This window comes from Pseudarthrobacter sp. (genome assembly GCF_036675385.1).
Lineage (GTDB): Bacteria > Actinomycetota > Actinomycetes > Actinomycetales > Micrococcaceae > Arthrobacter.
The window spans coordinates 1-57,236 of sequence record NZ_JAKFFD010000078.1 but is presented as its reverse complement, the minus strand read 5'-3'; the positions used below and the strand labels follow the sequence as shown (position 1 = coordinate 57,236).

Below are 57,236 nucleotides of genomic sequence, written 5' to 3'. Positions count from 1 at the left end.
TTCAGCCCAGGCCGCGCCGGCAGGAACCGCGAGCAGCCCGGTCAGGCCGATCACGGCGAGGATACGTTTGAACTTTGACCGCATGTGCAACCCTTCAGCACGCCTGACACCGATTCGGGACGAATAAGCGTCTCAGAAAGCAGCAGCGCCCCCACGCGTGGTGTAAAGCCGCAGGTCGCTGTGGCATTTCCTTTTGATTCTATGGTGCACCTCTTGGTGCGTCCACAGCGGCGAATATGCCACCAGCGAAACCCTTGGAAGTGCCTGTTGGCAGCGGAATTCGGTCTCCCAGCAACCTCCCAGCCAACGTTCGTCCCAGTTCCAGCCAGACGGTACATAGTTAATGCAGACGAGGATGAAAGGAAGTCCAATGACTGAGAACCCAACCCAGGGTGCAGCGCCGGAGAACCGCAATCCGGATGAGAACCGGAATGCGGACCAGAACCCTGCGGAGGTCCGCAGTGACGCTGTCGGTCAGGCTAATCCGACGGAGCAGCTGGACCGATCCGGGGGACCCGACAACCTCACCCAGCCGCTGCCGGGTGCACCCCGTACGGTTTTTCCTCCCCGCGAGCCCTTCTACGGCCAGCAGACACCCCCGGGCCAGCAAACGCCCGGCCAGCAAACGCCCGGCCAGCAGACACCTGGCCAGCAGGCTCCCGGCCACGAGTACGCCCAGCACGGGGCGCATTCGGCAGCTCCCGGCGGCTCTGCGGGTCAGCACAATCCAGGTCAGCACAACCCTGGTCAGTACGGAACTGGTCAGTACGGAACAGGTCAGTACGGAACAGGCCAGTACTCCCCGGGCCAGTACAACGCTGCCCCGAACCCGGCCGACGCGCCCCGCAGGAAAGCCTCCTTCGGCGTCGGCACCCTGGTGGCCAGCATCCTGGCCGCCGGCCTCGTGGGTGGCGGCGTTGCCACTGTCGGTTCGGGCAGCCTCTTCAACAACGGCTCCCCGTCGGCGGCGAGCAGCAGCCAGACTGACACTGTCATCGTGAACAACAAGGACGACGTCAACGCCATTACGGCGGCAGCACTGAAGGCTTCCCCCAGCGTGGTGACCATCAGCGCGACGAGCGGAAGTTCAGGCGGTACCGGCTCAGGCATCATCCTGGACGACGCGGGGCACATCCTTACCAACACCCATGTGGTGACCCTGGATGGCCAAAGCGCCAACGCAGCCCTGGAAGTCCGTACCAGCAAGGGCAAGGTCCTCAAGGCCACGCTCGTGGGCACGGATCCCCTCTCTGACCTGGCAGTCATCAAGGTGGACGACGCATCGGGACTCACTCCTGCGACCCTCGGCGATTCCGGCAAGCTCAACGTCGGCGATACGGCCATAGCCATCGGCTCCCCGCTTGGCCTGACCGGAACAGTCACTGACGGCATCGTCTCAACCCTGAACCGGACCATCAGTGTTGCGTCCTCGGCGGCACCGAAGGAAGGCGACACTTCCCAGGGCGGCGATCAGGGCTTCCAGTTCGCCCCGCCAAACGGTGGCCAGGGCCAAAGCACCGCCAACCAGGGTTCCATCTCAATCAACGTGATCCAGACGGATGCCGCCATCAACCCCGGCAACTCCGGTGGTGCCCTGGTCAACACCAAGGGCGAGATCATCGGCGTCAACGTGGCCATCGCGTCCGCAGGCTCCGATTCCGCGTCGAGCGGCAACATCGGAGTGGGCTTCAGCATCCCCATCAACCACGCAAAACGGGTGGCACAGGAGATCATTGATACTGGCAAGGCGTCCCACGGCCAGTTGGGTGTCAGCGTCAAGGAAAAGTCGTCCAGCAGCTCGTCCTCGGGCTTCTCCGTAGGTGCCGACGTGGCAACGGTAGAGCCGAATTCAGCTGCCGCAAAGGCCGGTATCAAGGTGGGCGATGTGGTGATCAAGTTCAACGACCTGGTCATCAGCGAGCCTAACCAGCTCACAGCGGCCGTCCGTGAGCAGGCCGGCGGCTCCACCGTCAAGCTCACCGTCCTGCGCAACGGCCAGGAGCAGACGCTGGACGTCACGCTCGGCACCGCGGCGGACCAGTAGGCCTGAACAGCAGAGCGCACGGCAAACAATCAACGACGACGGCGGAGGTCACCACAGGTGACCGCCGCCGCCGTCGTCCGCGTTCCCGTGCGCCCGGGCAGCGCCGTGACACAGGCGTTAACGGGACGGCAACGGGGGACGGCTATATGGTTAGCTAGGATCTACCCGTACCCCGGGCGTTCCGAGGCCATGACCCCATCCGGCTGGCTGTCCACAAGCATGGAAGGCTGCTGTAAACACAGTGGAAGAGACATTGAAAATCATCGTCCTGGTCAAGCATGTACCGGACGCACAGTTCGACCGACACCTCACCGGCGAGGGCTACACCACGGACCGTAACGAAAGCATCCTTTCCGAGCTGGACGAATACGCGCTGGAGGCGGCTTTGCAGCTGGCTGAGGCCCGCGGTGGCGCCAAGGCCGGCAACCAGGTCATTGCGCTGAGCATGGGCGCGTCCGGTGCCGTGAACGCGGTGAAGAAGTCACTCCAGATGGGCGCCACCGAAGGTGTGCACCTCACGGACAGTGCCCTGGCCGGCTCAGACGCCGCCGCCACTTCGCTCGCCCTCGCGGCCGCCATCCGCCATCTTGGCACCGGCGCTCCGGTGGACCTTGTCCTCACGGGCATGGCGTCCACCGACGGCGAAACGTCCCTGGTCCCGGCCCAGCTCGCCGAGCGCCTCGGTCTGCCGCAGGTCACCTTCGCGTCCTCGCTGACGGTCGACGGCGGCCGGCTGACCGCGCGCCGCGACGCCGACACCTACTCTGAGACCGTCGAAGCTTCGCTGCCTGCAGTGGTCTCCGTGACGGACCAGATCAACGAGCCGCGCTACCCCAACTTCAAGGGCATCATCGCGGCCAAGCGCAAGAGCATCACCACGCTGTCGCTGGCCGACATCGGAGTCGATCCCGCGCACGTGGGCCACACCGGATCGTGGACCACAGTGACCGCTGCCGAGGAACGCCCGCCGCGCACCGCCGGAACCATCATCACCGACGAAGGCGACGCCGGCATCAAGCTCGTCGACTTCCTGGCCGCCCAGAAGCTGCTCTAAGAGGGATCACAGACATGGCAAACGTACTCGTATTCATTGACAACCCCGGCCACGCCCTGAAGAAGAGCACCCTCGAACTGCTCACCCTGGGACGTTCCCTGGGAGAGACCGCTGTTGCCGTGAACGGCGATCTGCATCAGGATGTTTCGGCCACGCTCGCCGAATACGGCGTCACCGCCGTTTTCCGGCCCTCCGCCCAGGACCTGGATGACTACCTTGTCTCGGCGAAGGCAGCCTATCTCGCGGCCGCCGCGGGTGCCGCCGGCGCCGGCACGGTCCTCCTGGACAACTCGCCCGAAGGCAAAGAGATCGCGGCGCGGCTCGGCATCCGGCTCAACGCCGGCGTCATCACCGACGTTGTGGCGGTCGACGCCGACGGTACAGCCCACAAGTCGGTCCTCGCCGGTTCTTACACCACCTCTGCCAGGGCCACCACGGCGGTATCCGTGCTGACGGTGAAGGCCAACAACGTCACGCCGGAGCCGGCATCCGTGGCTTCCGCCCCGGAGACGTCCACCGTCGAAGTGCCGGCGGACGGCACGGCCACGGCAGCCCGTATCACCGCCCGCGAACAGAAGGCCGCCAGCGGCCGCCCGGATCTGTCGGACGCCCGCATCGTGGTGGCCGGCGGACGCGGAGTGGACGGCGACTTCGGCCCCGTTGAGCAGCTTGCGGACGCCCTCGGTGCTGCCGTCGGAGCCTCCCGTGCAGCCACGGACGCCGGCTGGATCAGCCACGACGCCCAGGTGGGCCAGACCGGCAAGACCGTGTCGCCCCAGCTCTACATCTCTGCCGGCATTTCCGGTGCCATCCAGCAGAAAGCCGGGATGCAGACAGCCAAGGTCATCGTGGCCGTGAACAAAGACGCCGAGTCGCCGATCTTCGAAATCGCCGATTTTGGCATCATCGGGGACCTCTTCGACGTCCTTCCGCAGGCCACCGAAGAAATCAAGAAGCGAAAAGGCTGACCTTGACGCACTCCGCTGCCTCAGCACAGAGCCCGTTCAACCCGGACATACACCGGATTGGGCGGGTACTCTGTTTCGCCGCCCATCCGGACGACATCGACTTCGGTGCGGCCGGCACCATCGCCGCCTGGACGGCCGCGGGAATCCACGTCAGCTACTGCATCATGACCGACGGCGACGCGGGCGGCTTCGACCCGGCGCAGCGGGCCGAGATCATCGCCCTCAGGGCGGCCGAGCAGCGCCGGGCAGCCGAACTCGTGGGCGTGACCGACATCCACTACCTCCATGAGCGCGACGGCTACCTGGAACCGACGCACGAGGTGATGAAAGGTGTGGTGAAGCTGATCCGGGAAGTCCGTCCCGACGTCGTGCTCGCCATGCATCCGGAACGGAACTGGAACCGCCTCCAGAAGAGCCACCCGGACCACCTTGCCGTGGGGGAGGCCGTGACCCGGGCTGTATACCCTGCGGTCGAAAACCCGTTCGCCTATCCGGAGCTGGCCGAGGCAGGCCTCGCGGCGTACAAGCTGCCGTGGCTGTGGCTCTATGCCGGGCCCGAAGAGCGGGAGAACCACTTTGAGGATGTCACCGACCACGTGGACGCCAAGCTCGACGCGATCCACGTGCACGTGAGCCAGCATCCCGACGTCGCGGCCATGGAAGCGGCGGTGCGGAACGGCCTGCACATGAACGCACGACGTGCGGGCTTTGCTGAGGGCCGCAGCGCCGAAGCCTTCCACGTGGTCGCCGTCAACGGCCCGGGGACGATCGCCGGCTTCTAGGACGTCCGGTGATGGGGCGGCTGGCCTCTGGCGCAGCCGCCCCCGGGCTCAGGCGCCCAGCGGTGCGGCAGCCACAGTGGGGAACGTCGGGGTAGCCGAACCGCCCACGGGCTCCACGGTGATGCCGAGCGCTGCGGCGGACGCAATGCCCTTCACCACGGCAGGCTTTGACAGGGCTGCTTCGTCCATCAGGCCCTGGGAAACCGGTGCCGAGCCGTCCTTCGGGATCAGCCACATCTGGTAGACCTTGCCGGCCGGCGGTGCGGGTACACCGTTCATCTTGACCACCACGGCATCCTTCGACGACGAAATCAGCACTGTGGCGGTGCCGCCGGCGGAGACAGGTACGGAGGCTTCGCGGACGTCGGCGGCCCGGACCACCTGGTTCAGGGGATCGTTCTGGTCCGTGATGTAGGCGCCCACGCCCACGCCACCGAGGGCGATCACGGCGGCAGCTGCGACTGCGGTGAGCCAGCGGCGGGCGCCGGCAGGCCGGCGTCGTTCTTCCCGGCGGACCCTGGCCGCGGCGAGTTCATCCAGCGCCTCTGCCGGCGACTGTGCGGCAGGCGCAGCAATGACTTCGGTGGGCCCATCGGCAGGCAGCTGCGCGAGGGACGGCAACTGGGACACGATTCGTGCGAAAAGATCCGCGGGAGGTTCCGCCTCAGCCGTAAAGGACGCCGCGAGGGTCTCCCTGGCCTGGCGGACACGCTCAAGGAAAGCGCTGCGCTCGGCGTCGGGCGCGGCGGAGATGTAGCGGTCAATGGCGGCGCGTTCAGCATCGCTGATCGCGTCCAGGGCATAGAGCTCGGCGAGATCCACGGCCCGCCCGGATTCCAGGTCGGCGGCGATCTCAGTTCCGAACGAGCCGGGACGGCGGGTGCCTCCCTGACTATTCATTTCTGTCATCTCAACTCACCCCCAGACAAGTCTTCAAGCGGATCAGTCCGTCGCGGATGCGGGACTTGATGGTGGGTACTGCTGCGTTTAGCTTTTCCGCGACTTCGCGGTAAGTGAGGCCGCCGTAGTAGGCCAGCCGTACCGATTCCTGTTGTGTTTCGGTCAGTGTTTCCAGGCACCGGACCACCGCCTCGGCCTCGAGCCTGCTGTCCACCTCGGCGGAGACGGAGTCGTGGTCCACGTCCTGGCTGCTGGCGCCGTATTTGGCCTCTCGGTCGGTGGCCGACTGCGAGGAACGGACCTTGTCCACGGCCCGGCGGTGCGAAATGGTCATCAGCCACGAGAGCGGACTGCCTGCTTCCGGGTTGAACTTCGCGGCGTTCTGCCAGACCTGGAGGAAAACCTCCTGCGTGGCGTCTTCGCTGAGTTCGGGATCGATGAGCACCCGCCGCGCCATGCCGAACACCCTGCGCGATGTCAATTGGTAGAACTCGGCAAACGCGGCCTGGTCGCCGCCGGCTATGCGGGCGAGCAGCCCGGCCAAGCGCTTGCTGAGATCCGCCGGTGAGTCAGTGACTGCGGCCCGGGCCTCGGAGTTTGGCGCGTTGGGAGTTTCCATCACTACCCAGCATAAGTCGCCCGGCGGTGAAACCTGGGCATCGCGGCCGGTGCTGTCCCGAGGAAAGGGGAGAGCCGACGGGGCCGCCCGCCTCGTCGCTAGCCGTGTCACCTGCCGCTCCTTCCTCGCCCTGGAATTGCTGTCAGGAGTGATTCGGTGCCGGCAGCCGTCCGGATGGGCCGCGGGCGTCCGGAACGGGCGCTCAAATCTGGGCGCCGGAAAATCCCTGCTGGCGCCAGGCCTCGTAGACAGCAATGGACGCCGCGTTGGCCAGGTTCAGCGAACGGAGGGACGGCAGCATGGGAAGCCGCACGGTGGCCGTGACATGCGGATCGCTCTTGAGGTGTTCAGGCAGGCCCACTGATTCCTGGCCGAACATCAGGACGTCCCCGGGGCGGTAGGCGATGTCCGCATAGCTGGCGGTCCCGTCCGAGGTGAAGGCGTACACACGCTCCGGCTGCAGCTCGCGCCAGGCGTCCTCGATGCTTTTGTGGACGGTGACGACGGCGAGGTCGTGGTAGTCCAGGCCGGCGCGCCGGAGCTTGGCATCGGAGAAATCAAAGCCGAGGGGTTCCACCAGGTGCAGTTGGGCGCCGGTTATGGCTGCCAGCCTGATCGCATTGCCGGTGTTGCCGGGGATTTCGGGGGCATGGAAGAGGATTCGGAACACGGTCCAATCCTAGTCAACCAATCCGGTCAACGGTTCAGTGCACGAACCCGGTGCATGCAGCTAAGCTCATGCCTCAGTTCAGTGCATGCCGCGAAGCAGCCTGGCCAGCACGGACACATTAACGGTGTTGGGTGTGGGGCCGGAGGAGAGGAAGTGCTTGAGGCCGCGGACCAGGCCCGCCGCGTTCACCACCTGGATGGTTTCGGAGGTGCCGGCTGTTCGCCGGTGGCGGTCGATGACGGGTTCGTGGAGGTTGCCGTCGGCGCTGTGGATGACTGTCCAGCCGGTGACGTTCAGTTCCGGGAAGATATCCTGCATGGCCCGGACAACGTGGGCCAGTTGCGGCGGCGCGATGGAACGTCCGCCGTGCCTCAGGGTTTGCCCGTCCCAGGCGTAGGCGCCCTTTGGCAGCAGCATGGAACCGATCAGCGCCAGCCGGTAGCCGGACAGGAGTGCGTGGTCGATGTGGCTGTTATCGGCCGGGGACTGCAGGCCGTTGACCAGCCGGGCCGCAGGAATGGCGGGCAGAACCTGGCGGGTGATGAGCTGCACCGTGCGCAGTTCGCGCTGGATTCGGGCTTCGGCGCCAAAAATACCCCGTTTGCGCGGCATCCCGTGGACCTGCTGGCTGGCCTGGGCGAACGGGATGAGCGGCACCATGCCGGACGCCTCGAAGGCCGCCGCATCGTAGGGCGGGACGTACAGGGGCGGGTCACCCGCGGTGTTCCGGGGCGTGGTGGTCCGGTGCACGGTGGCAGAGGCATGGCTGCCCGCCGCCGGCGCATCAAAGTGCGGCCCCGCGGCGGAATCGTCGGTGTTGCGGGACGTTCCTGCCGCATATGAGCGGTCGTAGGCCTTCCGGCGCGTCGGGTCTATCAGGGTTTCGTATGCTGCCGTCACCTGCCGGAAAGCGGCGGCGTCCCCGCCATGGTCAGGATGGGCCTTTCTCGCGGCCCGGCGGTAGGCCACCTTGATCTCCTTGTCGGTGGCCGTCACGGCGACGCGGAGCACCTCGTAGTAGGAGTTGCTGCTCTCGGTCAAGCACTCATCCTTTTTCTTCGCTGGCCAGTCCACGGCATGCAGCCCGGTGGGCCCCAGTTTACGGCCTGCCCACACAACGTCTGCGCACGCCCCAGTGGTTCCCGCGGCCCGGCGTCTAGACTCTTTAAGGATGACGGCAGGCGGGCCGTCCGGGCGAACATATTGGGGTGGACGTGAAGGCGCAGGCGGCTGTACTCGTGGCGGGGGCGCTGCTCGGCGTGACAGCACTGGGAGGCTGCAGTGTTGACGTTCCCGATCCGGCCGCCCCGAAAGTGGAGCCAACCGTCACCGCCCTGGCCACCCCTACCATCACCCCGGGCCATGACGCAGAAGCGGTTGCCGCAAAGGACATGCCGTTCTCCGCTGGCGGTTCCCTGGCCGCCGGGGTCCCCGTGGGGATCTCGGACGGACTCAAGGATGCACCCGGCTGGCAGCAGGTCAAGGAGAACGTGGCCGGCGAGAGTCAATTCGTGAAGTCCGACGGCTGTCTGGTGGCGGCCAAGGTCCGCACAAACCAGGCCCCGCTGGCGCTTCAGGACGACAAGGAGTCGACTGCTGGCCTCTTCACGTACCTGGATCCGACCATCCTGCCCGGCTATCTGAAGACAGCGACGCTGCGGTGGGGCGGTGAGGTTGGCAAGCCGGGGCCGTCGGCTGAGGTGCTGGCGCTGGAGAAACCCGGCCAAGCGGGCGTCAGGGCCACCGCTGTTATGGCCCGGGTGTTCGGCGCCGCGGCATCGTCGGTCTACATTTCGGTGGCCTGCCCGGACGATGCCACTCTGGCAGCCGCCCGGGCCGACGTCGCAGAACGCCTCAGTGTGGTTCCGCCGTCGAACTAGCTGTGTCGGTTACTTACCGTGCCTGCGCCAGGACCCGGCGGGGGAAAGCCGGTTCAGGGCCAGCGCGCCCACGAGCAGGCCGAAGTCCCGTAAGGCAACGTCGTAGAAGCTGCCCAGGACCAGCAGGTTGATGATGATGCCCAGCAGCCAGACGGCGACCAGCAGGGAACCGAACCGGGGCCGGACGGCCACTGCAATGCCGGCGGCGATCTCCACGACGCCGACGATGTACATAAAGGTCTGCGCCGACACCGGCACCACGGAGGTGGCAACCGGCGCGAGGTAGATGGTCCAGTCGGTCAGGATGTTGGTGAACTTGTCCAGCCCGAAGAGAATCGGTGCGACGGTGAATACGGTGCGCAGCAGGAAGAAGGCCTGCCTGTCCGGTGCCATAGCCTGTAGCCGACTGCCTGCGGTGATTTTCGCGTTGGTTGTCATGGTGGACTCCTTCTAAAAGTAGGTATGATTATTTTAGAAAGATTAGCACCATTAAGCAATGGATGTTGTTTTTAGAGTTAGGGGTACAGGGTGCGCAGACTTCCGTGGGGCCGCCGCATGGCGGCCGTGGCTTCCTTGGGCGACGACAAGCGCCGGCAGCTTTTTGAACTGGTTGCCGCTTCCGAGGCCGCAGTCGGGCGCGATGAGGCTGCGCTGGCCCTCGGCCTGCCAAGAAGCACGGCGTCCTTCCACCTTGACAGGCTGGTCCAGGACGGACTCCTGGCGGTGGAATTCCACAAGGCTGCCGGGAAGTCAGGTCCTGGCTCCGGGCGGCCGGCCAAGATGTACCGGCAATCAACGAGTGAAGTCGGTGTTTCCGTGCCGGACCGCAACTATGACCTCGCGGCTGAGCTGCTGGTCGCAGCGATCGAGCACTCCACAGCGACCGGCGGAGCCGTGGGCAACTCCCTGCTGGCCGCGTCGTACGGCAAGGGCCAGGCGCTGGCCGCCGGCGCCGCAAGCCTGACGGACTTCATGACGGGGGAGGGCTACGAGCCCAGGCCTGACGGCGCGGGCGGCTTTGTGCTGGTGAACTGCCCGTTCCATCGCCTCTCGGACGGGCACCCGGAAGTGGTCTGCGCCATGAACGGAGCATTTCTGCAGGGCGCGGCTGCGGCGTGCGGGGAGCCGGAGGAACGCATAGCGCCGAACAGCGAGCCTGGCCAGTGCTGCGCCAGGATCACCCCGCCCTGACACCTGATGGGCCGGGGCCGCGGGTGTGCCGCCCGGGGCACCGCTAGAATTGAGGCGTGCCCGTCTACCTCGATCATGCAGCCACCACGCCACTTTCCGCCGAGGCGCTGGCAGCCCTGACCCGGGAACTTGCCCGCACTGGCAATCCTTCGTCCCTGCACGGCTCGGGCCGGCGTGCCCGCCGCTCCGTGGAGGACGCCAGGGAAGCCATCGCGACGGCGGCCGGCGCCCATCCCTCCGAGGTCATCTTTACGTCCGGGGGCACCGAGTCGGACAACCTTGCCGTGAAGGGCCTGTACTGGGCCCGTTCCGGCGAAGACCCGGCACGGCGCCGCATCCTCTGCTCCGCCGTCGAGCATCATGCCGTGCTGGACACCGTGGAATGGCTGGAGCGGCACGAGGGTGCCATTGTCACGTGGCTTCCCGTGGACAGCCAGGGTGTGGTGGACCTGGACGTCCTCGCCGCCGAGCTGGCCCGGGACCCCGGGACCATTGCGCTCGTGACGGTCATGTGGGCCAACAATGAAGTGGGCACCATCCAGCCGGTGCACAGGATTGTGCAGCTGGCGCACGCCGCCGGAGTGCCGGTCCATTCGGATGCCGTGCAGGCCTTCGGCTCGCTGCCCGTTGATTTCAAGGCCTCCGGGCTGGACGCGATGTCCGTTTCCGGGCACAAGATCGGCGGACCGGTGGGAGTCGGCGCCCTCCTGCTGGGGCGGGCCGTCAAGCTGACTCCGGTGCAGCACGGCGGCGGCCAGGAGCGCGACGTGCGCTCCGGGACGCTGGACACTGCGTCCATCGCCGCCTTCGCTGCTGCCGCCGAGGCCGCCACCGCACGGCTTGCCGCCGAGTCCGCGAGGATCGCGGCCCTGCGGGACAGGCTCATCGACGGCGTCCTGCAGCGCGTGCCCGAAGCTGCACTCCGCGGCGCCCCGGGGGAGGGTCGCCTGCCCGGCAACGCGCATTTCACGTTCCCTGGCTGCGAAGGTGATTCGCTGCTGTTCCTGCTGGACCTGGTGGGGGTGGAATCCTCCACGGGATCCGCCTGCACGGCCGGTGTCCCGCGCCCGTCCCACGTGCTGCTGGCCATGGGGCTGGACGAGGAGACAGCCCGCGGCGCCCAGCGCTTCACGCTGGGACATACCTCAACCGACGCGGACGTGGATGCCTTGCTGGCAGCCCTCCCCGGCGCGTACCAACGCGCCCGCCAGGCAGGGATGGCCGGGCATGAATCCTCGATCCAGACTGCGGGAACGGTAGCGCGTCAGGCGTCCTCCGGCAGGAGCTGATCGAGCCCAACGGAGTTGTCGGCCAGGCGCTCCGCTGTGACTCGGGTCCTGGCCGAGATAAGGGCCTTGATGGTCTTCTGCGCGCCAGGCTGTGGCTTCCGCGGCCAGTTGACGCTCATCCCGGCCACCACCCTGGAATCCTGCTGCCAGAACGCGATGAACTCCTTGCCCTCCAGTGACCCCCGGATCACCGGCTCAGCGCCCGCCGCCAGGGCAGGGAAGCCCGAGTATTCCATGCTGACGTCGTACTGATCGGTGTAGAAGTAGGGGATGGTGCCCAGTACTGCATCCTGGCCGAGCATGGCCCTGGCGGCCACCTTTCCGCCGTTCAGGGCATTGGACCAGTGCTCGCTGCGGTGGTGCTGGCCGGTGAAGCGGTGCAGGGCGTTGGCGACGTCGCCGGCGGCAAAAATGCCGGGCGCGCTGGTCCGCAGGGACGCGTCCGTGAGGATCCCGTTGTCCAGGGCCAGGCCAGCCGCCTGCGCGATGCCCGTCTCGGGAACCACGCCGACGGCGATGACCACGATGTCCGCAGGGAGCGCCTCTCCGGAATCGGTGACCACCCCGGTGACAGCGCCGCCGAGGCCGGTGATTTCCCGTGCCGAGGCGGGAAGCCGGAAGCTCACGCCGTTGGCTTCGTGGAGTCGGCGGAAGAACCGCCCGAGCTCAGGGCCGATGGCCCCGGCCAAGGGGATCTCTTCCAGTCCGAGGAGCGTGACGTTGTTGCCGTACGTGGCGGCAGCCGCAGCCAGTTCCATGCCGATCCAGCCGGAGCCGACCATCACCACGTTCCTGCCGCCTGCCGCCAGGCTGCTGCGCAACCGACGGCTGTCGTCCAGGGTGCGGAAGGTGGAGACGCCGGCCAGGTCGCTTCCGGGCAGGCGGAGGGTGCGGGGCGCCGCCCCGGTGGCGAGCAGCAGGGAACCGTAAGCCAGCGTGCTGCCGTCGTCCAGCTCCACCGTCCTGGCGTCCGGCCGGATGCCCGTGACGCGGGCACCCAGGCGAAGGCCGACGTCGTTCTCCGCGTACCAGCCTGGCGGCACCACCGGGACGGCGTCCTCGGCGGCCTTGCCCAGCAGATACTCCTTGGACAGCGGCGGCCGCAGGTAGGGAGGATGGTGCTCTGCGCCGATGATCGTGACCCGGCCTTTGAACCCTTCCGCCCGCAGCGTCTTGGCGGCGGTGGCCCCGGCCAGGCCGCCGCCGGCAATCACAATGTCCCCCGCAGTAGCAATGTCCTCAGCCATGTCCGCCCGATTCCCGCCGGTGTGCTCGAAGTCTAAAACCGTTAATTCTGACTTTAGAAGTGAAGGCCCGCTGGGTCAAGGGTCTTTTGGGGAGGATTCGGCGTGGCGATAGACTGGTGCGGCAGGCATTGTGCTATTCCTGCGGCCGCCGGTTGAACGGCAGCCGCCCTCTGCCGGCATCCCCCGAACCCTAAAGAAAGCCAGCATGCGAGTTCTAGCAGCCATGAGCGGTGGAGTCGACTCCGCCGTTGCCGCAGCACGTGCCGTTGAAGCCGGGCACGACGTCGTCGGCGTCCACCTTGCGCTGTCCAGGATGCCCGGCACCCTGCGGACGGGCAGCCGCGGCTGCTGCACCATCGAGGACTCGCGCGATGCGTGGCGTGCCTGCGATGTGCTGGGCATTCCGTATTACGTCTGGGATTTCTCGGAGCGCTTCAAGGAAGACGTGGTCCAGGACTTCATCGATGAGTATGCTGCCGGGCGGACCCCCAATCCCTGCATGCGCTGCAACGAGCGGATTAAGTTTGCCGCCCTGCTGGAGAAGGCCATCGCCCTGGGCTTTGACGCCGTCTGCACCGGGCATTACGCCAAGGTCATCAAGGACGCCGACGGCAACCCCGAACTTCACCGGGCCGCGGACTGGGCCAAGGACCAGAGCTACGTCCTGGGTGTCCTGACGCACGAGCAGCTCAAGCACTCCATGTTCCCGCTGGCTGACACGCCCTCCAAAGCTGAGGTGCGGGCCGAGGCCGAGCGCCGTGGACTGTCAGTGGCCAACAAGCCCGACAGCCACGACATCTGTTTCATTCCCGACGGCGACACCGCCGGCTGGCTCGCCGAAAAGATTGACATGACCACCGGCGACATTGTGGACGAGACCGGTACGAAGGTGGGGGAGCACCCGGGAGCCAACGCGTTCACCGTGGGACAGCGCCGCGGCCTGAAGCTCGGCACACCCGCAGCGGACGGCAAGCCCAGGTTCGTCCTGGAGATCCGGCCCAAGGAAAACAAGGTAGTGGTGGGGCCCCAGGCGCTGCTGGCCATTGACGAGATCCGCGGCATCAAGGTCTCGTGGGCCGGCCTGCCCATCGCGGAAATCGAAACGGGCGCCGAGTTTGACTGCCATGCCCAGGTCCGCGCCCACGGGGACCCCGTGCCGGCAACTGCGAGAATGCTGCCCGGCGATGGTGCACCCCAGCTGCTGGTCACGTTGACCGATCCGCTGCGCGGTGTGGCACCCGGCCAGACAGTGGTCCTCTACCAGGGCAGCCGCGTCCTGGGCCAGGCAACCATCGACGCTGCCCGGTCGTTGCAGCGCGCGGAGCTCTGAGGCGGAGCAAATTTACCCTGGTCAGGTAAATTTTGTGTCTCAACTCACAAAAAAGCCGGTTGATGAGTCCGGCGTCTGGTTGAATCTAGGCATCAGGACAGCGCGCTGCCCGCTCAAGCCAAGACACCCATTTGCGGGCGGCGAGCGCGTACTCATCGAACAGAAAGTTCACAGATGACCAAGAGCACAAAAGCCTTGCGCAGCGCAATTGCGCTCGCAGGCGTTTCCGCCTTCGCATTGACGGCCTGCACGGGCCCCTCGGGTGGCGGCGGCGGTGGAAGCACAGCATCGGAGAATGCCAGCAGCGTCATTGCGTACGGCACCACAGACAAGGTCACCGCACTGGACCCCGCGGGCTCGTACGACAACGGTTCGTTCATGGTGATGAACCAGATCTACTCCTTCTTGTTGAACTCCAAGCCCGGTGGTGCCGACCCCGTGCCGGACCTGGCCGAATCGTCCTCCTTCACCAAGCCCACCGAATTCACCGTCAAACTCAAGAGTGACCTCAAATGGGCCAACGGGCACGTGCTGGATTCCAAAGACGTCAAGTTCTCCTTTGATCGCCAGACTGCCATCAACGATCCCAACGGTCCGGCTTCGTTGTTGTCCAACATCGATTCCATCGCCACACCTGATGCCAGCACCGTGGTTTTCACACTGAAGAATGCCAACGACCAGACGTTCCCGCAGATTCTGACCAGCCCGGCCGCCCCGATCGTTGACGACGAAGTTTTCCCGGCAGACAAGCTCCTCAGCGACGAGGACATTGTCAAAGCCAACGCCTTCCACGGCCAGTACATCATCGACTCCTACAACAAGAACACGTTGGTCAGCCTGAAGGCTTGGCCGGACTACAAGGGAGTGCTTGGCAAGCCCGCCAACGCAGGGGCCACCATCAAGTACTACACCGACCAGACCAACATGAAGTTGGAGGTCAAAGGCGGGCAGATCGATGTTGCCAACCGCAGCCTGAGCGCGACGGACATCGATGACCTCAAGAAGGACTCCAGCGTCACGGTCCATGTCGGACCCGGCGGCGAGATGCGGTACATCGTCTTCAACTTCGACACCATGCCGTACGGGGCCAAAGCTCCCGAAGCTGACCCGAAGAAGGCGCTGGCCGTCCGCCAGGCCGCTGCCAACCTGATCGACCGCCAGGCCATTTCGGACCAGGTCTACAAGGGCACCTACCTGCCGATGTGGTCCAACGTCCCGTCCGGTTTCGTGGGCGCCAACGAATCCTTCAAGCAGGCGTACGGGGATGGCTCCGGCAAACCCAGCCTGGACAAGGCCAAGAAGGTCATGTCCGACGCCGGCATCACCGGCCCGGTGACGATCAAACTGCAGTACAACCCTGACCACTATGGCAAGTCATCCGGTGACGAATACGCCATGGTCAAGGACCAGTTGGAGAAGAGCGGTCTGTTCACCGTGGACCTTCAGTCCACTGAGTGGGTCACGTATAACTCGGCGTCGAAGAAAGACAGCTACCCCGTCTTCCAGCTGGGATGGTTCCCGGACTTCAGCGACGCGGACAACTACCTGACACCCTTCTTTGTGCGCGGTGGCTTCATGAACAACCACTACTCCAACAGCGAGGTCGAAACGCTGATCGCCAAGCAGCTTGTGACAGCTGATAAGGCAGAGCGTGAGAAGACCATACAGGAGGTCCAGAACCTGCTGGCCAAGGACATCTCCACCCTGCCGTTGCTGCAAGGGGCCCAGGTGGCTGTTTCGGGGACCAAGGTGAAGGGCGTGGATTCGACACTTGATGCGTCGTTCAAGTTCCGGCTCGGCACCGTTTCCAAGTAACAGCTAAATACCTGCGTAGGGGGTGGGGCCGGCCGGTCCTGCCTCCTACGCGTTAGCTCCACATTTTCGATTTCCAGACCAAGCAGGTTCAGCATGGCCACTTTGATAGATGCGCCGCCGCCAACGGTGGCGGCCCCCATATCCAAATCCGCGGGAGGTGGCCTCGGGAGGTATATCCTGATTCGCTTCCTGCTGATCTTCCCGACGATCTTCATCCTCGTCACCCTCGTTTTCTTCCTCATGCGGATCACCGGCGATCCCATTACCGCAGCCCAGGGCGGACGCCTCCCGCAGGAACAAATCGACGCCTTGGTTCACCAGGCCGGCTATGACCGGAACCTGTTCATCCAATACATCGAGTACCTTGGCCACATCGCCACCGGAAACTTCGGCCGGACTATTTCAGATGGCCGGCCCGTCATCGAGATGCTCGCGAAATTTGGTGCAGCCACCCTGGAACTGAGCATCAACGCCGTGATAGTGGCGTTGCTCGTGGGAATACCGCTGGGTATGTTCGCCGCCCACAAACGCGACAAGGTTCCGGACGCTGTCCTGCGCATGTTCGCCATCCTTTGCTATGCCACCCCTGTCTTCTTTGCCGGCCTGCTGCTGAAGCTGACATTTTCTGTGGGACTGGGTTGGTTCCCCGTGGCCGGCCGTGCATCCACCACAACGGAACTGGCGATGGGCCGGCTGGCAGCGCCCACCGGCGTCTACTGGCTGGACGCCCTTCGCAGCGGCAACCTGGCAGCCTTCGGCGACATCGTCCACCACGCAGTCCTGCCGGCCGTCGCGCTGGGCCTATTGACCGCGGGCGTCTTCCTCCGACTGGTCCGCACCAACGTGATCGGCACGCTGGGCAGGGACTATGTTGAGGCAGGCCGCTCCCGAGGTGTCAGTGAATACCGCCTGGTGACCAAGCATGCCTACAAGCCTGCGCTGATCCCCATCATCACGGTGATGGGCTTGCAGATTGCCCTGCTGCTCGGCGGTGCGGTGCTGACCGAAACCACCTTCGAGTGGAAGGGCCTCGGCTATCAGCTGGCGCAGTACCTTACCGCGCGTGACTTTGTGGCTGTCCAGGGCATCGTGATGCTGCTGGCCGTCATTGTGGCGATCACCAATTTCGCGGTGGATATTGCCGCCGCCCTGATTGATCCGCGAGTGAGGTACTGATGGGTACCACAGTTTTGGAACCGAAAAAGAAGTCCTTGCTGGACCGGCTTCCGGTCTCGTCCCACATCCGCCAAAGCGTTGGCCTGCAACGCACTATGCTGCTTATCGGCGTCGTTCTTTGCACAGTTTTTGTGGTGGCTGCGATCTTTGCGCCTCTGCTGGCGCCGTACGGGTATTCCCAGATTTCCGATGACGCCGGTTCGTTCCCGGCGCAGGCCGAACCCGGTGGCAAGCATCTGTTGGGAACGACAGTGGGTGGCTACGATGTCCTGTCCCGAATGATCTGGGGATCGCAGACAGCCTTGGCGGTGATTGTTGCTGCCGTGCTGATGTCCATCTTCCTGGGCGTGTTCCTCGGACTGGTGAGCGGCTACTTCGGCGGCTGGTTGGACCGCGTTCTGGTGGTGATTGCTGACGCAATTTACGCCTTCCCGACACTCCTCGTTGCTATTGTGATGTCGATTGCCATCAATAAGGGACAGTCTGGCTTCTGGGGCGGAATCCTCGCCTGCGGTTTTGCCATCACGGCAGTGTTTGTACCGCAGTACTTCCGGGTGATCCGCGCTGAAACCATCCGGCTCAAGGCTGAACCGTTTGTGGAATCCGCCCAGGTTGTTGGCGCCTCAAGCGCCAGGATTATCAGCAGGCACATCTTTTCGAACGCGACCCGGACCCTGCCGCTGATCTTTACGCTCAACGCCTCCGAAGCCATCCTCACCCTGGCAGGCCTGGGCTTCCTCGGTTTCGGTATCGAGCCAAGCTCCGCGGCGGAATGGGGCTTTGATCTGAACAAGGCGATGTCCGACGCCTCCTCAGGCATTTGGTGGACCGGCGTGTTCCCCGGCCTGGCAATCGTCCTGACGGTGGTTGGACTGACCCTCGTAGGAGAAAGCATCAATGACCTGAACGATCCGCGCTTGCGCGGACGCAAGGCTGCCGGCGCCAAGGGCGCCCCGGGACCATCAACCGCCGCCGCCAACGCCGCCATCGCAGCGGATGTGAGAGGACTGTGACCATCAATATTGATCCGGTGTCTGACCAGTCCAGGCCGGCAGAGCAGCCGGTCCTGGAGATCGACCACCTCAAAGTCACGTTCGCCACCGACGGCGGAGACGTCTACGCCGTGAAGGATGTGAGCCTGGACGTCCGCTCCGGCGAGGTCCTGGCCATCGTGGGTGAATCCGGCTCCGGCAAGACCGTGACTGCGAAAACCATCCTCGGGCTGCTGCCTGAGACCGCCACCAGCGGGGGCGCCGTCCTGATCAACGGGAACAACGTGATCAGCGTCAGCGCCGCGAAGCTGAGGCAGATCCGCGGCCGCGATGTGGCCATGGTGTTCCAGGAGCCCTCCACGGCCCTGAACCCCGTGTTCACCGTGGGCTGGCAGATTGCTGAGGGCATCCGTGCCCACGCCGGCGGTCCCGGCGGGAAGCGGGTCTCGGCCAAGGACGCCAAGGCCCGTGCCATTGAGGCGCTGCGGAAAGTGGGGATCCCGGATCCGGAGCATCGGGTCAACTACTACCCGCACCAGTTCTCCGGCGGCCAGAAGCAGCGCGTGGTGATCGCCGCCGCGCTGGCCCTGAACCCGGGACTCATCGTGGCCGATGAACCCACCACAGCCCTGGATGTCACCGTCCAGGCCGAAATCCTGGAGCTGCTCCGGGACCTCCGGGACAAGTACGGCACATCGATCGTGCTGATCACGCACAACATGGGCGTGGTGGCCGACCTCGCGGACCGCGTGGTGGTGATGTACCAGGGTGATGTGGTGGAGGAAGCGCCGGTGCGGGTGCTGTTCGCCGAACCCAAGCAGGACTACACCAAGAAGCTGCTGGCCGCCGTGCCCCACCTGGGCCGGAACTCGGCGTCGGAGGGCCTGTTGGAACGCGCCCACCAGGGCTCGCCGGTGCTGGTGGAGGCAACCAACCTGACCATCGAGTACCCCGGCAGGCTGGGAACGCCGGCCTTCAAGGCCGTGGACGGGGTCAGCTTCACCGTGTCCCAGGGCGAAGTCTTTGGACTGGTGGGCGAATCCGGATCAGGGAAAACCACAATCGGCCGGGCCATCGCGGGCCTGAACCGGACCACGGGCGGCAGCCTGAAGGTGCTCGGCTACGAGATGCTGAACCTCAAGGAGCGGACGTTCAAGCCCCTTCGGAAGGATATTGGCTTTGTGTTCCAGGATCCGGCTGCGTCCTTCAACCCCCAGCTGACCATCGGCGACTGCGTAGCGGAGCCCATGATCATCCACACCAACCCGAGCCCGGCGCAGGCGCGCAAACGCGTTGCTGAGCTGCTTGAATCAGTGCAGCTGCCGGCGTCGTACGCCCAGCGGTACCCGCACGAGCTGTCCGGCGGGCAGCGCCAGCGGGCGTCGCTGGCGCGGGCACTGATCCTGAACCCGCGGCTGCTGATCGCTGACGAGCCGACGTCGGCCTTGGACGTTTCTGTCCAGGCAAAGGTTCTGGAACTCTTCAAGGAAATCCAGGCCGAGTTCGGGTTCGCGGCACTGTTCATCAGCCACGACCTCGCGGTGGTGGACATCCTGTCCCAGTGGGTGGGCGTCCTGTACAAGGGCAAGCTGGTGGAGCAGGGCATCGGCAGCCAGGTGATGGGCGCGCCGCAGCACGACTACACCAAACGGCTGATTGCCTCGCTGCCCGTCCCTGATCCGGACGAACAGGCACGACGCCGGGAAGCGCACCGGGCGCTGCTGGCCCAGTAGGCACTACCGGCGACCCCACAGTCGCGGAACCATCAGACGGACATCCCGCCCCACCAGGCGGGGTGTCCGTCCGCCGCTTAACACCGGAAGGATTTCCGCGGCCGCCCCATAGACTTGGACCATGACGCAGCAAAACCACGATGTTCCCGACACCGACACCGATACCTACGATGCCGCCGCGAGTTCGCTGGCAGGCCACGTGGACAACTCGGTGATGGCGGAACTGCTGTCCATCCGCTCCAGCATCGACAACATCGATGCCACCCTGGTGTACCTCCTGGCCGAACGGTTCAAGGCCACCCAGAAAGTGGGCTTCCTCAAGGCAGCGCACCGGCTCCCGGCGGGGGATCCGGGCCGGGAATCCGCCCAGATTGCCCGTCTCCGGCGGCTGGCGGAGGATGCCCACCTCGATCCCGCGTTTGCGGAGAAGTTCCTGAATTTCATCATCGGCGAGGTCATCCGCCATCATGAAGCCATCGCCGAGGACCACCAGGCCGCTGCAGAGTGGAAGTAACAGCCACCGGGCTTGGGCCCTGGCCGGGGGAGGACCCCGTGGAGGCTGCCCGCATTATCCGCGGCGAGCTTGGAAGCCCGCACCTGCCGTTCCTGGCAGAGCTTCCGGACCGTGGAGTCGGTTCCGACGCCCTGGGGCGGACGGCCGCACTCCTGGTTGAGATGGCCGTCGATGTCCAGCCGTACGGCTGGCGGCTGGTGGACCGTCCGGGCAAGGATTTCCGCCGGGCCGCGTCGGCACTGTCCACCGACATCAACGTCCTGGCTGACGTTGCCGGCGCCGAGGACACCCGCGCCCCCGAACTCAAGGTCCAGCTGCTGGGACCGCTGAGTCTTGCCGCCGGGCTGCACCTGCACAACGGCGAACGGGCACTGATCGATTACGGCGCACGCCGGGACATTGCCGACTCGCTGGCCGCAGGGGTGGGCGGCTACCTGTCCCGGATTTCCAGCGCCGTTCCGGGCGCGCGGCTGGTGGTCCAGGTCGACGAGCCTGATATCGCCGCCGTGCTGGCCGGCACCATTCCGACGTCGAGCGGTTACCGCACGCTGCGGGCGGTGGGAGGCCAGGAGGTCACCGAGTCCTGGCAGGTGGTGATCGAGGCGCTCCGTGAGGCGGGCGCCGCCGAAATCGTTGTCTCCGTGCCTGAAATTGAGGCCCCCATCGGCCGGATCATTGCCGCCGGCGCCGACGGCGTGGCCGTACCGCTGAGGGCCCTGACCACACGGCAGTGGGAGCAGTTGGCCACGGCAGTGGAGGCAGGCAAGCGGATCTGGGCCGGCGCGCTGGACGTCAGCCGTGGCACGCTGCCCAGGGTGGCCGACGTCGTAGAGTCCGTCTGGCGGCCATGGCACGAGCTGGGGCTGCCGGCGTCGTCCCTGGACAGTATCCGGGTCACCCCCTCGGCGGGACTGGCCGGCCACACGCCGGCCACCGCCACAGCAGTGCTGGGCCGACTCACCCAGGTGGCCGACGGCCTGAACCAGCGCGCACACGGCTGATCGGCCCACCGCTGGGCGGACCTAAGGGCAAGACTTCTACGTCCGGTTCTCCCAACGGTCCGGCTGGGCGTAGCGGGGCAGGAAACTCTGCGCCGAACTGCCGCCGATGTAGGGACGCAGTCGGTAGTCAAACCTGCCCGCATAGACCAGGACCAGACCGATCTGCGGCTGGATGACCTTGACCTGGATCCGGTGCTGTCCGTGCTCGCCAGCGGCGCCGTCCCACCACTGCTCGGCGTAAGCCCTGGCATCCACCATGGCCGGCAGCGGCAGGCGGAGGGGGCCCAGGAACAGCCGCGACGCTTCGGAAACGCCGCGCAGCCTACCCTCGGCCGTCACACTGAGCTTGAGGTCGGTCACCATGCGCCGGAAACGGCCCAGGTAGTCCACCAGCCGCGGGCCGCCGTCGGAATCCACGAGGCTGGTGGTGTCCTGGAATATCCGCACGTGCCCGGGAAAACGGATTTCCCGCCGGGCAGTCAGGCTGGAGCGGCCGAACGGATCCTGGTGGGCATGGTTTTCAATCCGGAAGGGGATGACTTCCCCGTAATCCGGGAAAAACGCCTCCTCCCCGGAGGTCAGCTTGAGCAGCGGCCGCAGCCACGCCTGCCGGCAGCCCACAACGTCGAACACACCCTCCCCGACGCCGTAGTGCCCCGAGCCGGGCGCCAGGGAAAAGTACTCCTGCAGCTCAGGCTGCAGCCGGTGGAAGTCCTCGCCCAGGGCCTGCCGGTAAATAGGGACGTTCATGGTGACCTCCTGGACGGTGCCGTCAGCGGCGCTGCAGCGACTCACAATCTACCGGCCGCCTTGAGCCGGATGTACATGTCGGCAAGCTGCGGCGGCAGCTGGTGTGGCTCCGCATCCACCACTTCCACCCCGTGGTGCCGGAGTTCGGCGCTGACCGCCGCCCGTTCCAGCAGTACGCGTTCGGCCGCTGCCGCCCGGAACACGCCGGCGGCGTTCTCACGCTCCCGCAGCATCCGCCCCAGCATGGGATCACGGACGGCGGCCACCACCACAACGTGCTGCTGCGCGAGCTGCGCGGCCACGGGAATGAGCCCTTCCTCCGGTGCCCCGCCGTCCAACGAGGTCAGCAGCACCACCAGGGACCGATGGGCGGAGACCGCCCGGATCTGGCCGGGGAGGCTGGACCAGTCAAGCTCAATCAGTTCCGCCTCGAGGGGCGCCATCGCTTGCACCAGCTGCCCCAGGAGGTTGCCGGTGGTGGCGGAACCGGCCCTTGCCCGCGGACGTCGGTCGTAGGCCAGGAAGTCCACCCGGTCACCGCCACGCTCGGCCAGGACCGCCAGCAGGAGCGCCGCTTCGATGCCGGTATCCAGCCGTGGCTCATCCTCGATCCTCGCCGCAGACGTGCGGGATGTATCCAGCATGATCACCACGCGACGGTCGCGTTCCGGTCGCCAGGTGCGGACGACGACGGCGGACCGGCGGGCGGTTGCGCGCCAGTCGATGGACCGGACGTCGTCCCCGCGGACGTAGTCACGCAGCGAGTCGAATTCGGTGCCGGCACCCCGGATCTGCACGGCGGCCTTGCCGTCGAGTTCGCGGAGTTTCCTGAGCTTCGAGGGGAGGTGCCTGCGGGAATGGAACGGCGGCAGGACCCGCAGGAGGCCCGCACAGTCAAACGTGCGCTGGCGTGCCGCGAGCCGAAGGGGTCCATGGGAGCGCACAGTGACGTGCCTGGCGCCCACGTCGCCGCGCCGGACCGGCTGTAGCCGGACGGTCATCCGGCGGCTTTCCAGGGCGGGGATGTCCAGGTCCTGGACCGGATTCACAGCCCCGGCAGACGGCTGCCACGCGTCCCGAACAGTGGCGCGGAGGCGTCGCCGGCCACTGTTGCGCAGCGTGAGGACCGAAGCGGCCGTGCCGTGCAGCGTCACGTTGCCGGGCTCGGCGCGCGTGACGATGATGGCCCGCGGGGAAGCGGCCAGGCCAAGGTCCAGGCCCAGGAGAGCAGCGAGTGCCACGACCACGCCCAGGACCGTTCCCCCGCCAGGAAACAGCAGCACCGGCACCAGGCCCAGCAGTGCCAGCACGACGAACCGTCCGGAGAGTGCCATGTGCAAGCGAATCAGCGGGGGACCGGGACGGACGCCAGAATGCTGCCCAGGACATCGTCCACGCGGACCCCGTCCATCTGGGCATCGGGCTGCAGGGCCACCCGGTGGCGCAGGCACGGCAGCGCCAGTGCCTTGACATCGTCCGGCGTGACGAAGCTGCGGCCCGACAGCCAGGCCCAGGCGCGGGCCGTATTAAGCAGTGCAGTCGCACCGCGGGGCGAGACCCCCAGCTGGAACGACGGCGCCTGCCGGGTGGCGCGCACCAGGTCCACGATGTAGCCGATGATTTCCCGTTCGACGGCAACGGTGGCCACGGCCTGCCGCGCCCGTTCGAGGTCCTCGGCGCCGGCCACCGCCCGGACACCGGCGGCAGCAAGATCCCGGGGATTGAAGCCGGCCGCGTGCCGCCGGATCACTTCCACCTCGTCAGTCCGGCTGGGCAGCGGCATGGTGAGTTTGAGCAGGAACCGGTCCAGCTGAGCTTCGGGCAGGGGATAGGTTCCCTCATACTCCACGGGGTTCTGGGTTGCCGCCACCAGGAAGTTCGCCGGCAGCGGCCTGGACACCCCGTCCACCGAGACCTGCCGCTCTTCCATGGCCTCCAACAGGGAAGCCTGCGTCTTCGGGGGCGTCCGGTTGATTTCGTCGGCCAGCAGGATGTTGGTGAAGACCGGCCCCTCGCGGAAACTGAATTCCGAGGTGTGCGAGTCATAGACCAGGGAACCGGTGATGTCGCCGGGCATCAGGTCAGGGGTGAACTGTACGCGTTTGGTGTCCAGGCTCAGCGCGGCGGACAGGGCGCGGACCAGGAGTGTCTTGGCCACACCGGGCACGCCCTCGAGGAGAACGTGTCCCTGGGAAAGCAGCGCGATAAGGAGTCCGGTGACGGTGGCATCCTGGCCCACCACGGCTTTGGCAACCTCGTGGCGGACATCCAGGAGCGCCTGCCGGGCGGGATCCAGCGTCCGCGGAGAGGAGTCCATGATCTGCGGGGCGCCGTACGGTTCGTTCATCGGGTCCTGACCTCGTTCTCTAGTTTGTCCAGTTCCTGTGACCATTGCACCAGCCTGGTTGCGGTACCGGGGCGTTCCTGGATCAGGCCGCTGATATCTCTTTCCGGCCGGCCCAGGTGCCGGGCCACTGCCTGCACCACGTCGTCGGCAGTGGCCTGGGATCCCACCCGAAGGGCTTGCGCCAGGCGGACCAGGGTGCCGGCCCGAAGGTTGTCCCGTGCCCGGTCCAGTGCGTGGGAATCCTGATAAAGGCGTGCGCGGCCTTCTGCGGTCTCCACGGCCTTGACCACCACGGGGAGTGGTTCAAACACGAGCGGGCCGAGGCGGCGCCCGCGCCACACAATGGCAAGCATGGCCACAAAGACCAGCCAGGGCCCCAGGAATGCCACCCAGTCAGGGGCGAGTTCATCAAGTGTCTGCGTTGACTCCGCAGCGGCCGCGTCGCCCAGTCCGGGCAGGTACCAGACAACGACCTCTGAGCCGCCCAGCGTCCGCAGGGCCAGTGCGGCATGGCCGTGGCCGGCAAGCCCGCCGTTGTTGAGGAGGGCGGTGCTGCCCAGGACGGTCAGGCCGCCATCATCCGTGCGGGCAAGCAGCCCGGCGGTGCTTCCGGGCGGGCTGAAGCACACCGTGCCGCCGTCGTACAGGAATCCGCCGGTTCCGGAGACAGCACCTGCCGCCGCGGGATCGGTGAGATCGCAGCCCGGTTCCAGGAGCGCCGTTGACTCGGGCACCACACCGGCCTGGCTGATGCCGGTATGGAGTGCCTTCAGCGTGCCGAGCCGCGGCGTCACCAGCACTACGCGTCCCGCACGTGCGGTCAGCTCGTCCAGTCGGGATTGGTCCAGGAATCCGCTCCGGTCGTACAGGAGGAGGGTGGCACCCGGCCGGCCCGCGAGTGCTGCCGTGGCGGAGTCAAAGGATTCAACATCCAGGACCTCGACACCGTGGCGGCCCAGTATCTCGCTGACCGCCCTGGCGCCGCCCGGCCCGGCGTTATGCACGGATAAGGGCAGGGAATCGCCCTTTGGCGCGAGTTGGGTGGAAATAACCACCGCCAGTCCGACGGCGGCCGCCGCGCCGATCGCTGCCCCGCCGCGGTGCCCCCGGAGCCAGGCACGGGCACCCGCGGCGCCGGACCCGGACCCGGAACCGGGCCCGGAACCGGATCGGAGTGCGGGGGCGGAACCCGGCTGCGCCTCCGGTGCACCCGACGTCGGACGTTTGGGCGCCAGAAGATCCGGCGAAGGGGTCTGCATCGTGGGACCCTGCGTCATCGCGGAACCGCCGGTTCGTCACGTTCAGCGGGCAGGGCGGCGCTCTCCGGCGTGAAGGACTGCAGGGCAATGTCCAGTTCGCGCACCGCGGCATAGTCAGCCTGGCCTGCGGACTCATTTCCGTAGCGGATCCCGTCGAAAGTTCGCGCGGCTTCCGTCAGGTGGCCGGCCTCTGACGGAAACGGTGTGGCCAGTTCGTGCGCCACCTCGTCCGCGGTCCGGCCCGGCCGCGCGTCGAAAAGTGTTCTGTCCTCGGCTGTGCGCACCAGCGCGCGGAAACAGTCCACGGCGGCGGCACTCCAGTTGCCGGCTGCGGCAGCGGCAGCCGCGCGCCCGCGGTAGGCCTCGGCACTGACGGCTGTGCCGACGTCGAACACGTCTCCGGCACGCCTGGCCTTCGCGTTGAGGCGCGGGCGGGCCAGGACGACCGCGGCGCCGATCAGCACGGCGATGGCCACACCGATCCACGGCGCCGCCACGGTGGTGTCCGGGCCGGAGCCGCCGTCCAGGGACCGCAGCCAGTCCAGGATGTCCGCCCACACACTGTCCAGCCAGCCGGGGGCCGCGTCGCGGTATTCCGGCTTGGCGAGTTCTTCTTCGGCCCAGCGGCGGGCCTCGTCGCGGCCAGGCAGGACCGGTGGTTCAGCGGCCATCCGGCCATGTCCCGCCGGGCGGTGCCCCATAGGGCGGCAGCGGATTTTGGCCGGGTCCCGCCCGGTAGACCGGAACGCCTCGGCCCGGGACGCCGTCGGGATCTGCTCCGGATTCCAGCAGCCGGAGCAGGGCGATATCCAGTCCGTCCCGGCGCATCCTGAGGTCGAGGTAGAGCAGCGCCATCACGGAGGTCTGGAAGGCAAAACCCGCTGCGGCGACCACTGCGGTAACGACCGCGGTGGCAACGCCCGCCACCACGGCCGCCGTCATGGCCTGGTCGGAACCGCCGTGGGGTGAGACCACGCCGGTGTAAAAGCCGGTGAGCAGTGTGACGGGAATCGTGACGACCTGGGCGATGACCCCCACCATGATGCCCACCACCAGCGTGATGCCCAGGAGCCGCCACCAATTGCTGCGTGTCAGTTCCCAGGAGCGCCGGATGCCGGCCATCGCACCGAGTTCCTCCACCACAACGGCGGCAGGGGCCACCATTAGCTTGATGTAGACCCATACGTACAGCACAAAGCACACCAGCCCCAGCGGGACGAGGATCAGGGCGCCCACTCCGCCGACAGTGCTGACCAGCAGCACGGCCAGCGCCACAAACAGCAGCGCAACGAGGAGCCCGCCGCCCACCAGCAGGGCCGCAAGGCGGATCAGGGCACCAGCGCGGGACCGCGCCAGGGTCCACATCTGCCTGAAGCCGGTGGGGCGGTTGAGGACGGATCTGGCGACCGGAACCACCATGGCGCCCTGCAGCACCGCGGACAGAAAAACGGTGAGCACCGAGACGAGCAGGATCCCGGACGCGAAGGTCACCACCAGCGGGACCAGGTCCTGCTCCGTCAGGCCCGCCGCCCAGGCTTCAAGTGACGCCGCGGACGTGGCGGAAAATGAACTGAGAACTGCCGTGACCACTGCGGCGAGCGTCTGCGCCAGCAGCGCGGCGCCCAGCATGGCTTTGGCGTTGCGCCTGATCGCCTGGAAGGAGCCATCCAGGATCTCGCCGAACATCAGTGGCCGCAGGGGAACGATGCCGGGTTTGGGCGGGGCAACATAACGCGGCTGCTGGTATGGCGGCGGACCGCCGTAGGGATTGTGCGGCGGAGCGCCCCAAGCCGGCGGGCCACCCGGAGGAGCGCCCCAAACCGGCTGGCCGCCCCAGGGCTGTTGTGCCGGGCCGGGCTGCGGCCCCCACGGAGGCTGGTTCCCTGGCGGCTGGCCCTTCCCAGCCTCGCCGGCAGGATGCGGCTGCTGCATGTTCGGATCCTGGTGTGGCACCCTGTTCCTTCCCCCGCGCGGGACTGTCCGCGTGTTGCCAGCCTATAGTTCCGGCGTCGGGCGTCATAGCGTGGCGCCATGCCGTAAGGCCGTTCAACAGGACAAACCCTGTTCAATAAGGGAATATATAACTATGAAGGCACGCATTCTGGTAGTTGACGATGACGAAGCGCTGGCCGAAATGATTGGGATTGTTCTGCGCAACGACGGCTTTGAGCCGGTTTTTTGCGCCGATGGCAGCCAGGCGCTGGATATTTTCCGTTCATCGAAGCCTGACCTCGTGCTGCTTGACCTGATGCTGCCCGGTGTGGACGGCATCGAGGTCTGCCGGCAGATCCGCTCCGAATCGGACGTGCCCATCGTTATGCTCACGGCCAAGTCGGATACGTCCGACGTCGTCCGCGGCCTTGAGTCCGGCGCAGACGACTACGTACCCAAGCCGTTCAAACCCGCCGAACTCGTGGCACGCGTGCGTGCCCGCCTGCGGCCCGGCGACCAGAAGGCGCCTGAAACGCTGCGGATCGCTGACATCACCATCGACGTGGCCGGCCACACCGTGAAGCGTGCCGATGAGCGGATTTCCCTCACGCCCCTGGAGTTTGACCTCCTCGTAGCCCTGGCGCGGAAGCCATGGCAGGTGTTCACCCGTGAGCTGCTGCTGGAACAGGTCTGGGGCTACCGCCACGCGGCGGACACCCGGCTGGTCAACGTCCACGTCCAGCGCCTCCGGTCAAAAATTGAACGGGATCCGGAAGCTCCCGAAGTTGTATTGACGGTTCGTGGTGTCGGCTACAAAGCAGGTTCCTGAGCCCTCAGGACCAGAAGCACACCGCGCCCCGGACCTTCCCGCAGCCAAGGGCCCGGAGCACACGGATGCGCTGCCGTCGGAGCTGGCAACACTGCCATTCCGGGCGCGGATCTGGCGGCGCCGTGGAGTAATCGTGGGGCTACGGGTGGGCCGCCTTGTCCGCCTCGGCGTGACCCGTTTCTTCCCTGCGGTCCGTTTCGCCGGGCGGGCCATGCGTCGACGCTGGCGACGGTCCCTGCAGTTCCGGACAGTCCTCACCACGCTGCTGCTGGCCGTGACATCCTTTGGCGCCGTGGGCGCCTACCTGTCCAACCAGATCGCCAACAACCTGTTCCAGGAGCGCCTCACCCAGGCCGAATCCGAGACCCGATACTACGTCAAACAGGTCCAGGAGACGTTCGACGGCGCCCAGGTCACCGACCAGTCCAGCGTCATCACCCTGGTCTACGACACTTTGAACGCCGTGGAAGGCCGCGGCTCCGTTATCCAGCGCCGCTACGTTTTCGAAGCCAAGCCCGAACAGACCAAACCCCGGAACCGCTGGGTGGAGTCGCGGGCGTCGGACCAGCTGACCGTCAGCGTCATCCCGCCTGCACTCCGTACGGCGGTCCAGGCATCAGGCAAGGACCAGTACTGGGCCTCCACCGTGATTCCGGTAGGCACCGAGGACAGGCCGGGGATCGCCGTGGGCAACCTGGTGACCTTCAACGGGACCGTGTATGAGCTCTACCTGATCTATGACGTCAACACCGCCCAGCAGACGCTCGACGAAATCCAGGGCGTCCTCCTGGCTGGCGGCGCAGTGCTGGTGCTGATGATCGGGGCCATCGCCTGGTATGTCACCCGTAACGTTGTCAGCCCCGTCAGCCACGCTGCCCTGGTGTCGGAGAAGCTTGCGGCCGGCCAATTGCAGGAGCGGATGGTGGTCAAAGGCGAAGACGAGGTTGCCCGCCTCGGGGCATCGTTCAACCACATGGCCGCCAGCCTCCAGGAGCAGATCACCCAGCTGGCCATGTTGTCCCAGATGCAGCAGCGGTTTGTCTCCGACGTCTCCCACGAGCTGCGCACGCCCCTGACCACCGTCCGGATGGCCGCGGAAGTGCTGTACGACGCCCGCCACGACTTCGACCCCATCAACAAGCGCTCGGCCGAACTCCTGTACAACCAGGTGGAGCGGTTCCAGTCCCTGCTGGCCGACCTGCTCGAGATCTCCCGCTTCGACGCCGGCGTGGCCATGCTCGACGCCGAGCCCGAGGACATCCTGCAGGTGATCGCCCACGTCATTGACGGGGCAGCGCCCGTCGCGGCCGAATACGGCTCGGAGATCATCCTCCGGGCTCCGGCCGTCGGAATTGTCGCGGAGATGGACGCCAGGAGGATCGACAGGATCCTGCGGAACCTCATCCTGAATGCAGTGGAGCATGGCGAAGGCAGGCCGGTCACCGTGACTGTCGCAGCCAACCAGTCAGCGGTGGGAGTTGCAGTCCGGGATCAGGGGATCGGCATGACCCCGGCCGAGGCCGCCCGGGTCTTTGACCGGTTCTGGCGTGCGGATCCCGCGCGGGCCCGCACCACCGGAGGCAGCGGACTGGGCCTGTCCATCGCCATGGAAGACACCAAACTCCATAACGGCTGGCTGCAGGCATGGGGAAACAAGGGTAGAGGAGCAAACTTCCGGCTGACCATTCCGTTGCGCCAGGGCGAGGAGATCGACCGCTCACCTGTGCAGCTTGAGCCGGAGGACATCATCCTCCCCGACGTCCCTCATTCGAAAAACGTGCTGGTCCTGGGGCCCGGTCCCACTGGGGCGCCTGAGGTCCCCGCTGGCGGCGGGCGTGGCCAGGGCGCCGGGCGCACCCCTGCCGGGACGGGCGCAACACCGAAGGAGTCTTCATGACGGGACGAAAAGTGCGGGCGATGCTGAAGAGGAGCGTTGTGCTGTTCGTCGTTGTCCTGGTCCTGGCCTCCTGCGCGCGCATCCCCACGGCCGGGCCGGTGGGGAAGAGCGCGGAAGGCAGCGCCGGCAACGTCAACGCACCGGTGTTCCTCCCGGCCGCGCCCCAGCCCGGCGCCACGCCGGAAAACATCATTGATTACTTCTACCGTGCCGGTACCGGATACGAGGGGGACTACGCGGTGGCCCGCGAATACCTGACGCAGGCAGCGTCAGTATCCTGGAAACCCGACCAGCGCGCGCTTGTGTACCGCGAGGCGAAAGTGGTGGGCACCGGCGTCGACAACGTCTACAACTACCAGCTGGACGTTGCGTACAGCGTGGATGTTGACGGCATCGCCACCCAGATGCCCGAAGGCACCATCGAGAACATTCCGGCCACTCTCACCCAGGTGGACGGCGAATGGCGGATCTCAGCGATCCCGGACGGAACAGCGATCCCGGAGGAAACCTTCAAGGTCATCTACGGCGCCTACCCCATCTACTTCTACGATCCCAGCTTCACCTATGCCGTGCCTGACGTCCGCTGGTTCATCAAGAACAAGACCGTCAAAGCCATGACCAGTGCCCTGCTGGCCGGGCCCGCGCCGTACCTTCGCGGCGCGGTGGTGAGCGCCTTCCCGTCCGGCATCAAACTCGCCCGCGAATCGGTTCCGGTGGTGTCCGGCGCCGCGCAGGTGGACCTCACGGCCAAGGAACTCACCGAGGCGTCCACAGAGGACAGGCTCCGGATGCAGACGCAGCTTTCGCTCACGTTCCGCAGCCAGCCCGACGTCGTTAATGTGGAGTTGCATGCCAACCAGGACCTGGTCCGCGTCGAAGACAACGGTTCGGTGTTGCCCCCGGTGCGGGACAAAAACGTGCCGGTCCGCGAAATCGCCGTCAGCGGCAATGAACTGGTTCGCTACGAAAACAACAGGGTGTCCCCGCTGCCGGATATGCAGCCGGTTTCATCGCTCGGGCCCCGCTACCCGTCGGAATCCCCGGTGTCCCAGACCGTTGCCTTCCTCAACGAAAGCCGGACGACGCTCTACAGCATGGTGCCGGGACAGCCCGCCCGTGCGCTGACAACGCGCAGCACCATTACGCACCCGTCCTTCAGCATTCATGACTGGGTGTGGGCCGCAGGGCCGGGAGCTACCGGCGGTACTGAGGTGGTGGCCTACCGGCCCGTCGGAGTCGCCGAAGGTGCCGCCGTTCCCACCGTTACGCTCACGCCGTCGTGGTTGGCCGGAAGAACCGTCAAGGAGCTGAGGATCTCCCGCGAGGGCGTCCGGGCGCTGGTCATTTCGGAACAAAACGGCAAGACGAAGGTGCAGATTGCCGGGATCATCCGGAACGCCGACGGGACACCCCGGGAACTGACTGCCCCGATCACACTGGTGGCTTCCGGTGACCCGGACCAGGGCGTCTGGGTGAACGACACAACGGTTGCCGTGATGAAAGCCTCGGCAGGTTCGAACGTCACGCCGGAGCTGCTGTCCCTCACCTCCGGGCAACCCCAGCAGTTGGCGCCATGGCCCGGCCTGGTATGGCTCAGCGCCGGCAACGGGCTGGAGGAAATCTACGGCCAATCGGCCGAGGGCATCTTCCAGCGGCTTGGCAACGGCTGGTCGCCCCAGCTGAAGGGCCCCATCGACCCCTCATTCCCTGGGTAGCTTTCCACATAGCGCGGACCAGAGGTTCCGGGGCCACGGCCGGCAGGCCACCATGGGGTGTGACCGAAGTTCAGCCCGGATGTCCTCCCGCCCGCCACCCGCCTGTGCGCCACGGGACTGCGCGCCGGTCCGGCCGCCGCGGTGGGGGCCGCTCCGGGCGAAGTCCCGCCAGAAATGCGGCAAGCCTGGATCCGGACCTCCTGCCGCCTCCGCTGCAGTCCGCCAAGCATCGCGGCGGCCACCGCCGGCGCTGGCTGCGGGCCGCCGACCAGATGGGCGTGGCCGCCGCGGAGCTGCTGGCACTTGCCGTCCCAGTGGACTGCGTCTGCTGCGGAGCGGAGGACCTGGCCCTGTGCGTCATGTGCGAACGCCACGTCCGCCTGTTGACCAGGCACCCGTTCCGGGCAGAGGAGCAGGCGCCGGCCCTGATGAACGTCGACGGCGGCCTGATCCTTCCCGTGGTGGCGGCCGGGGTGTACCGCGAGGAGCTGGCGCAGGCCGTGCTTTCGTTCAAGAGCCATGGCCAGCACCAGCTCACGTCAGTCCTGGCGCGCGGACTGGGGCAGGGCATTGCCGCGTCCGTGGCCGGCGTCGACGGCGTCTGCCTGGTTCCGGTGCCCAGCAGTACGGCCGGCTACATCAAGAGGGGATTCAGCCCGGTCCATCTCCTGCTCGCAGAGTTGCGCCGGGGGACCACCATCCGCGGTACACCGGTGGTGGACGTGATCCGGAAATCCCGGCGCCGCGCCGCATTGGAGCGGCTGCCTGGAGGCCAAAAGGGACTCGGCCGCGGGGCCAGGGCGAGCCGGGTCAAGGGGTCCATGAAGGTCCCGAAAGGCCAGCGCGCGCGGGTGGCCGGACGCCGCTGCATCATTGTTGACGACGTCCTCACCACAGGGGCCACACTCGCCGAAGCCGCCCGAGCACTGCACCTCAGCGGTGCCGTGGTGGTGGGTGCAGTGGTCCTTGCCGCGACACGCCCGCCGGATTCAGCTGGCGGCGAATAGCCCGCCCCGGGAGCTGGCGGAACGCCGCCCGTCTTAGAAAAAAATAAACGAAGAAAGGATGAATAACAGGTGGCTATGAACTAACGTCGGTTGTGGGTACCAAGAACAAGTTGTACCTTTCGATGGCGGCTCGGAAAGGGGCTCGACTGTCAAGCAGATCGGCCCGTGGGATGTGCCGCCGTCGTGTCACCGAAGTCATTTGGAGGGCACCATGGAGTTTATGATCAGCGGACGAAATCTGACGGTCTCAGACCGCTTCCGCGAATACGCCGGTGAGAAGATCTCGAAGATCGAGTCACTTGGCGACAAGGTCCAGCGGGTTGACGCGAAGGTTTCCAAGGAAACGAATGCGCGCCAGACCGGCGACCAGCTCACCGTTGAAGTGACGGTCCTGGGCCGGGGACCCGTAATCCGTGCCGAAGCCAGCGCCGCAGACAAATTCGCTGCGTTCGATCTCGCCTACACCAAGCTGCTGGAACGTCTCCGCCGCGCCAAGGACCGCAAGAAGGTCCACCACGGGCGCCACACCCCCAAGGCAGTACGTGAAGCCACCGCATCCCTGGAACCCGCGAGTACCAGTGAGCCCCTTTATGTCGAGGCGAGCCATCGCAGCGAAACCCAGGCAGCACCTGTTGAACGATCGCCCTACGAGGTCGAGAACGACATCCCGGCTGGGGACTCCCCGGTGCTGATCCGGCGCAAAGTTTTCCCTGCGGCCTCCCTCACCCTTGACGATGCTGTGGACAACATGGAGCTCGTGGGCCACGATTTCTACCTGTTTGTGGACAAGGCCACCAACACGCCCTCGGTGGTCTATCGGCGCCGTGGCTGGACGTACGGGGTGATCACCCTGGACCACGAATGCGAACCGGGGGAGACGGCCGTCGAAGAAAAAATCCTCGCCTACCGTTCCGATGACGACGCCGCAAAAGTCTAGGGCGGTTTACACCCCTCAATGAAAGGACTGATGTGCCAGCGACGCTGAGCCTTAACCAGGCCCGGCGGATCGCCCTGGCAGCTCAGGGACTCGACAAAGGACGGCCCGCCGGCCCCGTGACCTCACGGGCGGTGGGCCGGACCTTTGCCCGGATCCAGCTTGTCCAGATCGATTCCGTCAACGTGTTGTCCCGCAGTCACTTTCTGCCCTTCTTTTCAAGGCTCGGCAACTACGACCGCACCATCCTTCAGCGGATGGCCAGCTCGCCTCCCCGACGCATGATGGAGTACTGGGCCCACGAGGCCAGCTTCATCCGGCCCGAGCACTTCCATGACCTCCGCTTGTGGCAGAAACGCACGTGGGTGGGTGCGTCCGCCCTCGACCCGGACCTGCGCGACGCGGTGGCAGGAAAGATCCTCGACGCCCTCGCCGCAGGGCGGCCCATGACGGCGGCGGAACTGACGGTGAACATCGGGCACGTGGAGGACCGGCGGGACGACAACTGGGGATGGAACTGGAACGCCGTCAAGCGCGTGCTTGAAGACCTGTTCGAGGCGGGCACCATTTCCGCGGCATCCAGAACCGAACAGTTCGAGCGAAAGTACACGCTGACGGCCAGGGTGCTGCCGCGGCGGCTGGCCCTCGAAACCACGCCGGACACTGTTGAGGCCATGCATCGGCTCATCGACGCGGCCGCGCGCGCCCATGGCATCGGAACCGTGAAGTGCTTCGCGGACTACTTCCGTACACCGGTCAAGGCGGCCGCCGCCTCTGTGGACCATCTGGTCAGCATAGGGAGGCTGGAGCCGGTCGCTGTCGCCGGCTGGGACCGGAAGGTATACCTCCATGCCGACGCCACAATGCCGCGGCGGGCGGCAGGGCGGGCCTTGCTCAGCCCCTTTGACTCCCTGGTCTTCGAGCGGCGCCGGCTAGAGGAGCTCTTCGGGTTCCATTTCCGGATCGAGATTTACACGCCTGCGCACCTCCGGCGTTTCGGGTACTACGTCCTGCCCTTTCTCCTGGGTGACACCATCGTGGCGCGGGTGGACCTTAAGGCGGACCGTGCGGCAGGAAATCTGCTGGTCAGGTCCGCCTACGGTGAGCCGGACGCACCGGCAGGGACCGCCGTCGAGCTCGCCGCCGAGCTGGAACTGATGGCCGAATGGCTGGAGCTGGACAACATTGTGGTCAGCCCGATCGGGGACCTGGCGGAGTCCCTCGGCGCCGCCCTGCGTCACCGCGCAGGTCCGCTCCGCTCTCAGGGAACACCGGCCGCGTGGCCTGTGTCTCTCCCGTAGACTAAAAACGCCAGAATTCGGCAGCATAAGACTGGGAGTATCTTCACGTGGCATCACTTATCGAAAAACTTCTCCGCACGGGTGACAAAAAAACCCTGCGGCAACTGCGGAACTATGCCGACTCCATCAATGCGCTCGAAGACTCGTTCAAAACCTTCACGGATGCTGAGCTCCGCGAGGAAACCGATCACCTCCGCGCCCGCCACCGGGACGGCGAGCATCTGGATGATCTCCTCCCGGAGGCATTCGCCGCCGTGCGTGAGGCCTCATCCCGCACCCTGGGCATGCGTCACTTTGACGTCCAGCTTATGGGTGGCGCCGCGCTCCACCTCGGCAATATCGCCGAAATGAAGACCGGCGAAGGCAAAACCCTCGTGGCCACCGCGCCCGCCTTCCTTAATGCCCTCACCGGCAATGGCGTCCACGTCATCACGGTGAACGACTACCTTGCCGAATACCAGTCAGACCTTATGGGCCGGGTCTACCGTTTCCTTGGCCTGACCAGCGGTTGCATCCTGTCCAACCAGGATCCCGCGGTGCGCAGGCAGCAGTACGCCGCGGACATCACCTACGGCACCAACAACGAATTCGGCTTTGACTACCTGCGCGACAACATGGCGTGGGACCAGTCAGAACTGGTCCAGCGTGGCCACAACTTCGCCATTGTTGATGAGGTCGACTCCATCCTCATCGACGAAGCCCGCACTCCGCTCATCATTTCCGGTCCTGCCCAGGGCGACACCAACCGGTGGTACAGCGAATTTGCCAAGGTAGTGCAGCGCCTGAAGGCCGGCGAGGACTACGAGGCGGACGAGAAGAAGCGCACCGTCGGCGTCCTGGAGAGCGGCATCGAAAAAGTGGAGGACTACCTGGGAATCCAGAACCTCTACGAATCCGCGAACACTCCGCTCATCGGGTTCCTGAACAACGCCATCAAAGCCAAGGAACTGTTCAAACGGGACAAGGACTACGTCATCCTCGACGGCGAAGTGCTCATCGTTGACGAACACACTGGCCGAATCCTGGCTGGCCGCCGCTATAACGAGGGCATGCACCAGGCCATCGAGGCCAAGGAAGCCGTGGAGATCAAGGCCGAAAACCAGACCCTGGCCACGGTCACGCTCCAGAACTACTTCCGGATGTACTCCAAGCTGGCAGGCATGACCGGCACGGCCGAGACTGAGGCCGCCGAGTTCATGGGCACGTACAAGCTCGGTGTGGTGGCCATCCCCACCAACCGGGACATGCAGCGGATCGACCAGTCGGACCTCGTGTTCAAGAATGAAAAAGTGAAGTTCGACGCCGTCGTGAAGGACATTGCCGAGCGTCACAAACTGGGCCAGCCGATCCTTGTGGGCACAACGAGTGTCGAAAAGAGCGAATACCTTTCCGGGCTGCTGGCCAAGGAAGGCATCAGGCACGAAGTCCTGAACGCCAAGAACCACGCCCGTGAAGCGGCCATCGTTGCGCAGGCAGGACGCAAGGGTGCTGTTACGGTGGCCACCAACATGGCAGGCCGCGGCACTGACATCATGCTGGGTGGCAACGCCGAATTCACTGCGGTGGCCGATCTGGCCAAGCGCGGGCTGGACCCGGAAGAGAATTCCGAAGAATACGAGGCCGCGTGGCCGGCTGCCCTGGAGGCGGCCAAGCAGTCCGTAAAGGACGAACACGAGGAAGTACTGAACCTCGGCGGGCTGTATGTCCTGGGAACTGAGCGGCACGAGTCCCGCCGCATCGACAACCAGCTCCGTGGCCGCTCCGGCCGCCAGGGCGACCCCGGCGAATCACGCTTCTACCTCTCCCTGACCGATGACCTGATGCGGCTCTTCAACTCCGGCGCGGCCGAACGGCTGATGAACAGTTCGGTCCCGGATGATGTGGCGTTGGAATCGAAACTGGTTTCCCGGGCCATCGCGTCTGCCCAGGGCCAGGTTGAAGGCCGCAACGCCGAGCAGCGCAAGAACGTCCTCAAGTACGATGACGTCCTGAACCGCCAGCGCGAAGCCATCTACGGTGACCGCCGCCGGATCCTCGAAGGTGACGACCTCCACGAGAAGGTCCAGTTCTTCGTGGAGGACACCATCACCGCCCTGATCGACTCCGCCACGGCCGAAGGCAATGGCGACGACTGGGATTACACCCAGCTGTGGACCAACCTCAAGACGCTCTACCCCGTCAGCGTCACAGCGGAAGAGATCATCGAGGAAGCCGGCGGCAAGTCCAAGCTCACTGTTGAATTCCTCAAGGAGGAGCTGCTCTCCGACGCCCGAGTGGTCTACCAGACCCGGGAAGAGACCATCGGCTCAGAGAGCATGCGCGAGCTGGAACGCCGCGTGGTGCTCTCGGTCATCGGGCGCAAGTGGCAGGAACACCTGTACGAGATGGACTACCTCAAGGAAGGCATCGGCCTGCGCGCCATGGCACAGCGTGACCCGCTGGTGGAATACCAGCGCGAGGGCTTCGTTATGTTCCAGAGCATGATGGAGGCCATCCGCGAGGAAAGCGTCGGTTTCCTGTTCAACCTTGAAGTTGAGGTGACTCCAGCCCAGGATGTGGTGGTGCCCGACGCAGCCGGTGGCCACACCGAGCACGTTGAGCCGCAGATCCACGCTGCCGGCCTGGAAGCGCCGGAGAAGCCGGCCCAGCTGCAGTACACGGCTCCCGGCGAAGACGGCGCATCCCAGACCAGGGTGGAGGGTCGTGTCTCTTCACGGTCCGGAAATCCCGCAAAGGCTGCAGCGCAGGACGCCACCAAGCGTCCGGCCAGGAAAAAGCGCCGCTGACAGCAGGGATCGAGACTGATCAGCCATAGGTCGGCACTGCAATAGATCGTCGCTGAAATAGTTCGACACTGGAAGTGCCCGGAGCCTCAGCTCCGGGCACTTCTGCATTCGTGGGCAAGCGGTTCAGCCGACCATAAACTCGGTCACGCGCCAGACCTGCTTGCTGCGCTCAAGCCGGACCGCTACAGCCCGTGCCCGGATGTCATCAACCACCACGGCGCTTGCCTCATAGATGCCCGGGGCGACTTCGCAGGCGCGGACTGAACGCACTATGGAGTTCTTGTGCAGCCGGGCCAGGGACGGCGAGGCAGAGCGCGACTGTTCGCGGCGGATCAAGGCCGCACGGTGCTGCAGCACGGCGAGGCAGCGAGGATCCAGACGGCGGGCGAGCTGGTGGACCGGCCGGATGCCGGCGAGGACTTCCATGGCCGCCTGCACGGTATTGCGTGTGATCGCCAGGATTTCGGAGGCTTCGTCTGCCGCACGCAGCGGCACGACCGGCGCGCTAGTGGTGCGCGGAGGAACCTGGCGGACTGCTGCCGCGCCGCCCGGGTTGACCGCGGCGGAGCGGATTGGCGTAACTGCGTACATGTGATTCCCCTTAGTCGTGAGCTGATGAATATCGGAACGTCGGTTAGGCCGTGGAAGGTGCTTTCAAAATCTGTCCGGGCAGCAGGACATGCGGGCTTTCGCCGATCCGGGATTTGTTGGCCTCGTACCAGCGGGGCCAGTGCAAGGCGACATCCACATCCGAAGCCGCCGGGCCCAAGTGGCGGGAGGCGATGTCCCAGAGTGTGTCGCCCGCCAGTACCGTGACCTCACTCAATGGCGACGGTGGGCCCTGTTCCGCCCGGACGGGCTGGGCCGCCAGCAGGCCGGGGTCCGGGACCGGCCTGCTGGGACGCCAGTCTGGCCGGACCGCCGCCGCGGGAGTTTCGGTGGTCTGTCCTCCCGTGTCTGCAGAGTGTTTGCCCTCCGGTTCCGGGAGCTGCCGGTGGCCGCTTGTGGGAGACCACTGGGCCTGGATGGCTGCGCCGTGGACCGGTACGTCCTGGACCGCCACTTCCTGCGTGGGTACCCAGGCGGGTCCGGCCGGTGGGACGGCTGCGTGAGCCAGCGGTGCCGACAGTAGTTGCACCGACAGCGCGGCCACAGCGAGCCGGCGCATAAATGCCGGGCAGCACTTGCCGGCACTGTCGGCGGCCCGCCGCCTGCCGCACCTGTCCAGGACGGCAGCTGCTGACGCCAAAACCATCGAGAAGATCCACCACGCCACGATGGCCAGCCCTGCGGCGACAGCAACGGCACCGAGTAGGTCATCGAGGTCCGGGCCCTGCCGGCGTGCTGTAGACAGTTGCCATCGGCCCACCATGCCCCGGCCGGCAACGCAGAGGAAGAATCCCAACAGGAGGATGGACGCCGCCATGACGGCGTCTGCGCGGAGCCCCCGTGCTGTACCTGCCGTCATGTTGTTTCCCATCTTATGTTTGATGCAGTTTGATGCAGTTTGATGTATCTAGCATCAGTTTGACGTAACTCTGGTGGATTTGTCCAGAGACTGGAGTGAAGTCGTTGGTGAATTGACCGCGAACAAACCCGCACCCTACGCTTGGCCCCATGCGTTGGGATGCTCTGTTCAGTGATATAGAGGCACAGTTCGCCGAGGGCGAGCGGCTGGCCATCGATGCCGAGATCTCTGAGCGGGCAAGAGCGGAAACGGCCTCCGTCGCTCTGGCTGACCGCTTGCGGGGTTCCCTGAACAGCCACGTGGCCGTGTACCTGGCGTGTGGGCGCGCCTTCGAAGGAACCCTGAGCCATGCCGGCGCCGATGCGCTGGTCCTGAACGAGTTGCGTCACCAGGTCCTGGTCCCTTACGGCGCAGTGGCACGGTATGCGGGCCTTGGCCGCGGCTCCTTGGCCGAGACTTCGCAGGTGCGGCGCCGGATCGGATTGGCGCATGCGCTGCGGGGCCTGGCGCGGGACCGGGCCGAACTTGCAGTCACTCTGCGCCACGCGCCGGAAAGGGATACCGGGCTGGCCGGAGTCATCGACCGGGTGGGCAGTGACTTTTTGGACCTGGCGCTGGTCAGCCCCGGGGAGTCCCGGCGTGCATCACAGGTTCGGCAGGTAGCCACGATACCGTTTGCGGCGTTGGGTGCCCTGCGGTCACGGAGTGCAGGGGAACTGTAGCCGCGGGCCGGATCAGCCTTGCTTGGCTTTGGCTTCCTGGATCATGCGGCTGGCCTCGGCGTAACGCTCTTCGATGTATTGCTCCAGCATCTTTTCCTCGACGCGCCACTGCCCGCGCCCACCCACCTGGATGGCCTTCAGTTCTCCGCTGCGGACCAAGGCATAGGCCGCCGGCGAGTTGATTTGCAGCTGTTCAGCAACATCGGCGAGAGTCAGGAATCTGGGCATAGCTCCATTTTGCCATTGAAGGCGTCATCTGGTGCGGTTATCCACAGTTTGATGTTGTTTGGTCTTTTGACTTTTGTTCCGGGGCCCATGCCGTAACAATGAGGTGTCCGGACGCAGCCAGCCGCCTGGACCGGAGCTAGGGGGAGAAGAGCATGAGCCACGATGCTGTTACTGCAGGTGCCAGGCTGAAACCGCCGTCGTGGAAGGATCCCCGGCTGCTGGTTGGCGTGCTGCTGGTCCTGGCATCGGTGGTAGGAGTGATCTCGCTGGTTGGCAGCGCTGATCAGACCACCGAGGTTTACGCCGCCCGGGACTCCATTGCGGTGGGTGAGAAGCTGACCGCGGACAATGTGGTCCGCGCCAAGGTCCGCCTGGGTGAGACCGAACAGCATTACGTCACCGTTGAAGCAGGGCTCCCCGACGGGTTGGTCGCAGTTCAAAGAATCGGCAAGAACCAATTGGTGCCCAAGGAAAGTCTGGCCACTGTGGATTCGTTGGACCGCAAGCCCGTGGCCGTGACCATTGAGGAAGCACTGCCGCCGCAGGCGGTTGCCGGGACCCGGGTGGACGTCTGGGTTGCCTTGCCGGATGCCCGCAACGGCTTCAGTGAGCCGAAGCTCCTGCTGCCCGGCGCGGAAATTGCACAGGTGACCGCCGGCTCCACGGCCTTGGGGTCCTCCCGCAATACGGTGCTGCTGGTGCTGGTTGCCGACGGCCAGATGCCGGCCATCCTCGGCGCGCAGGCGAACCAGGCCAAGATTTCAGTGGTGTGGAACCCGGGCGGGGCCTCATGAGTATCCCCGTGGTCACCGTGGGCCAGGCCCGCGAGGACGTGGTGGGCGGGTTGGAGCGGCTCCACGGTCCCGTCACGGTGGTCCGTCGCTGCACCGAACTGACGGAACTGCTGGCGGCCTGCCAGAGCGGCCTGGCACGGGCCGCAGTTGTGGCCGATGGCTGCGAGGGCCTGACTGCTTCGCTTGTTGACCGGCTCGGCGCCGTGGGCGTGGCGATCATCGCCCTCACGGATGACGCCGACGAGGCTGCCAGGCTGCGCGGGATCGGTGTGGCCTCCGCACTGACCGGCGTAGAGTCCGCCGCCCTGGCCGGCAGGATTGCCGAGGCCGTTGCCCAGCTGACAGGCACCGCCAGGGATGCAACGTTCGGGAGCGGGCTGGGGGACACCAGCGCTGCGTTGCGTCAGCGTCCCGCAGACCAGGCGGACGTGCCGCCGGCCTCCGGGGAAGGCAAGATCATTGCCGTGTGGGGTCCCGCCGGTTCGCCCGGCCGGACCTTCGTCGCAGCCAACATCGCGGGGGAACTGGCTGCGGATGGGAAGTCCGTCCTCCTTGTCGACGCCGACAGTTACGGGGCCAGCATCGCCGCAGTCCTGGGCCTGCTGGATGAATCTGCGGGGATCGCGCAGGCCTGCCGGCTTGCCGACCAGGGACTGCTCGACGCCGATGCGCTGCTGAAAGTGGCCACACCGGTCACCACCAAGCTTGGAACTTTCCGGGTCCTGACCGGGATCACCCGGGCGGACAGGTGGACCGAACTACGGGCAGCAGCACTGTCGCTGGTGCTGGACCGCGCCAAGGAGGTTGCCGACGTCGTGGTTGTGGACACCGGCTTCTGCCTGGAGGCGGACGAGGAACTCAGCTTCGACACGATGGCTCCGCGCCGGAATGCCGCGACCCTGCGGACCTTGGAACTGGCGGACACAGTCTATGCCGTGGGGGCCGCCGATCCGGTGGGGGTTCCCCGGCTGGTCCGCGGACTCGCGGAGCTCGAGCTGGCAGTCCCGCAGGTGTCGCCTGTTGTGGTGATGAACAAGGTCCGGGCGGCGGCGGTGGGGAGGTCCCCGGAACGCCAGCTGAAGGATGCGTGGGAACGGTATGGTCCGTCGTCGCAGATCGCGGTCTTCCTTCCGGCGGACAGCCCCGCAGCTGATGCGGCGCTGCTAGGCGGCTCTCTGCTGCTCGAAACGGCGCCGGATTCCAAGCTCAGGCACGCGATCGCTGAATTGGTTTGTGCACCTGTCCAGCGATCTTCACGATCCTCTGTATTTTCTTCCACACCGAGGCGTCGCCGAAAGGGCTAGGCTCGCCGTAGGAGCTGCGACGGTGCAGCATCAAACTTGTGATGGAGGCGTTTGTTGATGTCGTCTGGATCCAGCGTGGAGGATCAAGCCTTGGCCATTGGTGACCGGGAGGGATTCCTCGCGGACTACTACCAGCATCTGGCCGAAGAGGATGCCCGGACTTATTCCCCCGAGGCGCTGGCCAGCCGGGCGGAAACCCACCGCGGTGTCGCCGCGAACCGGCAGCCGGGCCAGGCGAAGGTTTCCATCGTCAACGAGGCGGACAGCAGCGTCGTCTATATCGTGACGGACGATATGCCTTTCCTCGTTGACTCGGTTAACGCGGAGCTTGTGCGCCAGAACGCCGCCATCGGGCTTGTGCTTCATCCATTGTTCGTGGTGACCCGGAACCGGGAAACGGGACAGCTGGTCAAAGTCGACCGCGTTCCGTCCCACATCGGACTCTCCAGCGGTGATACGGCGGCAATGCCGATGCTCTCGCACCTCATCGCGCAGGGCGAAAACGCCTCCCACATGGAGTCGTGGATCGCCGTGGAAATCAACCGCGTGTCCGACGAGGCAAAGGCGTCGTTGCTGGACGGGCTGGACCGCATCCTGGGAGACGTGCGTGCCGCCGTCGAAGACTGGCCCAAGATGCGCAACAAGGCCCAACAGATTGCCGCGAGCCTCGACCAGGTGTCCCACCCGGCCCAGATTGCCGAACTGCGGCAGGCGCAGGATCTTCTGCGCTGGCTCGACGACGGCAACTTCACCTTCCTTGGATACCGTGAGTACGACCTGGTCACCGTCGACGGTGAAGATGTACTGGAACTGCGTGAAGACAGCGGTCTCGGACTGCTCCGGGCGAAGCCGGGCGCGCCGCATATGCAGCATCTCACCGACGCCGGCCGAAAAAAGGCCCGCGAAAAGCGGGCGCTGGTGATCACGAAGGCAAACTCACGGTCCACCGTCCACCGCCCCGCGTACCTTGACTATATTGGCGTGAAGAGCTTCGACGCGGCCGGCAACGTCAACGGCGAGCGCCGCTTTATCGGCCTGTTCGCAACCAGTGCCTACGCCGGATCCGTCCGGAACATCCCCGTCGTGCGCGAAAAAGTGGACGCCGTGCTGGGCAATGCCGGCTTCCCGCCGGACTCACACTCCGGCAAGGACCTTTTGGGGATCCTGGAGACGTACCCCCGCGACGAGCTGTTCCAGATCGAGACCGAGGACCTGGCGGCCACCGCCACCGGCATCCAGAGATTGCAGGAGCGGCGGCGGACCCGGCTGTTCCTCCGGCCGGACATCTACGGCCGTTTTATGTCTGCGGTGGTCTACCTTCCGCGCGACCGGTACACCACCAATGTCCGGCTCCGGATCGAGGAAGAACTACGGACCACGTTCAAGGCTGAGTCCATCGACTACGAGGCGCGGATGACCGAATCGGCCCTCGCCCGCCTGTTCTTCCGGATCCGCCTGCCCAAGGGCAGCGAGCTCAGCCATTTCAACGCCGACGAGCTAGAAGCGCGGCTGGTCCGGGCGGCCCGCTCGTGGAGTGAGGGCATCGCCGAAGTCCTCCGCGAACGTGGCGCCGATGAGCACGCGAAGGAGCTCGCCGCGATCTGGTCGGAGGCTTTTCCGGCCGGCTACCGGGTGGATTACGAGGTCGAAGACGCGCTGGAGGACATCGCCCGGTTCGAGAAATACGGGGCCGAAGCCGAACGCACGGCCGGTGCCAGGCAGGAACGGCCGGGCGTCCATGTGTACCTGCCCAAGGGCGCCGGTGAAGTCCTGGAGGAGGATGCCCGCGTCAAGCTGTACATGCTGGAGCCCAAGAGCCTGAGCCAGATCCTGCCGTTCTTCCACAATCTGGGACTCGAGGTGCTGGATGAGCGGCCCTTTGAGATCGAGACGGCTGACCAGCGGGACTTCTTCCTCTATGACCTCGGGCTTAAATACCCTGCCGGCATTGATCCGCTGGCCACGGGACAGTTGCTGGCTGACTCGTTCGGTGCCGCCGTATCCGGCGCCGTTGAGTCGGACAGTTTTGACCGGCTGGTGCTGCGTGAGGGGATGCAGTGGCGCCAGATCACGGTCCTACGGGCCTATGCCCGGTACATGCGGCAGATGGGGAACACCAACTCGGTGGGCTTCATGGCGGACACGCTGCTCGCCAATCCCGATGTCACCAAGGCCCTGACGGCTCTTTTCGCGGCCCGGTTCGATCCCGCCCTGAGCGGGACTGAGCGCCTTGCGGCGCAGGAGAAAGTCCGCGGCGAGCTGTCAGCTGCCATTGAAGAGGTGGCAACGCTCGACGCCGACCGTGTGCTGCGGACTTTGGCGAACCTGATCGAGGCGACCCTCCGCACCAACTACTACCAGTACAAAACGCACCTCAGCTTCAAGCTCGATCCTGCCCGGATTGAGGGCCTGCCTTTCCCGCGGCCGATGTTCGAAATCTGGGTCTATTCCCCGCGGGTTGAGGGTGTCCACCTGCGCTTCGGCAAGGTGGCCCGCGGTGGCCTGCGCTGGTCTGACCGGCGCGAGGATTTCCGGACGGAGATCCTTGGCCTGGTGAAGGCTCAGACCGTCAAGAATGCGGTCATCGTTCCCACCGGGGCCAAGGGCGGCTTCTTCGCCAAGCGGCTGCCCGATCCTGCCGCGGACCGTGCCGCCTGGATGGCGGAGGGTGTTGAAAGCTACAAGACGTTCATCCGGGGCCTGCTGGACCTCACTGACAACCTCGTCACCGGAGCCGAGGGCGAAACTGTAGTGCCGCCGTCGGACGTTGTCAGGCACGACGACGACGATTCCTACCTTGTGGTGGCGGCGGACAAGGGGACGGCCACTTTCTCGGATATTGCCAACGGGCTGGCCGCAGAATACGGGTTCTGGCTCGGTGACGCGTTCGCCTCCGGGGGTTCGGTGGGTTACGACCACAAGGCCATGGGCATCACGGCCCGTGGCGCCTGGGAGTCGGTCAAACGTCACTTCAGCGAGCTCGACGTGGACACCCAGACCCAGCCGTTCAGCGTGGTGGGCGTGGGCGACATGTCAGGAGATGTGTTTGGCAACGGCATGCTCCTGTCTCGGCATATCCGGCTGCTGGCAGCGTTCGACCACCGGCACATCTTCCTTGACCCCGCACCGGAAACGGAATCGTCGTTCGTGGAACGCCGGAGGCTGTTCGAACTGCCGCGGTCCTCGTGGGACGACTACGACAAGTCCCTCATCAGCGAAGGCGGCGGCGTGTACGCCCGCCAGGCCAAGTCCATTCCGGTCTCGCCGCAGGTCCGGGCGGCCCTGGGCCTGCCCGAGGCGACCACCGAGCTCAGCCCGCCGGAGCTTCTCCGCGCCATCCTGCTCGCCCCCGCCGACCTGCTTTACAACGGCGGGATCGGAACATACGTCAAGGCCAGCACAGAGTCCAACGCCTCCGTGGGTGACAAGGCCAACGACAGCATTCGCGTGGACGGCAAGGACCTGCGGGTCAAGGTGGTGGGCGAAGGCGGAAACCTTGGCATGACGCAGCGCGGCCGCATCGAAGCCGCCTTGCAGGGGGTCATCCTGAACACTGACGCGATCGACAACTCGGCCGGCGTCGACTGCTCCGACCACGAAGTGAACATCAAGATCTTTGTGGACCGGATGGTGGCTGCGGACAAACTGACCCCGGAGGAACGGGCAGGCTTCCTCGCCTCCATGACGGACGAGGTGGGGCGGCTGGTCCTCGAGGACAACGTGGACCAGAACATCCTGCTCCTGAACGACCGGATGCGTGTGGCCGAGTGGAGCCCCAGTTATGAGCGACTCATGGACTGGCTGGAAAAATCGGCTGACCTGAAGCGCGACCTCGAAGCGCTGCCCAGCACCGAAACCCTGCGGGAGCGCCTGAGCCAGGGCCAGGGGCTGACGTCACCGGAGCTCTCGGTACTGGCGGCCTACGCGAAAATCGAGCTGGCCTCGGCGCTGCGTGACAGCGACCTTGCCGACGATCCATGGTTCCGGAGGACGCTGCGGGCGTACTTCCCGCAGCAGCTGCGCGAACGGTTCGACGCCGAACTGGACACCCATCCGCTGCGGCGCGAGATCATTGCCACGGTGGTGGCCAACGACATGATCAACCTGGGCGGCATCACGTTCGCCTTCCGGACCATGGAGGAGACCTCGGCCACGGAAGTGGCCGTGGCCAAGGCATTTGTGGCGCTCCGCGAGATCTTCGACCTGAACGCCATGGTGGGGGAGCTGAACAGCCTGCCGGCGTCGTTCCCCACAGAGCACTGGAGCACCGTGCACCTGGACATCCGCCGTCTGCTGGACCGCGCTGTCCGGTGGCTGCTGGCGCAGGGCGGCACGTCCCGGCCCATCGCGGACACCGTGGCCGAGTTCAAGCCGCTCCTGGACCCGATGCGGGCCCGGCTCCTGGACTACCTGCGTGGTGATGACCGTGACCGCGTTGCGGACTGGCTGGAGACCGCGCGTGCCTGGGAACTCCCGGAGGGGCTTGCCCTCCGGTGGGCGGAGCTCTTCGAGAGCTTTGTCCTGCTGGACATCGCCAAGATCGTGCATGCCCGCAAGGAGCCGGTGGAGGAGATTGCGGCCGTTTACTACACAGTGTTCAACCGCTTCCACGCTGACAGGCTGCTGGAACGAATCAGCAGCCTGCCGCGCCAGGACAGGTGGCAGGCACTGGCCAGGGCCGCACTCCGGGATGACCTCTATTCCACCGTCTCGGACATGACGACGGCGGTACTCGAGTCGACGGCGTCCGGGGACTCCGCGGAGGACAGGCTGAAGGACTGGGAACGCCAGAATGCCGAGCAGCTGGGCAGGGCAAAGAGCATGTTTGACGAGGTCAACTCGCTCGAGGCCGACGACATGGCCTCACTGTCGGTAGCATTGAGGCTCTTGAGGTCAATCGTCCGACGCTAGGAATCCCGGCGTCGCAACTGGAGGTGCAGTGGCAATCTTTACGGACCCCATCAGGGAACACGCTGATTTCGGGCCGGGCGATGCCGAATGGCTGCACCTCCTGGTGGGCGACTGGCAGATGGTCGCTGACCTGGCGTTCGCCGACTTGGCGTTATGGTTCCCGCACCCGGATCACGGCTATGTGGCGTTGGCGCACGTCAGGCCGTCCACCACGCACACCGTGTTCCACGGCGACTTTGTGGGCGAGCCCATCCGGCAGGACCTGCAGCCGCTGGTGGACAAGGCCTGGAGCAGCCGCGCCATCGAGCGGTCCAGTGAGACCAACTGGAGCACGGACATGGCGTTGCGGGTGGAGGCTGTGCCGATGGTGCGCAACGGCCGGACCCTGGCTGTGGTGACCACCCACATGGACCTGTCCAGTTCCCGGATGCCGTCCCGCCTGGAGTTGACGTACCGGCAGTGCGCCTACGATCTCCTCCGAATGGGAACGCTGGGGCTGTGGCCCGACTTTGCCTCGCCCACCGGTTCGCGCCGCGGCGCGCCGCGTGTGGGGGACGGCCTGATCAGGCTCGATGCCGAAGGAATTGTGCAGTACGCAAGCCCCAACGGGGTGTCGGCTTTCCGGCGGCTGGGCGACGGCGAGTCGCTGGAAGGCCGTTCCCTGGCGGAGGTGACCGCCGGCCTGCTGAAGGACCGGCGGCTGGTTGACGAGACGCTGCCGCTGGTGGTGACGGGGCGGATGCCGTGGCGTAGTGAGATTGAATCCCGTGGTGTGAGCCTGTCGCTGCGGGCCATCCCGCTGCGGGATGAGCAGCAGCGCTTTGGTGCGCTGGTGCTGTGCCGGGATGTGTCCGAACTGCGGCGCCGGGAGATGGAACTCGTTACCAAGGATGCGACCATCCGCGAGATCCACCACAGGGTGAAAAACAACCTGCAGACCGTTGCAGCCCTGCTGCGTATGCAGTCCCGCCGGATGGTCAGCGACGAGGCCAAGCAGGGCCTGGAGCAGGCGATGCGCCGCGTGGCCACCATCGCGCTGGTCCACGAGACTCTTTCACAGGGATTGGCGCAGAGCGTTGACTTCGACGAGCTGATCGGCCGCCAGTTCAGGCTTTCCGCAGAGGTCGCCTCGCCATCGCAGCAGGTCAAGACCGAGCGGTCCGGACTGTTTGGGGAACTGCCCAGCGACTTCGCCACCCCGCTGGCACTGGTCATCAATGAACTGGTGACCAACGCCGTCGAGCACGGGCTCGAAGGGCGGACCGGCACCGTGTGGCTCATCGCGGACCGTTCCGAAGAGGAAGACGGCGAGGAACTGCTGACCGTCACCATTGCCGACGACGGTGTGGGACTGCCGGATACGCCGCACGTCGAGGGGCTGGGGCTGCAGATTGTCCGCACGCTGGTCACCAGTGAGCTGGGCGGCACCATCGCGTGGCACCCGCGCGACGGCGGCGGAACGGCTGTCCAGATCCGCCTGAGCCTGGCGGCCAGGTAGCCCGGGGACCTTGCGCGTGACTTAACCGTCTCTGACTTAACCGCCGATGGCCGCAACCCGGAAGGGTTGCGGCCATCGTTGTGTGAGGCTGTTGGTGCTAGGGCGTTAAGGACCGGGCCTAGGAGGCGCGGCGGGCGCGTGCGGCGCGGCGCTTAAGGGCGCGGCGTTCGTCTTCGCTCATGCCGCCCCAGACGCCGGCGTCCTGGCCGGACTCGAGAGCCCACTGGAGGCACGTGTCAACGACGGGGCAGCGGCGGCAGACGCTTTTGGCTTCCTCAATCTGGAGGAGGGCAGGCCCTGTGTTTCCTACGGGGAAAAACAGTTCCGGGTCCTTGTCGAGGCACGCCGCGCGGTTACGCCAATCCATGCTGATCAGTTGCTCCAATTCTGGGAAAAGCTCTTTGTGAAATAATTCACTAGTAGCTACAAAGGAAAAGGGCCCTCAGGGGCCCCCTTGGTCATCTCAGTCAAGCCTGTCATGTTAACGCTGTGTAAACAAGGGGTAATACAGCCTGAAATCCCCGGATACCTGAGCGATACATCACACGGGCATTGCCGACCCCCGCCACTGTCCGACTATCTCCGGTAAGGTGCCAGTGTGTCAAGACCCCCCACGAACCCTGCAGATCCGTCGCCATCCACGCGCCCGCGCGGCATTGTGGCAATAGCTCTTGTTGTTGCCGCCGAGGCCACCGCGCTATTGGTTGCCGCCACCTGGTACGGCTACGAACTCCTGACCGGTGCACCGGTCCTGTCTTTTTGGGGAGCCGTATTTACTCTGGGCCTGTTGCTTGCTTTCGCCGCCTGGCTCTATTCGGTGGGGCACTTCCTGTTCCGTGGGCGCCGGTGGACGAGGGCAGCGGCGCTGGTCGCCCAGCTGTTTGTCCTTACTATCGGCGTCCCGACCCTTACCGGCGGCGTTATTTGGGCGGGGATCGCCATGGTAGTGCCGGCACTTGCGGCCATAGTGCTCCTGTTCGACAAACGCGTCATCAGCTACGCATCCCGGACAGGCGATTCGCCTCCGGCGTTCTAGGCACTACCCGCACTTTAGGCGGCCAATCCGTCCTTCAGCTGATCCGGCGGTACCCAGCCCAGCTGGACGGCGGTGGCGCGGCCGTTCTGGATGAGAACGCTCCGTCCCGGTGGCGGGTTGGGTTCGGCCTCGAAGCGGACCCCTAAGAGGTCGCCGTCCATAAAGGTCCGGGGCGCGATCAGGATGCCGCAGCCCAGGTTGCGTGCCTGGAGCGCCAGTGGGACCCGCTGGGCGAGTATCGGACTGTATCCCGCAGTCATAACCACCGTGATTCCAAGCGTGTTGAGGTCGGCAAGGTCACGGGTGACGTCCTGCAGCAACAGGTCCGCATCGTCAACCAATGCCACCGAGTTCCGTTCCAGACCGCCCGTGGTGGCTTGGCGCAGGATCCCGGACCAATAGGCACCCGCGTCGGTGTCCTGCTCCGGCATAAGCCACGGTCCTGCTTGAGGGTTAACCTTTGGCAGGAGCCGAAGAAAAGACGACTTGCCAGACGAAGGGCCGCCCAGCACGGCCAGCACTCCACCCGCAGGCGCCCGGACGGATATCGGTTCAAGTTCGTCGCCGCCCACGCCGATGCGGAGGACGCCCTGCCCCAGTGGGATCCTGCCTTTCAGTTCAGCCGGGATCTGCGGGGCCGCCCGGTTCAGGATCTGGGCCGCGGGAACCACGGCCGGCAGGGACTCCACCCGGAATGGTCGGCGCCGCAGGGAGGGCTCCGGTGCTTGGGCTACCCGCGGATCTGCGGCCTCAGCGCCGGCAGCCGTGTAGAACTGGCAGACTGTAGTGCTTCCACCCGACAGTGCGCCCACAGCGACGCCCCTTCCCACCGCGGGCGCTGTCGGAGGCAGTTTAGGCCAGGCAATCCGGCTGTCGTCGCTGGATCCGGTCGGGAAGTACACCCGGTTGGGTACGGCTGCGAAGAACCTGGAAGTGACCAGTTCCCGCTGTCCCGAGATGATCACCGTGATACCGGCCCGGTTTCCATCCCGGACAAGGTCATGGAGAACGTCCTCGGCCCACGCCAACGGCCCGGCACGTAAGGCCGAGAGCCAGGATCCCCAGCCAGCGATCACGAGCACGAGCGGTATGTCGTCGTCAGCGGCGGGACGTCCCAGCCGGAGTGACTGCTCCCGTGCCAGACGCTCCAGGATGCGTACGGCACGGCGAAGCTCGTGCAGTCCTGCCGTGGCGCCCACCCGGCAGTGGGAAGCCAACCCCACGAACGAACTGTCCGGGTCCAGCACATACAAGTGGGATTCCCGGGCGTGGGATGCCAAGCCGAGGACTGCCAGCCGGATGGCCTCAGGCACTCCTGATTCCGGTCCGCCAACAAGGGCAAGGTGTCCGTGGCCGGCAGGTTCCCAGATCAAGGGTGCGGTTCGCTGTTCGGCGGGCAGGTCCATCCGGCCGAGCGTTACGGACCAGCTGGTGGCACCGGCGTCGGCCTTGCTCCTGTCATTGGCGCCATCGTCGTCAGCGTCACCTTCAACGCTCCCGGGGGTAGTCGAGCCTGCAGGTTCGGGGAGGAGACAGGGGAGCGGTGCAGCAATCGGCTTCCGGATGGCCGGACGGTTCATGGTCTCCCACAACGCTGACATGGAAGCTATCAACGGGGCGGTTGCCTCGGCAGGCGTCGGTTCATGGCCGGCGGATCCGGAACCCCCCAGCAGTGCAGGGGCATTGATGTACTCGGAGGCCAACCATACCGAGATGCCGGCGGGTTCGGATCGGATGGCTCCGGCTGTCAGGGATCCGGCCTGGAACTCCAGCGGGGCCTCCGTTCCGCGGGCCAGGTAAGCCCGGCCCGGAGTATCGACGCTGATCCCGGCCGCGGCTTTCGAATTGATGATGTCCACGGATTCCATCTCCGACTGGACGCGCAACGCGATGCTGGTGGTGACGTTGGCGCGGATGTCTGCCGTCAGCGCGCCCTGGGGCCGTTGTGTGGCCATGATCAGGTGGATGCCCAGGGAACGGCCGATGGCGGCGATCCTCATCAATTCCCGGAGCGATTCGGGGGCATCCTCCACCAGCATCCGGAATTCATCTATGACAATTACGAGATGGGGGAGCGGCGACGCGCGGCCCGCCGACGTTGCCCGGAATGACGTCAAGTCCGGTGCCTGAACTGCCGCAAGGCTCTGTTCCCGGAATTTGATTTCGGCGCGGAGGGACTGCAGGGCGCGTTCGAGCTCATGGCTGCTCAGGTCGGTGAGCATACCCACACAGTGCGGGAGCCCGGTCAGGGGTCCGAGTCCGGAGCCGCCCTTGAAATCCACAAAGAGGAAGTTGATGCGGTCCGGCGCGTAGCTGAGGGCGAGAGCAACCGTGATGCTGCGCAGGAGTTCGGATTTTCCTGAGCCAGTGGTCCCGGCGACCAGCAGGTGGGGTCCGTCGTTTTGGAGATCGAGTGTCCGGACACCGTCGAGACCGCGCCCGATGGGAACGGCAAGCCCGGGCAAGCTGTTGCTTGCTGACCACCGCCTGGATGTTTCGGGCGTGGACTGGGGGAGCAGCTCTGCGAGCCGGCAGGACGTGGGGATGGACCGTCCCGCACCGACGGGCTGGTTTGCCTCCCGCGCCAGTCGACGGCAAAACCTGTTGAAGACGTCAACGGGCGCCAGATCAGGAGCGAATCGGATGCTGTCATCACCGTCATTAAACACAGACAAGCGTTCACCGAGTTCCACGTCAGCATTCCTCAGCGCTGACCCGTCTTCGGGGGCATGGATGACCTGCCAACCGTATTCCAATGCCGTGGCGGTGATCTTGGCCGAGAGCTCCGTGCCGTCCATAAGAAGGAGCAGTCCGTGTCCATGGGCAGGCCCGAAGCCTCGCTTAAGCAGGGTCCCGAGAGTACTTGAGTTACTGGAAACGGTGACGCCGTCCAGATACCGTGCGGCCAGGGGGAGCTGCTCCGCCTTGCCATGGATGACCACCCGGGTATTCCGGCCCAGCGGATAACCCGCAAGCTGCATCAGGAGTGAGCGCACCAGCCCGTCGACGGCGGCGCGTGGCCCGCGGATGCTGGTGAGGGGTCTGGCCGGACTCAACGTTAGTGGCAGCATGCCGGCCGAAGGAATTGCGCGGCCCGGATCCGTGGGCTCGAACCGGAGGTTGGTCGGCTGGATGGCCTGGCCCAGCCGCAGCCAGATGGCCTCCTTGGAAACCGACCCGGCACGGTCCGTCCCTGTTGTACTCCCGATGGTCAGGTCCGAGAGCGGCGGCGCGGCCCGCCGTCGTCGTTCCTGGTCCTGTGTGACTGCGCCCCTGACCGCGGCAGCGAGTTCGCGGCGTTGCCGCCGCCCGCCGATCACCGGCACCAGGATGGAGATCGCCGAGACGGCGGTAAAAGCCAGGAACATCCACATCCCGGTTACGACGGCAAGCCCCACGCCGATGACCACCGGCAGCACAGCCGTCAGGAGCAGGGCCGCGCGGTTCGTGGGATCGTCGCGCCGGCTGATAACCAACGGCTCGTGGACATCCATCCCGGCGTCGGCCAGGCCGTCACCGGAACGCTCGAGGAACACCAACGACATGGTGGAGAACCCGCAACCAATGCTGGCGCCGGTCGAAATCACGGCGTTGCGCACGCGCTCGCCGTCCACGTCGGTGCCGTTGGCGCTGTCCAGATCAACAATCGTGATGGCTGTCTCGGTGACCACCAGGCGTGCGTGGGCGCGCGAAAGGTCGGCGTCTGGGATGAGAATATCGGCATTGCTGCGGCCTATGGTGTAGGTGCCCCGCCGCAGCGGCACAACGGTCCCCGCGCCGGCACCGCTGTGGACCGCCAACGCCAGTGACGCCGGAGCCTCAGAGGTGCGCTGCCGCGACCTGCGCGCTGTGAGGTCCGCCCCGTCGACGAGCGTGGCTCCGTTGACCAGCGGAGGCTGTCCGAGCCTGAGGTCAGCGACGTGCTCGCCGGCGATAGACACCATCCCGGTCCCGAATCTTGCCGTCAGCGCGGCCTGCAGTTCCGCACCGGCAGCCCCGTGTGGACCCTCAATGGTCAGCTCCACGGGTGGTTCCTGGAGAGCTGCGCCCGGGCTCCGAACGAGCGTGCAGTGCAGCGGCATGATGTGAAGTCCTAACGGTCAGCTTGTCTCTAAGCTAGCCATCACGCGGGACGGTGTCGTGGGGCGAGGTGCCGTATGTGGACAAGGGCGGGAGCGCCGGATTAGTAGGTCACGATGGGGTCTCGGGTAGGCTGGTGCAGCAGACAATGCGCAACATTGCGCTGCCCGCATTCGAACCAGGAGATTTTGTGACCGCTGACCTCGTCATCGTAGGGTCTGGCTTTTTCGGCCTGACAATCGCAGAACAGGCCGCCACTGAGCTCGGCTTGAAGGTGGTCGTCATCGACCGCCGCCACCACATCGGTGGAAACGCGTACAGCGAAAAGGAAGAGCAGACCGGGATCGAGGTGCACCGTTACGGCGCCCACCTGTTCCACACTTCGAACGAACGCGTGTGGGAGTACGTGAACCGGTTTACCACTTTCACGAACTACGTCCACAAGGTCTACGGCGTTCACAAGGGCGAGGTCTACTCACTGCCTATCAACCTGGCCACCATCAACCAGTTCTTCCGCGCAAACCTGACGCCTGGCCAGGCGCAGGCGCTGATCCAGGAACAGGCCGGCGAGCTCGCTGGGACGGATCCGCAGAACCTGAACGACAAGGGCATCCAGCTCATCGGACGGCCGCTCTATGAGGCGTTCATCAAGCACTACACCGGCAAACAGTGGCAGACCGATCCCAAGGACCTGCCCGCCGGCATCATCTCCCGGCTCCCGGTGCGCTACAACTACGACAACCGGTACTTCAACGACAAGTACGAGGGCCTGCCGACGAACGGCTACACGGCCTGGATCGAAAAGATGGCGGAACACCCGAACATCGAAGTTCGGCTCAACACCGACTTCTTCGACGAGTCGCACGAATACAGCAAGGACAAGGTCGTCGGCAACATCCCCGTGATCTACACGGGTCCGGTGGACCGTTACTTCGACTTCGCAGAGGGCGACCTTTCGTGGCGCACCATCGACTTCGAAAAGGAAGTACTCGACGTCGGAGATTTCCAGGGAACGTCGGTGGTCAACTACAACGACGCCGAGGTGGCGTACACGCGCATTATTGAGCCGCGCCACTTCCACCCCGAGCGCGAGTACCAGACGGAAAAGACCGTCATCATGCGCGAATTCTCCCGCGCCGCAGAAAAGGGCGACGAGCCCTACTACCCGATCAATACGCCCACAGACCGGGAACGCCTGCTGAAGTATCGCGACCTTGCCGCAGCCGAGAAGGACGTTCTCTTTGGCGGACGGCTTGGCACGTACAAATACCTCGATATGCACATGGCCATAGGCTCAGCCTTGACCATGTTCGACAACCAGATTCGGCCTCATTTCGAAGGCGGAGCGAAGCTTGAAAGCGGAGGCGTAGACGCATGAGTGTCTCAACTGAAAGCACGAACGGCACCGAAAGCTCACAGGCGAACGAAGAACGCTGGGATACGCTCCAGCGCGTTATCCTGCCCAGTTCAAGCCAAATGGACACTGTGCCGCTGTACATGGACATGGGCACGGCCACCGGTATCCAGCTGCCCACTGTCGGCGACCGCGACGGAAAGGCCAAGAAGCCGCAAGCCTTCAGCAGCCCGACGAAGGAAGCTCACGTTGAGGACTTTCTATCACGGTTCTCGACGTCCGTCCGGTCCGGGGAGCGCGTCTCTTTCGGTAGCTACTTCAACGCTTTTCCTGCCAGCTATTGGCGCCGGTGGACCAGCGTTGAGAAGGTCCGACTGCATGTGCGCACGCAAGGGACCGGATCCGTCATCGTCTATAAGTCGAACGCGCGTGGTTCGCTGCAGCGCGTGGACACCCGCAGGGTGGAGGGCTTTTCGGAGAATTTCTTCGAACTGTCCCTAGCACCGTTCGGCGACGGCGGGTGGTACTGGTTCGATCTCGTGGCCGGCTCGGAACCGCTCGTCATGCTGGACGCGGAATGGCAGGGCCCGGCGGCCGAAAGCCAGCCTGGATCGGTGACGCTGCAGATCACGACGCTTAACAAGACGGACTTCTGCCTCAACAACTTGCGGCTTCTCGCTGAGAGCGGCGAGGCGCTGGAACACGTCCAGGAAATCCTGATCGTCGACCAGGGATCCCAGAAGGTTGCGGATGCGGCAGGCTTTTCGGAGGTCAGGGATTCCCTGCAGGGGAAACTGCGGATTATCAACCAGTCCAACCTCGGAGGCTCCGGAGGTTTTGCCCGGGGGATGTTCGAAGCTGTAGAGAATGGCAGCGACTACGTACTGCTGATGGATGATGACGTCGTCGTCGAGCCTGAAAGCATCATTAGGCTGCTGACGTTCGCGGACCGCTGCAAGACTCCTACGATTGTCGGCGGACACATGTTCGACCTGTACAACCGGACAGTCCTTCATACGTTCGGCGAAGTCGTGAACCCATACCGGTTCCAGCCGTCGCTGCCCAACGAAGAGATGATTCTTGGACACGATTTCATGTCCTCGAACCTCCGCCAGACGTCCTGGCTGCACCGCCGCTGCGATGTGGATTACAACGGCTGGTGGATGTGCTTGATCCCGACGAAGGTGATTCGCGAAATCGGGCTCTCCCTTCCGCTATTCATCAAGTGGGACGATTCAGAATACGGACTTCGAGCGAAGGCTCATGGCGTCCCCACGGTCTCTCTGCCCGGTTCAGCCGTCTGGCATGTATCTTGGATCGACAAAGACGATCTGGTTGGTTGGCAGGCTTACTTCCACGCCCGTAACCGGGTGGTTGCAGCGCTGCTGCACAGCCCCTATGAACATGGTGGACGCGTCGTCCGGGAATCCCAGTACATCGATGTCAAGCACCTGGTGTCGATGCAGTACGCCACCGCGCACGGCCGTGGATGGGCCCTTGAGGACATCCTGAAGGGTCCGGATGCGCTGCGGGACCTGCTCCCGTCCAAGCTGCCCCAGATCCGGGAAATGATGTCAGGGTACTCTGATTCCGTGTTCCGCCCCGACCCGGACGAGTTCCCCGCCCCGAAAATGGACAAGCCTCCACGCAGGGGACACGGGATCTCACAGCCGTCCAAGTTCTCGCTCCTGCCATGGGCAGCCAGGACCGTGATCCGGCAGCTTGCGTCCCCAGTCAGCGGATCGAACGCCGAGCGGCCGCAGGCGACTGTTGCCCACCAGGACAACCGCTGGTGGCGGATGGCCCAGTACGACAGCGCAGTGGTGTCCAACGCCGAGGGTACCGGCGCCTCCTGGTACCGGCGGGATCCGAAGCAGCT

General features: G+C 65.5%; 46 protein-coding genes. 29 read left to right on the top strand and 17 right to left on the bottom strand.

Annotated features, from left to right (window positions below; translation table 11 throughout):
* The first annotated feature begins 370 nt into the window (after positions 1–370).
* The 4 genes from V6M49_RS06570 (at position 371) to V6M49_RS06555 (ending at position 4,848) form a co-directional block, all read left to right on the top strand.
* Entirely contained in the window at positions 371–2,044 is a 1,674-nt protein-coding gene (locus V6M49_RS06570) for a trypsin-like peptidase domain-containing protein (RefSeq protein WP_332760610.1), read from the top strand.
* Positions 2,045–2,297: 253 nt separating this feature from the next.
* Entirely contained in the window at positions 2,298–3,098 is an 801-nt protein-coding gene (locus tag V6M49_RS06565; RefSeq protein ID WP_141141051.1) for an electron transfer flavoprotein subunit beta/FixA family protein, read from the top strand.
* Positions 3,099–3,112: 14 nt separating this feature from the next.
* A complete protein-coding gene (locus V6M49_RS06560) occupies positions 3,113–4,066 on the top strand; it encodes an electron transfer flavoprotein subunit alpha/FixB family protein (RefSeq protein WP_332760609.1) in 954 nt (317 codons plus the stop codon).
* Between the two features lie 2 nt (positions 4,067–4,068).
* Positions 4,069–4,848, top strand: a complete 780-nt coding sequence (locus tag V6M49_RS06555) for a PIG-L deacetylase family protein (RefSeq protein WP_332760608.1) — start codon at positions 4,069–4,071, stop codon at positions 4,846–4,848.
* A 48-nt stretch (positions 4,849–4,896) separates the two neighbouring features.
* Here the strand turns inward: V6M49_RS06555 and V6M49_RS06550 are convergent, their stop codons facing one another.
* The 4 genes from V6M49_RS06550 to V6M49_RS06535 form a co-directional block, all read right to left on the bottom strand.
* Complete coding sequence (locus tag V6M49_RS06550; protein WP_332760607.1) at positions 4,897–5,757, bottom strand: anti-sigma factor; 861 nt, start codon at positions 5,755–5,757, stop codon at positions 4,897–4,899.
* Between the two features lies 1 nt (position 5,758).
* Complete coding sequence (gene sigK, locus V6M49_RS06545; RefSeq protein WP_141141047.1) at positions 5,759–6,367, bottom strand: ECF RNA polymerase sigma factor SigK; 609 nt, start codon at positions 6,365–6,367, stop codon at positions 5,759–5,761.
* Between the two features lie 202 nt (positions 6,368–6,569).
* Positions 6,570–7,037: a tRNA (cytidine(34)-2'-O)-methyltransferase gene (locus V6M49_RS06540; RefSeq protein WP_058931909.1), complete on the bottom strand. Its 468-nt coding sequence runs from the start codon at positions 7,035–7,037 to the stop codon at positions 6,570–6,572.
* 78 nt (positions 7,038–7,115) lie between these two features.
* On the bottom strand, positions 7,116–8,078 hold the full coding sequence (locus V6M49_RS06535; RefSeq protein WP_141141046.1) for a J domain-containing protein: 963 nt from the start codon (positions 8,076–8,078) through the stop codon (positions 7,116–7,118).
* A gap of 167 nt (positions 8,079–8,245) precedes the next feature.
* Here V6M49_RS06535 and V6M49_RS06530 point away from each other — a divergent pair, with 167 nt between their 5' ends.
* Complete coding sequence (locus V6M49_RS06530) at positions 8,246–8,917, top strand: hypothetical protein (protein WP_332760606.1); 672 nt, start codon at positions 8,246–8,248, stop codon at positions 8,915–8,917.
* A 9-nt stretch (positions 8,918–8,926) separates the two neighbouring features.
* Here V6M49_RS06530 and V6M49_RS06525 read toward each other — a convergent pair whose 3' ends face one another.
* Positions 8,927–9,355, bottom strand: a complete 429-nt coding sequence (locus V6M49_RS06525) for a hypothetical protein (RefSeq protein WP_332760605.1) — start codon at positions 9,353–9,355, stop codon at positions 8,927–8,929.
* A gap of 90 nt (positions 9,356–9,445) precedes the next feature.
* Between V6M49_RS06525 and V6M49_RS06520 the strand changes: the two genes are divergently transcribed.
* Positions 9,446–10,108: a helix-turn-helix transcriptional regulator gene (locus tag V6M49_RS06520; protein WP_332760604.1), complete on the top strand. Its 663-nt coding sequence runs from the start codon at positions 9,446–9,448 to the stop codon at positions 10,106–10,108.
* 56 nt (positions 10,109–10,164) lie between these two features.
* Entirely contained in the window at positions 10,165–11,397 is a 1,233-nt protein-coding gene (locus V6M49_RS06515) for a cysteine desulfurase family protein (protein WP_332760603.1), read from the top strand.
* Here V6M49_RS06515 and V6M49_RS06510 read toward each other — a convergent pair.
* Positions 11,373–12,644, bottom strand: a complete 1,272-nt coding sequence (locus V6M49_RS06510) for an NAD(P)/FAD-dependent oxidoreductase (protein ID WP_332760602.1) — start codon at positions 12,642–12,644, stop codon at positions 11,373–11,375. The two genes, V6M49_RS06515 and V6M49_RS06510, sit on opposite strands and share 25 nt — an antisense overlap.
* A 205-nt stretch (positions 12,645–12,849) precedes the next feature.
* Here V6M49_RS06510 and mnmA point away from each other — a divergent pair, with 205 nt between their 5' ends.
* The 7 genes from mnmA to V6M49_RS06475 all read left to right on the top strand — a co-directional run bounded on the left by mnmA (position 12,850) and on the right by V6M49_RS06475 (position 21,205).
* Positions 12,850–13,974 carry a tRNA 2-thiouridine(34) synthase MnmA gene (gene mnmA / locus V6M49_RS06505; RefSeq protein ID WP_332760601.1) on the top strand — a complete coding sequence of 375 codons (1,125 nt, stop codon included), beginning with the start codon at positions 12,850–12,852 and terminating at the stop codon, positions 13,972–13,974.
* 174 nt (positions 13,975–14,148) lie between these two features.
* Positions 14,149–15,789, top strand: a complete 1,641-nt coding sequence (locus tag V6M49_RS06500) for an ABC transporter substrate-binding protein (protein WP_332760600.1) — start codon at positions 14,149–14,151, stop codon at positions 15,787–15,789.
* Positions 15,790–15,882: 93 nt separating this feature from the next.
* Positions 15,883–16,965: an ABC transporter permease gene (locus V6M49_RS06495; protein WP_332760599.1), complete on the top strand. Its 1,083-nt coding sequence runs from the start codon at positions 15,883–15,885 to the stop codon at positions 16,963–16,965.
* The gene (locus V6M49_RS06490) at positions 16,965–17,978 is read left to right on the top strand and encodes an ABC transporter permease (protein WP_332760598.1); all 1,014 of its coding nucleotides are present in this window, start codon (positions 16,965–16,967) and stop codon (positions 17,976–17,978) included. The genes V6M49_RS06495 and V6M49_RS06490 overlap by 1 nt, the downstream gene beginning before the upstream one ends.
* Positions 17,975–19,690 carry an ABC transporter ATP-binding protein gene (locus V6M49_RS06485; protein ID WP_210412310.1) on the top strand — a complete coding sequence of 572 codons (1,716 nt, stop codon included), beginning with the start codon at positions 17,975–17,977 and terminating at the stop codon, positions 19,688–19,690. Before V6M49_RS06490 ends, V6M49_RS06485 begins: the two co-directional genes overlap by 4 nt.
* A 121-nt stretch (positions 19,691–19,811) precedes the next feature.
* A complete protein-coding gene (locus tag V6M49_RS06480) occupies positions 19,812–20,204 on the top strand; it encodes a chorismate mutase (RefSeq protein WP_332760597.1) in 393 nt (130 codons plus the stop codon).
* Positions 20,195–21,205 (top strand): hypothetical protein, encoded by a 1,011-nt coding sequence (locus V6M49_RS06475; protein ID WP_332760596.1) that lies wholly within the window; start codon positions 20,195–20,197, stop codon positions 21,203–21,205. The genes V6M49_RS06480 and V6M49_RS06475 overlap by 10 nt, the downstream gene beginning before the upstream one ends.
* Positions 21,206–21,241: 36 nt before the next feature.
* On the opposite strand, the gene V6M49_RS06470 is transcribed toward V6M49_RS06475, so the two are convergent.
* From V6M49_RS06470 to V6M49_RS06445, 6 genes are read right to left on the bottom strand one after another with little or no spacing between them, the layout of a single operon-like run.
* Positions 21,242–21,955 carry a DUF4166 domain-containing protein gene (locus V6M49_RS06470; RefSeq protein WP_332760595.1) on the bottom strand — a complete coding sequence of 238 codons (714 nt, stop codon included), beginning with the start codon at positions 21,953–21,955 and terminating at the stop codon, positions 21,242–21,244.
* 41 nt (positions 21,956–21,996) lie between these two features.
* Positions 21,997–23,289: a DUF58 domain-containing protein gene (locus V6M49_RS06465; RefSeq protein WP_058931923.1), complete on the bottom strand. Its 1,293-nt coding sequence runs from the start codon at positions 23,287–23,289 to the stop codon at positions 21,997–21,999.
* An 11-nt stretch (positions 23,290–23,300) separates the two neighbouring features.
* Complete coding sequence (locus tag V6M49_RS06460; protein ID WP_104062198.1) at positions 23,301–24,302, bottom strand: AAA family ATPase; 1,002 nt, start codon at positions 24,300–24,302, stop codon at positions 23,301–23,303.
* Complete coding sequence (locus V6M49_RS06455; protein ID WP_332760594.1) at positions 24,299–25,561, bottom strand: DUF4350 domain-containing protein; 1,263 nt, start codon at positions 25,559–25,561, stop codon at positions 24,299–24,301. The genes V6M49_RS06460 and V6M49_RS06455 overlap by 4 nt, the downstream gene beginning before the upstream one ends.
* A gap of 14 nt (positions 25,562–25,575) precedes the next feature.
* Positions 25,576–26,232 (bottom strand): DUF4129 domain-containing protein, encoded by a 657-nt coding sequence (locus V6M49_RS06450; protein ID WP_332760593.1) that lies wholly within the window; start codon positions 26,230–26,232, stop codon positions 25,576–25,578.
* Positions 26,222–27,514, bottom strand: a complete 1,293-nt coding sequence (locus V6M49_RS06445; RefSeq protein ID WP_332760592.1) for a hypothetical protein — start codon at positions 27,512–27,514, stop codon at positions 26,222–26,224. The genes V6M49_RS06450 and V6M49_RS06445 overlap by 11 nt, the downstream gene beginning before the upstream one ends.
* A gap of 133 nt (positions 27,515–27,647) precedes the next feature.
* Here V6M49_RS06445 and mtrA point away from each other — a divergent pair, with 133 nt between their 5' ends.
* The 7 genes from mtrA (at position 27,648) to secA (ending at position 37,962) form a co-directional block, all read left to right on the top strand.
* Positions 27,648–28,322 carry an MtrAB system response regulator MtrA gene (gene mtrA / locus V6M49_RS06440; protein WP_056343773.1) on the top strand — a complete coding sequence of 225 codons (675 nt, stop codon included), beginning with the start codon at positions 27,648–27,650 and terminating at the stop codon, positions 28,320–28,322.
* Positions 28,294–30,219 carry an MtrAB system histidine kinase MtrB gene (gene mtrB / locus V6M49_RS06435; protein ID WP_141141032.1) on the top strand — a complete coding sequence of 642 codons (1,926 nt, stop codon included), beginning with the start codon at positions 28,294–28,296 and terminating at the stop codon, positions 30,217–30,219. The genes mtrA and mtrB overlap by 29 nt, the downstream gene beginning before the upstream one ends.
* Positions 30,216–31,934: an LpqB family beta-propeller domain-containing protein gene (locus V6M49_RS06430; protein ID WP_210412309.1), complete on the top strand. Its 1,719-nt coding sequence runs from the start codon at positions 30,216–30,218 to the stop codon at positions 31,932–31,934. The genes mtrB and V6M49_RS06430 overlap by 4 nt, the downstream gene beginning before the upstream one ends.
* A gap of 104 nt (positions 31,935–32,038) precedes the next feature.
* On the top strand, positions 32,039–32,941 hold the full coding sequence (locus tag V6M49_RS06425; RefSeq protein ID WP_332760591.1) for a ComF family protein: 903 nt from the start codon (positions 32,039–32,041) through the stop codon (positions 32,939–32,941).
* Between the two features lie 211 nt (positions 32,942–33,152).
* Positions 33,153–33,878, top strand: a complete 726-nt coding sequence (hpf, locus tag V6M49_RS06420) for a ribosome hibernation-promoting factor, HPF/YfiA family (RefSeq protein ID WP_141141031.1) — start codon at positions 33,153–33,155, stop codon at positions 33,876–33,878.
* A 32-nt stretch (positions 33,879–33,910) separates the two neighbouring features.
* Positions 33,911–35,176: a winged helix-turn-helix domain-containing protein gene (locus V6M49_RS06415; protein WP_332760590.1), complete on the top strand. Its 1,266-nt coding sequence runs from the start codon at positions 33,911–33,913 to the stop codon at positions 35,174–35,176.
* A 47-nt stretch (positions 35,177–35,223) separates the two neighbouring features.
* Positions 35,224–37,962, top strand: a complete 2,739-nt coding sequence (gene secA, locus V6M49_RS06410; RefSeq protein ID WP_332760589.1) for a preprotein translocase subunit SecA — start codon at positions 35,224–35,226, stop codon at positions 37,960–37,962.
* 123 nt (positions 37,963–38,085) lie between these two features.
* Here secA and V6M49_RS06405 read toward each other — a convergent pair whose 3' ends face one another.
* Both V6M49_RS06405 and V6M49_RS06400 read right to left on the bottom strand, forming a co-directional pair.
* Positions 38,086–38,553: an Rv3235 family protein gene (locus V6M49_RS06405; RefSeq protein WP_332760588.1), complete on the bottom strand. Its 468-nt coding sequence runs from the start codon at positions 38,551–38,553 to the stop codon at positions 38,086–38,088.
* Positions 38,554–38,596: 43 nt separating this feature from the next.
* Positions 38,597–39,430, bottom strand: coding sequence for a LysM peptidoglycan-binding domain-containing protein (locus V6M49_RS06400; RefSeq protein ID WP_332760587.1), 834 nt, complete (start codon positions 39,428–39,430; stop codon positions 38,597–38,599).
* 149 nt (positions 39,431–39,579) lie between these two features.
* On the opposite strand from V6M49_RS06400, the gene V6M49_RS06395 reads away from it, so the two are divergent.
* A complete protein-coding gene (locus V6M49_RS06395; protein ID WP_332760586.1) occupies positions 39,580–40,152 on the top strand; it encodes a hypothetical protein in 573 nt (190 codons plus the stop codon).
* A gap of 12 nt (positions 40,153–40,164) precedes the next feature.
* On the opposite strand, the gene V6M49_RS06390 is transcribed toward V6M49_RS06395, so the two are convergent.
* Positions 40,165–40,380, bottom strand: a complete 216-nt coding sequence (locus V6M49_RS06390; protein ID WP_104062208.1) for a helix-turn-helix domain-containing protein — start codon at positions 40,378–40,380, stop codon at positions 40,165–40,167.
* Positions 40,381–40,532: 152 nt separating this feature from the next.
* Between V6M49_RS06390 and V6M49_RS06385 the strand changes: the two genes are divergently transcribed.
* Genes V6M49_RS06385 through V6M49_RS06370 form a run of 4 tightly spaced genes read left to right on the top strand, consistent with a single transcriptional unit; the run spans position 40,533 to position 48,887 of the window.
* On the top strand, positions 40,533–41,174 hold the full coding sequence (locus V6M49_RS06385) for a hypothetical protein (protein WP_332760585.1): 642 nt from the start codon (positions 40,533–40,535) through the stop codon (positions 41,172–41,174).
* Positions 41,171–42,478, top strand: coding sequence for an AAA family ATPase (locus V6M49_RS06380; protein WP_332760584.1), 1,308 nt, complete (start codon positions 41,171–41,173; stop codon positions 42,476–42,478). The genes V6M49_RS06385 and V6M49_RS06380 overlap by 4 nt, the downstream gene beginning before the upstream one ends.
* 57 nt (positions 42,479–42,535) lie before the next feature.
* Positions 42,536–47,389 carry an NAD-glutamate dehydrogenase gene (locus V6M49_RS06375; protein WP_332760583.1) on the top strand — a complete coding sequence of 1,618 codons (4,854 nt, stop codon included), beginning with the start codon at positions 42,536–42,538 and terminating at the stop codon, positions 47,387–47,389.
* A 28-nt stretch (positions 47,390–47,417) separates the two neighbouring features.
* On the top strand, positions 47,418–48,887 hold the full coding sequence (locus V6M49_RS06370; protein ID WP_056343739.1) for a sensor histidine kinase: 1,470 nt from the start codon (positions 47,418–47,420) through the stop codon (positions 48,885–48,887).
* A 118-nt stretch (positions 48,888–49,005) separates the two neighbouring features.
* Here V6M49_RS06370 and V6M49_RS06365 read toward each other — a convergent pair whose 3' ends face one another.
* Complete coding sequence (locus V6M49_RS06365) at positions 49,006–49,254, bottom strand: WhiB family transcriptional regulator (RefSeq protein ID WP_003804966.1); 249 nt, start codon at positions 49,252–49,254, stop codon at positions 49,006–49,008.
* Between the two features lie 231 nt (positions 49,255–49,485).
* Between V6M49_RS06365 and V6M49_RS06360 the strand changes: the two genes are divergently transcribed.
* Positions 49,486–49,923, top strand: coding sequence for a hypothetical protein (locus V6M49_RS06360; protein WP_371706692.1), 438 nt, complete (start codon positions 49,486–49,488; stop codon positions 49,921–49,923).
* 14 nt (positions 49,924–49,937) lie between these two features.
* Here the strand turns inward: V6M49_RS06360 and V6M49_RS06355 are convergent, their stop codons facing one another.
* Positions 49,938–53,948: an FtsK/SpoIIIE domain-containing protein gene (locus V6M49_RS06355; protein ID WP_332760582.1), complete on the bottom strand. Its 4,011-nt coding sequence runs from the start codon at positions 53,946–53,948 to the stop codon at positions 49,938–49,940.
* 245 nt (positions 53,949–54,193) lie between these two features.
* Here V6M49_RS06355 and glf point away from each other — a divergent pair, with 245 nt between their 5' ends.
* Positions 54,194–55,381, top strand: a complete 1,188-nt coding sequence (glf, locus tag V6M49_RS06350) for a UDP-galactopyranose mutase (protein WP_104062236.1) — start codon at positions 54,194–54,196, stop codon at positions 55,379–55,381.
* Positions 55,378–57,236: glycosyltransferase (locus tag V6M49_RS06345; RefSeq protein WP_332760581.1), on the top strand; the 1,859-nt coding region annotated here is incomplete at its 3' end. The genes glf and V6M49_RS06345, both read left to right, overlap by 4 nt.

Bases quoted from the DNA above. Each gene is read 5' to 3' on its own strand.
- V6M49_RS06570 (WP_332760610.1), top strand. From the start codon at position 371: ATGACTGAGAACCCAACCCAGGGTGCAGCGCCGGAGAACCGCAATCCG.
- V6M49_RS06560 (WP_332760609.1), top strand. From the start codon at position 3,113: ATGGCAAACGTACTCGTATTCATTGACAACCCCGGCCACGCCCTGAAG.
- V6M49_RS06550 (WP_332760607.1), bottom strand. From the start codon at position 5,757: ATGACAGAAATGAATAGTCAGGGAGGCACCCGCCGTCCCGGCTCGTTC.
- sigK (WP_141141047.1), bottom strand. From the start codon at position 6,367: ATGGAAACTCCCAACGCGCCAAACTCCGAGGCCCGGGCCGCAGTCACT.
- V6M49_RS06525 (WP_332760605.1), bottom strand. From the start codon at position 9,355: ATGACAACCAACGCGAAAATCACCGCAGGCAGTCGGCTACAGGCTATG.
- V6M49_RS06510 (WP_332760602.1), bottom strand. From the start codon at position 12,644: ATGGCTGAGGACATTGCTACTGCGGGGGACATTGTGATTGCCGGCGGC.
- mnmA (WP_332760601.1), top strand. From the start codon at position 12,850: ATGCGAGTTCTAGCAGCCATGAGCGGTGGAGTCGACTCCGCCGTTGCC.
- V6M49_RS06500 (WP_332760600.1), top strand. From the start codon at position 14,149: ATGACCAAGAGCACAAAAGCCTTGCGCAGCGCAATTGCGCTCGCAGGC.
- V6M49_RS06495 (WP_332760599.1), top strand. From the start codon at position 15,883: ATGGCCACTTTGATAGATGCGCCGCCGCCAACGGTGGCGGCCCCCATA.
- V6M49_RS06490 (WP_332760598.1), top strand. From the start codon at position 16,965: ATGGGTACCACAGTTTTGGAACCGAAAAAGAAGTCCTTGCTGGACCGG.
- V6M49_RS06480 (WP_332760597.1), top strand. From the start codon at position 19,812: ATGACGCAGCAAAACCACGATGTTCCCGACACCGACACCGATACCTAC.
- V6M49_RS06470 (WP_332760595.1), bottom strand. From the start codon at position 21,955: ATGAACGTCCCTATTTACCGGCAGGCCCTGGGCGAGGACTTCCACCGG.
- V6M49_RS06465 (WP_058931923.1), bottom strand. From the start codon at position 23,289: ATGGCACTCTCCGGACGGTTCGTCGTGCTGGCACTGCTGGGCCTGGTG.
- V6M49_RS06460 (WP_104062198.1), bottom strand. From the start codon at position 24,302: ATGAACGAACCGTACGGCGCCCCGCAGATCATGGACTCCTCTCCGCGG.
- V6M49_RS06455 (WP_332760594.1), bottom strand. From the start codon at position 25,561: ATGCAGACCCCTTCGCCGGATCTTCTGGCGCCCAAACGTCCGACGTCG.
- V6M49_RS06450 (WP_332760593.1), bottom strand. From the start codon at position 26,232: ATGGCCGCTGAACCACCGGTCCTGCCTGGCCGCGACGAGGCCCGCCGC.
- mtrA (WP_056343773.1), top strand. From the start codon at position 27,648: ATGAAGGCACGCATTCTGGTAGTTGACGATGACGAAGCGCTGGCCGAA.
- V6M49_RS06430 (WP_210412309.1), top strand. From the start codon at position 30,216: ATGACGGGACGAAAAGTGCGGGCGATGCTGAAGAGGAGCGTTGTGCTG.
- hpf (WP_141141031.1), top strand. From the start codon at position 33,153: ATGGAGTTTATGATCAGCGGACGAAATCTGACGGTCTCAGACCGCTTC.
- V6M49_RS06405 (WP_332760588.1), bottom strand. From the start codon at position 38,553: ATGTACGCAGTTACGCCAATCCGCTCCGCCGCGGTCAACCCGGGCGGC.
- V6M49_RS06400 (WP_332760587.1), bottom strand. From the start codon at position 39,430: ATGACGGCAGGTACAGCACGGGGGCTCCGCGCAGACGCCGTCATGGCG.
- V6M49_RS06395 (WP_332760586.1), top strand. From the start codon at position 39,580: ATGCGTTGGGATGCTCTGTTCAGTGATATAGAGGCACAGTTCGCCGAG.
- V6M49_RS06390 (WP_104062208.1), bottom strand. From the start codon at position 40,380: ATGCCCAGATTCCTGACTCTCGCCGATGTTGCTGAACAGCTGCAAATC.
- V6M49_RS06385 (WP_332760585.1), top strand. From the start codon at position 40,533: ATGAGCCACGATGCTGTTACTGCAGGTGCCAGGCTGAAACCGCCGTCG.
- V6M49_RS06380 (WP_332760584.1), top strand. From the start codon at position 41,171: ATGAGTATCCCCGTGGTCACCGTGGGCCAGGCCCGCGAGGACGTGGTG.
- V6M49_RS06375 (WP_332760583.1), top strand. From the start codon at position 42,536: ATGTCGTCTGGATCCAGCGTGGAGGATCAAGCCTTGGCCATTGGTGAC.
- V6M49_RS06365 (WP_003804966.1), bottom strand. From the start codon at position 49,254: ATGGATTGGCGTAACCGCGCGGCGTGCCTCGACAAGGACCCGGAACTG.